The organism is Pseudonocardia yuanmonensis (assembly GCF_039542425.1).
Classification (GTDB): Bacteria; Actinomycetota; Actinomycetes; order Mycobacteriales; family Pseudonocardiaceae; genus Pseudonocardia; species Pseudonocardia yuanmonensis.
Window position 1 is genome coordinate 1 of the sequence record NZ_BAABIC010000034.1, and the last position, 56,548, is coordinate 56,548.

At 74.5% G+C, this 56,548-nt stretch carries 57 protein-coding genes; 32 read left to right on the top strand and 25 right to left on the bottom strand.

Features of this window, described 5'->3' with window-relative positions; translation table 11 throughout:
- On the bottom strand, nt 1–1,048 hold a 1,048-nt coding region (locus tag ABD990_RS31780), incomplete at its 3' end, for a serine/threonine-protein kinase (RefSeq protein WP_425569702.1).
- Nucleotides 1,049–1,394: 346 nt separating this feature from the next.
- Here ABD990_RS31780 and ABD990_RS31785 point away from each other — a divergent pair.
- Together ABD990_RS31785 and ABD990_RS31790 are read left to right on the top strand one after the other, a co-directional pair.
- Nucleotides 1,395–2,630, top strand: a complete 1,236-nt coding sequence (locus ABD990_RS31785) for an amidohydrolase (protein WP_345384496.1) — start codon at nt 1,395–1,397, stop codon at nt 2,628–2,630.
- 400 nt (nt 2,631–3,030) lie between these two features.
- A complete protein-coding gene (locus tag ABD990_RS31790) occupies nt 3,031–3,744 on the top strand; it encodes a DUF559 domain-containing protein (RefSeq protein ID WP_345384497.1) in 714 nt (237 codons plus the stop codon).
- A gap of 92 nt (nt 3,745–3,836) precedes the next feature.
- Here ABD990_RS31790 and ABD990_RS31795 read toward each other — a convergent pair whose 3' ends face one another.
- Nucleotides 3,837–4,286 (bottom strand): gamma-glutamylcyclotransferase, encoded by a 450-nt coding sequence (locus tag ABD990_RS31795; RefSeq protein ID WP_345384498.1) that lies wholly within the window; start codon nt 4,284–4,286, stop codon nt 3,837–3,839.
- A gap of 156 nt (nt 4,287–4,442) precedes the next feature.
- On the opposite strand from ABD990_RS31795, the gene ABD990_RS31800 reads away from it, so the two are divergent.
- Nucleotides 4,443–5,846 (top strand): NAD(P)H-quinone dehydrogenase, encoded by a 1,404-nt coding sequence (locus tag ABD990_RS31800; protein WP_345384499.1) that lies wholly within the window; start codon nt 4,443–4,445, stop codon nt 5,844–5,846.
- Between the two features lie 58 nt (nt 5,847–5,904).
- Nucleotides 5,905–6,252, top strand: coding sequence for a hypothetical protein (locus ABD990_RS31805; RefSeq protein ID WP_345384500.1), 348 nt, complete (start codon nt 5,905–5,907; stop codon nt 6,250–6,252).
- A gap of 81 nt (nt 6,253–6,333) precedes the next feature.
- Here the strand turns inward: ABD990_RS31805 and ABD990_RS31810 are convergent, their stop codons facing one another.
- The 9 genes from ABD990_RS31810 to ABD990_RS31845 all read right to left on the bottom strand — a co-directional run bounded on the left by ABD990_RS31810 (nt 6,334) and on the right by ABD990_RS31845 (nt 15,429).
- Entirely contained in the window at nt 6,334–6,837 is a 504-nt protein-coding gene (locus ABD990_RS31810; RefSeq protein WP_345384501.1) for a hypothetical protein, read from the bottom strand.
- A gap of 221 nt (nt 6,838–7,058) precedes the next feature.
- Nucleotides 7,059–7,481: a GNAT family N-acetyltransferase gene (locus ABD990_RS31815; protein ID WP_345384502.1), complete on the bottom strand. Its 423-nt coding sequence runs from the start codon at nt 7,479–7,481 to the stop codon at nt 7,059–7,061.
- Nucleotides 7,482–7,545: 64 nt separating this feature from the next.
- A complete protein-coding gene (locus ABD990_RS31820; protein WP_345384503.1) occupies nt 7,546–9,321 on the bottom strand; it encodes an acetyl/propionyl/methylcrotonyl-CoA carboxylase subunit alpha in 1,776 nt (591 codons plus the stop codon).
- 62 nt (nt 9,322–9,383) lie between these two features.
- Entirely contained in the window at nt 9,384–9,995 is a 612-nt protein-coding gene (locus tag ABD990_RS34640; RefSeq protein ID WP_486362913.1) for an SCO6045 C-terminal-like domain-containing protein, read from the bottom strand.
- Between the two features lie 327 nt (nt 9,996–10,322).
- Nucleotides 10,323–11,300, bottom strand: coding sequence for a TIGR04222 domain-containing membrane protein (locus ABD990_RS31825; protein ID WP_345384504.1), 978 nt, complete (start codon nt 11,298–11,300; stop codon nt 10,323–10,325).
- Between the two features lie 169 nt (nt 11,301–11,469).
- Entirely contained in the window at nt 11,470–11,907 is a 438-nt protein-coding gene (locus ABD990_RS31830) for a SufE family protein (protein WP_345384505.1), read from the bottom strand.
- Nucleotides 11,904–12,812 (bottom strand): sulfurtransferase, encoded by a 909-nt coding sequence (locus ABD990_RS31835; RefSeq protein ID WP_345384506.1) that lies wholly within the window; start codon nt 12,810–12,812, stop codon nt 11,904–11,906. Before ABD990_RS31835 ends, ABD990_RS31830 begins: the two co-directional genes overlap by 4 nt.
- 44 nt (nt 12,813–12,856) lie before the next feature.
- On the bottom strand, nt 12,857–13,489 hold the full coding sequence (locus ABD990_RS31840; RefSeq protein ID WP_345384507.1) for a Maf family protein: 633 nt from the start codon (nt 13,487–13,489) through the stop codon (nt 12,857–12,859).
- A gap of 179 nt (nt 13,490–13,668) precedes the next feature.
- Nucleotides 13,669–15,429, bottom strand: coding sequence for a hydrogenase maturation protein (locus ABD990_RS31845; protein ID WP_345384508.1), 1,761 nt, complete (start codon nt 15,427–15,429; stop codon nt 13,669–13,671).
- An 822-nt stretch (nt 15,430–16,251) separates the two neighbouring features.
- Between ABD990_RS31845 and ABD990_RS31850 the strand changes: the two genes are divergently transcribed.
- Genes ABD990_RS31850 through ABD990_RS31865 form a run of 4 tightly spaced genes read left to right on the top strand, consistent with a single transcriptional unit; the run spans nt 16,252 to nt 20,101 of the window.
- The gene (locus ABD990_RS31850) at nt 16,252–18,765 is read left to right on the top strand and encodes an ATP-binding protein (protein WP_345384510.1); all 2,514 of its coding nucleotides are present in this window, start codon (nt 16,252–16,254) and stop codon (nt 18,763–18,765) included.
- Nucleotides 18,762–19,163, top strand: coding sequence for a roadblock/LC7 domain-containing protein (locus ABD990_RS31855; RefSeq protein WP_345384511.1), 402 nt, complete (start codon nt 18,762–18,764; stop codon nt 19,161–19,163). The genes ABD990_RS31850 and ABD990_RS31855 overlap by 4 nt, the downstream gene beginning before the upstream one ends.
- A gap of 1 nt (nt 19,164) precedes the next feature.
- Nucleotides 19,165–19,551, top strand: a complete 387-nt coding sequence (locus ABD990_RS31860) for a DUF742 domain-containing protein (protein ID WP_345384512.1) — start codon at nt 19,165–19,167, stop codon at nt 19,549–19,551.
- On the top strand, nt 19,535–20,101 hold the full coding sequence (locus ABD990_RS31865) for a GTP-binding protein (protein ID WP_345384513.1): 567 nt from the start codon (nt 19,535–19,537) through the stop codon (nt 20,099–20,101). Before ABD990_RS31860 ends, ABD990_RS31865 begins: the two co-directional genes overlap by 17 nt.
- Before the next feature lie 124 nt (nt 20,102–20,225).
- On the opposite strand, the gene ABD990_RS31870 is transcribed toward ABD990_RS31865, so the two are convergent.
- Together ABD990_RS31870 and ABD990_RS31875 are read right to left on the bottom strand one after the other, a co-directional pair.
- A complete protein-coding gene (locus ABD990_RS31870) occupies nt 20,226–20,474 on the bottom strand; it encodes an acyl-CoA carboxylase subunit epsilon (RefSeq protein ID WP_345384514.1) in 249 nt (82 codons plus the stop codon).
- A gap of 55 nt (nt 20,475–20,529) precedes the next feature.
- Nucleotides 20,530–22,167: an acyl-CoA carboxylase subunit beta gene (locus tag ABD990_RS31875; RefSeq protein WP_345384515.1), complete on the bottom strand. Its 1,638-nt coding sequence runs from the start codon at nt 22,165–22,167 to the stop codon at nt 20,530–20,532.
- A gap of 223 nt (nt 22,168–22,390) precedes the next feature.
- Here ABD990_RS31875 and ABD990_RS31880 point away from each other — a divergent pair, with 223 nt between their 5' ends.
- From ABD990_RS31880 to ABD990_RS31890, 3 genes are read left to right on the top strand one after another with little or no spacing between them, the layout of a single operon-like run.
- A complete protein-coding gene (locus tag ABD990_RS31880) occupies nt 22,391–23,233 on the top strand; it encodes a biotin--[acetyl-CoA-carboxylase] ligase (RefSeq protein ID WP_345384516.1) in 843 nt (280 codons plus the stop codon).
- A 21-nt stretch (nt 23,234–23,254) separates the two neighbouring features.
- Complete coding sequence (locus tag ABD990_RS31885; RefSeq protein ID WP_345384517.1) at nt 23,255–23,740, top strand: PH domain-containing protein; 486 nt, start codon at nt 23,255–23,257, stop codon at nt 23,738–23,740.
- A complete protein-coding gene (locus ABD990_RS31890) occupies nt 23,733–24,674 on the top strand; it encodes a hydroxymethylglutaryl-CoA lyase (RefSeq protein WP_345384518.1) in 942 nt (313 codons plus the stop codon). Before ABD990_RS31885 ends, ABD990_RS31890 begins: the two co-directional genes overlap by 8 nt.
- Nucleotides 24,675–24,693: 19 nt before the next feature.
- Here the strand turns inward: ABD990_RS31890 and ABD990_RS31895 are convergent, their stop codons facing one another.
- Nucleotides 24,694–25,170 (bottom strand): MaoC family dehydratase, encoded by a 477-nt coding sequence (locus ABD990_RS31895; RefSeq protein ID WP_345384519.1) that lies wholly within the window; start codon nt 25,168–25,170, stop codon nt 24,694–24,696.
- A gap of 26 nt (nt 25,171–25,196) precedes the next feature.
- On the bottom strand, nt 25,197–26,015 hold the full coding sequence (gene hisN, locus ABD990_RS31900; protein ID WP_345384520.1) for a histidinol-phosphatase: 819 nt from the start codon (nt 26,013–26,015) through the stop codon (nt 25,197–25,199).
- A 54-nt stretch (nt 26,016–26,069) separates the two neighbouring features.
- Here hisN and ABD990_RS31905 point away from each other — a divergent pair, with 54 nt between their 5' ends.
- The 3 genes from ABD990_RS31905 to ABD990_RS31915 all read left to right on the top strand — a co-directional run bounded on the left by ABD990_RS31905 (nt 26,070) and on the right by ABD990_RS31915 (nt 29,043).
- Nucleotides 26,070–26,726 carry a response regulator transcription factor gene (locus ABD990_RS31905; protein ID WP_345384521.1) on the top strand — a complete coding sequence of 219 codons (657 nt, stop codon included), beginning with the start codon at nt 26,070–26,072 and terminating at the stop codon, nt 26,724–26,726.
- A 6-nt stretch (nt 26,727–26,732) separates the two neighbouring features.
- On the top strand, nt 26,733–28,004 hold the full coding sequence (locus tag ABD990_RS31910; RefSeq protein ID WP_345384522.1) for an ATP-binding protein: 1,272 nt from the start codon (nt 26,733–26,735) through the stop codon (nt 28,002–28,004).
- A 94-nt stretch (nt 28,005–28,098) separates the two neighbouring features.
- On the top strand, nt 28,099–29,043 hold the full coding sequence (locus tag ABD990_RS31915; RefSeq protein WP_345384523.1) for an alpha/beta fold hydrolase: 945 nt from the start codon (nt 28,099–28,101) through the stop codon (nt 29,041–29,043).
- A 6-nt stretch (nt 29,044–29,049) separates the two neighbouring features.
- Here the strand turns inward: ABD990_RS31915 and ABD990_RS31920 are convergent, their stop codons facing one another.
- Nucleotides 29,050–29,583, bottom strand: coding sequence for a GtrA family protein (locus ABD990_RS31920; RefSeq protein ID WP_345384524.1), 534 nt, complete (start codon nt 29,581–29,583; stop codon nt 29,050–29,052).
- 82 nt (nt 29,584–29,665) lie between these two features.
- On the opposite strand from ABD990_RS31920, the gene ABD990_RS31925 reads away from it, so the two are divergent.
- The gene (locus tag ABD990_RS31925; protein ID WP_345384525.1) at nt 29,666–30,907 is read left to right on the top strand and encodes a 5-(carboxyamino)imidazole ribonucleotide synthase; all 1,242 of its coding nucleotides are present in this window, start codon (nt 29,666–29,668) and stop codon (nt 30,905–30,907) included.
- Entirely contained in the window at nt 30,904–31,410 is a 507-nt protein-coding gene (gene purE, locus ABD990_RS31930) for a 5-(carboxyamino)imidazole ribonucleotide mutase (protein ID WP_345384526.1), read from the top strand. Before ABD990_RS31925 ends, purE begins: the two co-directional genes overlap by 4 nt.
- Nucleotides 31,411–31,673: 263 nt before the next feature.
- Here the strand turns inward: purE and ABD990_RS31935 are convergent, their stop codons facing one another.
- Both ABD990_RS31935 and ABD990_RS31940 read right to left on the bottom strand, forming a co-directional pair.
- Complete coding sequence (locus ABD990_RS31935; protein ID WP_345384552.1) at nt 31,674–32,087, bottom strand: DUF1801 domain-containing protein; 414 nt, start codon at nt 32,085–32,087, stop codon at nt 31,674–31,676.
- Between the two features lie 72 nt (nt 32,088–32,159).
- Entirely contained in the window at nt 32,160–32,840 is a 681-nt protein-coding gene (locus tag ABD990_RS31940) for a TetR family transcriptional regulator (protein WP_345384527.1), read from the bottom strand.
- A gap of 86 nt (nt 32,841–32,926) precedes the next feature.
- On the opposite strand from ABD990_RS31940, the gene ABD990_RS31945 reads away from it, so the two are divergent.
- A complete protein-coding gene (locus tag ABD990_RS31945) occupies nt 32,927–34,084 on the top strand; it encodes an acyl-CoA dehydrogenase (protein WP_345384528.1) in 1,158 nt (385 codons plus the stop codon).
- A 54-nt stretch (nt 34,085–34,138) separates the two neighbouring features.
- Here the strand turns inward: ABD990_RS31945 and ilvA are convergent, their stop codons facing one another.
- The 3 genes from ilvA to ABD990_RS31960 all read right to left on the bottom strand — a co-directional run bounded on the left by ilvA (nt 34,139) and on the right by ABD990_RS31960 (nt 37,674).
- A complete protein-coding gene (ilvA, locus tag ABD990_RS31950; protein WP_345384529.1) occupies nt 34,139–35,398 on the bottom strand; it encodes a threonine ammonia-lyase IlvA in 1,260 nt (419 codons plus the stop codon).
- A gap of 100 nt (nt 35,399–35,498) precedes the next feature.
- Nucleotides 35,499–36,215, bottom strand: coding sequence for a TIGR03089 family protein (locus tag ABD990_RS31955; RefSeq protein WP_345384530.1), 717 nt, complete (start codon nt 36,213–36,215; stop codon nt 35,499–35,501).
- 76 nt (nt 36,216–36,291) lie between these two features.
- The gene (locus ABD990_RS31960) at nt 36,292–37,674 is read right to left on the bottom strand and encodes an LCP family protein (protein WP_345384531.1); all 1,383 of its coding nucleotides are present in this window, start codon (nt 37,672–37,674) and stop codon (nt 36,292–36,294) included.
- A 912-nt stretch (nt 37,675–38,586) separates the two neighbouring features.
- On the opposite strand from ABD990_RS31960, the gene ABD990_RS31965 reads away from it, so the two are divergent.
- The 7 genes from ABD990_RS31965 (at nt 38,587) to ABD990_RS31995 (ending at nt 45,669) form a co-directional block, all read left to right on the top strand.
- Nucleotides 38,587–39,477 (top strand): tetratricopeptide repeat protein, encoded by an 891-nt coding sequence (locus tag ABD990_RS31965; RefSeq protein WP_345384532.1) that lies wholly within the window; start codon nt 38,587–38,589, stop codon nt 39,475–39,477.
- A gap of 67 nt (nt 39,478–39,544) precedes the next feature.
- A complete protein-coding gene (locus tag ABD990_RS31970; RefSeq protein ID WP_345384533.1) occupies nt 39,545–40,426 on the top strand; it encodes a glycosyltransferase family 2 protein in 882 nt (293 codons plus the stop codon).
- Between the two features lie 76 nt (nt 40,427–40,502).
- On the top strand, nt 40,503–41,573 hold the full coding sequence (gene manB, locus ABD990_RS31975; RefSeq protein WP_345384553.1) for a mannose-1-phosphate guanylyltransferase: 1,071 nt from the start codon (nt 40,503–40,505) through the stop codon (nt 41,571–41,573).
- A gap of 75 nt (nt 41,574–41,648) precedes the next feature.
- Nucleotides 41,649–42,566 (top strand): DNA-3-methyladenine glycosylase family protein, encoded by a 918-nt coding sequence (locus tag ABD990_RS31980; protein ID WP_345384534.1) that lies wholly within the window; start codon nt 41,649–41,651, stop codon nt 42,564–42,566.
- Between the two features lie 151 nt (nt 42,567–42,717).
- Nucleotides 42,718–43,713 (top strand): 2-phospho-L-lactate transferase, encoded by a 996-nt coding sequence (gene cofD / locus ABD990_RS31985; RefSeq protein ID WP_345384535.1) that lies wholly within the window; start codon nt 42,718–42,720, stop codon nt 43,711–43,713.
- 50 nt (nt 43,714–43,763) lie between these two features.
- Nucleotides 43,764–45,104 (top strand): coenzyme F420-0:L-glutamate ligase, encoded by a 1,341-nt coding sequence (locus ABD990_RS31990; protein WP_345384554.1) that lies wholly within the window; start codon nt 43,764–43,766, stop codon nt 45,102–45,104.
- Nucleotides 45,105–45,135: 31 nt separating this feature from the next.
- Complete coding sequence (locus ABD990_RS31995; RefSeq protein ID WP_345384536.1) at nt 45,136–45,669, top strand: NUDIX hydrolase; 534 nt, start codon at nt 45,136–45,138, stop codon at nt 45,667–45,669.
- A gap of 25 nt (nt 45,670–45,694) precedes the next feature.
- On the opposite strand, the gene ABD990_RS32000 is transcribed toward ABD990_RS31995, so the two are convergent.
- Nucleotides 45,695–46,465, bottom strand: coding sequence for a site-2 protease family protein (locus tag ABD990_RS32000; RefSeq protein ID WP_345384537.1), 771 nt, complete (start codon nt 46,463–46,465; stop codon nt 45,695–45,697).
- 244 nt (nt 46,466–46,709) lie between these two features.
- Between ABD990_RS32000 and ABD990_RS32005 the strand changes: the two genes are divergently transcribed.
- The gene (locus tag ABD990_RS32005) at nt 46,710–46,970 is read left to right on the top strand and encodes a WhiB family transcriptional regulator (protein WP_345384555.1); all 261 of its coding nucleotides are present in this window, start codon (nt 46,710–46,712) and stop codon (nt 46,968–46,970) included.
- Nucleotides 46,971–47,181: 211 nt separating this feature from the next.
- Here ABD990_RS32005 and ABD990_RS32010 read toward each other — a convergent pair whose 3' ends face one another.
- On the bottom strand, nt 47,182–47,661 hold the full coding sequence (locus ABD990_RS32010) for a metallopeptidase family protein (protein WP_345384538.1): 480 nt from the start codon (nt 47,659–47,661) through the stop codon (nt 47,182–47,184).
- A 141-nt stretch (nt 47,662–47,802) separates the two neighbouring features.
- Between ABD990_RS32010 and ABD990_RS32015 the strand changes: the two genes are divergently transcribed.
- From ABD990_RS32015 to ABD990_RS32040, 6 genes are all read left to right on the top strand, one after another.
- Nucleotides 47,803–48,177: a DUF3499 domain-containing protein gene (locus ABD990_RS32015; protein WP_345384539.1), complete on the top strand. Its 375-nt coding sequence runs from the start codon at nt 47,803–47,805 to the stop codon at nt 48,175–48,177.
- A 99-nt stretch (nt 48,178–48,276) separates the two neighbouring features.
- Nucleotides 48,277–49,638 (top strand): phosphomannomutase/phosphoglucomutase, encoded by a 1,362-nt coding sequence (locus ABD990_RS32020; RefSeq protein WP_345384540.1) that lies wholly within the window; start codon nt 48,277–48,279, stop codon nt 49,636–49,638.
- A 135-nt stretch (nt 49,639–49,773) separates the two neighbouring features.
- A complete protein-coding gene (locus tag ABD990_RS32025; protein ID WP_345384541.1) occupies nt 49,774–49,992 on the top strand; it encodes a Trm112 family protein in 219 nt (72 codons plus the stop codon).
- Entirely contained in the window at nt 49,989–51,083 is a 1,095-nt protein-coding gene (locus ABD990_RS32030) for an SIS domain-containing protein (protein WP_345384542.1), read from the top strand. The genes ABD990_RS32025 and ABD990_RS32030 overlap by 4 nt, the downstream gene beginning before the upstream one ends.
- Nucleotides 51,084–51,116: 33 nt before the next feature.
- Nucleotides 51,117–52,343, top strand: a complete 1,227-nt coding sequence (gene manA, locus ABD990_RS32035) for a mannose-6-phosphate isomerase, class I (RefSeq protein WP_345384543.1) — start codon at nt 51,117–51,119, stop codon at nt 52,341–52,343.
- A gap of 80 nt (nt 52,344–52,423) precedes the next feature.
- Nucleotides 52,424–53,350 carry a cation diffusion facilitator family transporter gene (locus ABD990_RS32040; RefSeq protein WP_345384544.1) on the top strand — a complete coding sequence of 309 codons (927 nt, stop codon included), beginning with the start codon at nt 52,424–52,426 and terminating at the stop codon, nt 53,348–53,350.
- Between the two features lie 935 nt (nt 53,351–54,285).
- Here ABD990_RS32040 and ABD990_RS32045 read toward each other — a convergent pair.
- Both ABD990_RS32045 and ABD990_RS32050 read right to left on the bottom strand, forming a co-directional pair.
- Entirely contained in the window at nt 54,286–54,780 is a 495-nt protein-coding gene (locus ABD990_RS32045; RefSeq protein WP_345384545.1) for a DUF2505 domain-containing protein, read from the bottom strand.
- A gap of 20 nt (nt 54,781–54,800) precedes the next feature.
- Nucleotides 54,801–55,310: an Lrp/AsnC family transcriptional regulator gene (locus ABD990_RS32050; RefSeq protein ID WP_345384546.1), complete on the bottom strand. Its 510-nt coding sequence runs from the start codon at nt 55,308–55,310 to the stop codon at nt 54,801–54,803.
- Nucleotides 55,311–55,424: 114 nt separating this feature from the next.
- On the opposite strand from ABD990_RS32050, the gene ald reads away from it, so the two are divergent.
- Entirely contained in the window at nt 55,425–56,540 is a 1,116-nt protein-coding gene (ald, locus tag ABD990_RS32055; RefSeq protein ID WP_345384547.1) for an alanine dehydrogenase, read from the top strand.
- Nucleotides 56,541–56,548: the final 8 nt, after the last annotated feature.

A 56,548-nucleotide genomic window follows, 5' to 3' on the forward strand; every position in this document is an offset into this window, starting at 1 on the left:
CGAGCGCCGCGGCCAGGCCGCGCGGGGCGGGCGGCGCCGGCTCGACGGCCGGTGCGCGGGTCGAGCCGGCCGGGCCGAGGGTGCCGCCCCACGGCTCGGACACCGGCACCGGACCCGACGCGGCCACCCGCGGCTCGGGCACGGCCTCCGGCCGGGCGACGGCGGAAAAGGCGGTCGGGGCGTCGGGGGAGCCGGGGTAGAGCGGGTCGTCCGGGTCGTCGAGCAGCGGGCGCAGCCGGCGGCGCACCTCGTCGAGCGGCATCCGCTGGTCGGGGTCCTTCACCATCAGCGCCGCGATGACCTCGGAGACCGGGCCGGCCTCCCGCGGGCGGGGCACGTCGCCGTCGACGACCTCGGTGATCGTGGAGACGGGGTCGCCCTTGACGTCGTAGGGCGGGCGGCCCTCGACCGCGGCGAACAGGGTGGCGCCCAGGCCCCACAGGTCGGCGGCGGGCGTGACCGCGGCGCCCATCGCGACCTCGGGGGCGATGTAGGCGGGGGAGCCGAGGACGAGCCCGGCCGTGGTCATCGGGGCGTCCGAGGCGTTGCGCGCGATGCCGAAGTCGGTGAGCTTGATCCGCCCGTCGTGGGCGACGAGGACGTTCCCGGGTTTCACGTCCCGGTGGGTGATCCCGGCGCGGTGCGCGGCCCGCAGCGCGGCGGCCGTGGCGTACCCGACGACGGCGGCCTGCCGCGGGCTCAGCCGGCCCTGCTCGGAGATGATCGTCGCGAGGTTGCGCGAGGGGACCATCTCGAGGACGACGAGCGGCTCGCCGGCGGCGTCGACGACGTCGAACACGGTGATCACGTTCGGGTGCGAGAGCCCGCCCAGGGCCCGCGCCTCGCGGAGCATCCGCTCGCGCATCCCGAGCGCCTCGCGCTCCGGGACCCCGCGGGGGACCTTCAGCTCCTTGACCGCCACCCGGCGGCGCAGGACCTCGTCGTACCCCGACCAGACGGTGCCCATCGCCCCGCTGCCGAGCTGCGCGGAGAGGCGGTACCGGTCGCCGACGACGCGGCCCGGCTGCTCGTCTTCCTGCGTGGACACGCGCCCATTCTCGGCGATGGCCGCCGCACGCGTGCGGGCGGGTACGCCGGGGGACACCCCGGACGGGGCCTGGACCAGCACAAACGGGCACGTCACGTGACCGGGTGACGACGGTGCGCAGCCCCCCTCCCGTCGCCGAACGGCACCCCCGCCCGTTCGTCGCAACCCGGCGCAACCGCTCGTCACGGGTCGCCTCGCCGTCCGCAGCATCGCGCCGACCCCTCGGCGCGGATACCCGGTGAACGTCCGGTTTCGGGTTGGTACACCGCTGACCGGGTGAGCACCATGGACGAATGCAGGACAGAGCGAAGAGCCCTCGAGGGGCGGGTCGAGCCGGTGATGTCCGGTGACCCTGCTCGAGGCGCACCCCGAGCTCGCGACCAGCGGTGACCAGGTGGTCACCGACCTCGGCGCGGGCACCGGCCCGGCCTGGCTGGACCAGTGGCTCGCGGCCCACCGGTCCGACGTCGTCGCCGTCCGCCGGTCGCTGCACTCCGTACCGGAACTCGGGCGTGACGAGCATCGTACGACCGCCCTCGTGGCCCGCCGCCTGATGGCCGCCGGCCTCGAGCCCCGCACCCTGCCCGGCGGCACCGGCCTCGTCTGCGACGTGGGCCGCGGCGACCGCTGCGTGGCCCTGCGCGCCGACCTCGACGCCCTGCCCCTCGGCGAGGAGACCGGGCTGCCGTTCGCGTCCACGGTGCCCAACGTGATGCACGCCTGCGGGCACGACGCGCACACCGCGATGGTGCTCGGCGCCGGCCTCGCGCTCGCCTCCGCCCCCTCGCTGCCCGGCCGGGTGCGGCTGGTGTTCCAGCCCGCCGAGGAGGTCCAGCCCGGCGGCGCGATCGACGTCGTGGCCGACGGTGCGATGGACGACGTCGAGCGCATCTTCGCGCTGCACTGCGACCCCCGGCTGGAGGTCGGCCGGCTCGGCACCCGCGTCGGGCCGATCACCTCGGCGTGCGACGTCGTCGAGATCCGGCTGACCTCGCCCGGCGGGCACACCGCCCGCCCCCACCTGACCGGCGACCTCGTCGAGGCGCTCGGACTGCTGATCACCCAGCTCCCGCTGCTGCTCACCCGCCAGGTCGACCCGCGCTCGGGCACCGTCCTGGTCTGGGGCGCGGTGCAGGCCGGCGAGGCCGCCAACGCGATCCCCCAGGCCGGCGTGCTGCGCGGCACGCTGCGCACCGCCGACCACGCCACCTGGACCGAGCTGGAGGACAAGTTCCGCGCGCTGGTCGCGGCCGTCCTCGCGCCGCTCGGCGTCGGGTACGTGATCGACCACATCCGCGGCGTCCCCCCGGTGGTCAACGAGGCCGTGAGCTCCGGCATGCTGCGCGACGCCGCCATCCTCACCGGCGGGCCCGACGCCGCCGCCGACACCGAGCAGTCCAGCGGCGGCGAGGACTTCGCGTGGTACCTGGAGAAGGTGCCGGGCGCGATGGCGCGGCTGGGGGTGTGGCCGGGGGTGGGTCCGATGAAGGACATCCACCAGCCCACCTTCGACCTCGACGAACGCGCCCTCCCCTTCGGCGTCCGGGTCCTGGTGAACAGCGCCCTGCAAGCCCTGGCCTGACCCGCGGGTCGCGCTCCCGGGCTTCCGCGAGTCGTTCCCTGAGCGTCCGCGAGTCGCGCTGTGGGCTTCGGCGAGTCGGGCAGGAGTTGTCCACAGGAGCCCGTCGCGATCCACAGCTGACGAGACGACGCCTGTGCAAGGGACTCCGCGCCGCACAGTGTCAGCGTGTTCGAAACGAGCTCCACGCCTATGGGGTCCGTCGCCGCACCGACCTCGACCGGGAGATCGGGAGATCAGCAGTGCATCGTGCCATCCACACGGGTGAGTGGCAGTCCTCGTGGCCCGGCGTCCTTGTTCCGGCCGCGCGATCCGGTGATCCGCTGACCATCGCTGCGGCTGCGCTCACCTTCGCCGGTGACCGCGCGGTGATCACCGGCTGGACGGCATCCTGGCTGCACGGATGCACGGCCGTGATCCGCTGCCCGTCCAGATCTCCGTGCCGTACGGGCACTGGCTCCGCACTCGGCCCGGGCTCGTCGTGCACAACGGACTCGCTCTCGAGGATGATGCGGTCGAGGTTGCGGGCCTCTCCGTGCTCCGTCTGGAGCGCGTCGTCGCCGACCTGCTCTGCCGCGACCGACCTCAGGATGCGTTCGCCGTGCTCGATCAGGCACTCGCCGCGGCCGGCGAGGCAGGCCGTGAGCGACGCCGTGCGGCGATCGGGGAGAAGATCGCCACCCGGCCCGATCCACGGGGCAGGAAGCGGGCCCTCGCGCTCCTGGGCCTCGCGTCGGGCCGCGCGTTGTCACCCGCGGAGAGCCGCATGCTCTACAGGTTGGTCGACCTCGGCTTCCCTGCTCCCCAGGCAAATCTCCCGGTGCGTGATGCGAACGGCCAGGTTCTGTTCCTGCTCGACCATGCCTGGCCGGAATTCCGCATCGCGTTGGAATACGACGGGCATGCCGCGCACCTCGGTCGGGAGGACGAGGACGCCGCCCGACAGGCGGAACTCGAACGCAGGGGCTACATCGTCATTCGCGTGCGGGCCGAGGGCATGCGTGACGTGACCCGGCTCGAGCGGGAACTGAGTGCGGCTTTCCGCGCACGAGGCCTCGTCCTGCGGCGGCAGCCCGGGAGTCTTCAGACGCGACGACACCGCGAGCGTCAGGCCTGAACATAAGGCGCGACTCGCGGGAGCTCGGGGCGCGACTCGCGGGAGCTCGGGGCGCGACTCGCGGGAGCTCGGGGCGCGTCTCGCGGGGGCGGTCAGACGCTCTTCTGGCTGGGGCGGTTGCGGAGTTCGGTGACGTAGTCGTCCGGGGCGCCGGCGGCTTCCGCGGCGTCGGCGATCACGCCGAGGTAGCGGGCGCTGGGGAGACCGCCCTCGTAGGCGTTGAGCACGTAGATCCAGGCGAGCACGCTGCCCTCGAGGGTCTGCACCCGCAGGCGGAGCTTCTTGTGCAGCCCGAGCTCGCCACCCTCCCAGCGGTCGAGCTGGGCGGCGTCGTGGTCCGGGACGTCGTAGAGCACCACGAACACCTGGGAGCCGGGGTCCTCGACCACCGTGGAGAGTGCGCCCTCCCAGGCGTAGTCCTCGCCGCCGAAGGTCAGGCGCCAGCCCATGAGCCACCCGGTGCCCGCCATCGGCGAATGGGGGGCGCGCTCCTTCATCTGGCTCGGATCCATGTTCGAGCCGTAGGCGGCGTACAGCGGCACGGGGACAGGGTAACGGCGCCCGCCTTGTCCGGGTCCCTCGGGACCGCTCGGCGGACACGCGTACGGTATGAACGGGCGCCGGGCGGCGTCCGCACCGGTCGGATCGATCCAGGACCGGCCGTCGGATCGGCTGTCTCGCGGAGGGGCGTGCGTACGGTGACCCGCATCGTGATCATGGGAGGCGGCCCCGCCGGGTACGAGGCGGCGCTGGTCGCGGCCCAGCACGGCAGCGACGTGACCGTCGTCGAGAAGGACGGCATGGGCGGCGCCTGCGTGCTGCACGACTGCGTGCCCTCCAAGACCTTCATCTCCTCCGCCGCGGTCCGCGTGGACCTGCACCGCGCCGAGGACCTGGGCGTGCTGCTGGACCGCAACACCGCCGGCGTCGACCTGCCGAAGGTCAACGGCCGCGTGAAGGGACTGGCGCTGGCGCAGTCGGCGGACATCCGGGCCCGGGTGGAGAGCGAGGGTGTCCGGATCATCCACGGCACGGCCGCCTTCATCGACGAGACGTCCGGCCGCCAGCCGCACACCGTCGAGGCGCGGCACCAGGACGGCACCGTCGAGAAGCTGCCCGCCGACACCGTGCTCATCGCGACCGGCGCCACCCCACGCGTGCTCGAGTCGGCCAGGCCGGACGGCGAGCGCATCCTCACCTGGCGCCAGCTCTACGACCTCCCCGCGCTGCCCGAGCACCTGATCGTGGTCGGCTCCGGCGTCACCGGCGCCGAGTTCGTCTCCGCGTACGTGGAGCTGGGCTGCAAGGTCACGCTGATCTCCAGCCGGGATCGCGTCCTCCCCAGCGAGGACGCCGATGCCGCGGCCGTCCTCGAGGACGTCTTCGCCGAGCGCGGGGTCGACATCCTCCCGAAGGCCCGCGCCGAGTCCGTGGTCCGCGACGGCGACGGCGTGGTCGTCACCCTCGCGGACGGCCAGGTCGTCCGCGGCTCGCACGCGCTGATGACGGTCGGGTCCGTGCCGAACACCCGGGACATCGGCCTGGAGAAGATCGGGATCGAGACGGACCGCGGCGGGTTCATCCCCGTCGACCGCGTCTCGCGCACCTCCGTCCCCGGCATCTACGCCGCGGGCGACTGCACCGGGCTGCTCATGCTGGCGTCGGTCGGCTCCATGCAGGGCCGCATCGCGATGTGGCACGCCCTGGGCGAGGGCGTCGCACCGATCCGGCTGCGCACCGTCGCGTCGAACGTCTTCACCCGCCCCGAGATCGCGACCGTCGGCATCAGCCAGCGGGCGATCGACGCCGGCGAGGTCCCGGCCCGCACGGTCGTGCTCCCGCTGGCCACGAACCCGCGGGCGAAGATGCGCGGGCTGCGGCGCGGCTTCGTCAAGCTGTTCTGCCGCCCGGCCACGGGCGTCGTGATCGGCGGCGTGGTCGTGGCCCCGGTGGCGAGCGAGCTCGTGCTGCCGATCGCGATGGCGGTGCAGAACGGGCTGGGTGTCGACGACCTCGCCCACACCTTCTCCGTCTACCCCTCGCTGTCCGGCTCGATCACCGAGGCCGGCAGGCAGCTCATGCAGCACAGCGATCTGGACTAGGGGCCGTCTCCGGGTCATCCCCGATCCCGCGTGCTCCGGCGCGGCGGACCGTGGGGGCATGACCACTCCCGTCTCCACCCGCGTACCGGTGCTGCCGGTGGTCGCGGCCGGGGTCGCCGGGCAGCTCGCCGACGACCTCCTGTTCGTGTTCCTGCCCTCCTTCCCGGGCGCGGCGGCGATCCTGTCGATCGTGCTGACCGCCGGCGCCGCCCGGCTGGTCACGGCCAGGCTGCACGGCGCCGCCGTGCCGCGCGCCGGACTCGCCGTCGGTGCCGTCTCGGCGGGCGTCGGGCTGCTGCTGAGCGGGCTCGGGCTCGTGACGATCCTGATCGCCGGCCTGACGGTGCTCGCCGGCGTGGCCGGCGCGATCCTCGGCCGCCCCGAGGTGCGACCGCACCGCGACTGACGCCCACGGTCCTCGACCGCGTACGCGTCCTGAACGACCGGCACCCCCGGCGGACGGTGTCCGCCGGGGGTGCCGGGTCGGTCAGCCCGCCGCGGCGAGGCCGGGGCCGGGTGCCGCGCGGCAGGACGCGAGGACGCACGCCTCGGCCGCCCGCGCGGGCCGGATCGGGGCCGCCGCGGCGGAGAGGCTCCCCGCGAACGGCCACTCACCGGCGAAGCGCTGCAGGTACCAGAAGACGAACAGGTAGTCCTGCGTGTCGGGCTCCGCGACGAACACCGCGCGGGCGGGCAGCCGCTCCACCCAGCGGGCGTAGGCGATCGTCGCGAGGGCCGGGGGACGCGCGGCCCGCCGGGTGGCGAGCCAGTCCCCGGCCCGGGTGCGCCAGTCCTGCAGCGACGCCGGGTGCAGGGTGGCGCCGGGCAGCTCCCGCAGGTTCGCGGTGAACGTCCCGGTCGGGACCCCGTCGGCACGGTGCGCCGCCGAGGTCAGGGTGAGCAGGGAGTGCGGGCCCGGGATGGGCCCGTCGGTGTGGATGTGGGTCGTGACGAACACGGTCGTCGGGTCGGACGGGGTGTCGGGGGGCATGACGGATCCTTGTTCCCGAGTGGTTGTCGAGGACGTGCCCGCGACGAGGTGGCCTCGTGTCGGGCGGGATCCGCGGCGCGGTCCGGGCCGCGTGGCGGAGGGACCGGGCCCCGTGGGGTGATCACACGGGTGCGTGTCGGGCGCTGTGTACTTGTGCAGCACAGGCGCGGCGGCACGGTCGAACCTGGCGGTTCGGAGTCAACCCGACCCCTCGGGTGACGTCAATCCATGATCAGCAGATCGGGCGCACCGGACCGCGCGGCGAGCCGGGCCGCGGCCGGTCCGGAACCGGCGCACCGGATGCGGTCCAGGCCGAGCCCGCCGGCCGCGAAGCGCAGGACGGAGCCGAGCGCGGTCGCGGTCATGCCCCGGCCGCGGGCGCGCTCGAGCGCCCAGCAGGTGATCGCGGGGCGGTCGCCGTCGAGCCCGGTCAGGGCGATCTCCCCGAGCATCTCGCCGGTGGTCGGCTCGGCGACCGCCCACGAACACCCCGTGCCCGACGACCACTGCGCGGCCCGGAGCCGGACGTGCGCGAGCGCGTCGGGCACGCCGGCCTCGGTGAGGGAGGGAACGTCCGTGATCCGGTCGTCGGCGCGTAGGGCGCGCAGGTACCAGGTCCCGGCGTTGATCTCGACGGGGTCCATCGGTGCAGGTCGGAGGAGGTCGTGAGTGCCGAGTGCCCTTCCAGGGGCACTCGGCACTCACGGGTCAGTCCTTGATCTCGCAGACGACCGTGCCCTGGGAGATGGAGGAGCCGGCCTCGGCGGACAGCCCGGTGACCGTGCCGTCCTTGTGCGCGGTGACCGGGTTCTCCATCTTCATCGCCTCGAGGACCACGATCAGGTCGCCCGCGGACACGGTGTCGCCCTCGGACACCGCGACCTTGATGATCGTGCCCTGCATCGGCGCGGTGACGGCGTCCCCGGAGGCCTTGGCCCCGCCGCCGCCCCCGCCGCGCTTGCGTGGCTTGGCCTTGGCGGCACCGCCGCCGGCCCCGCCGCCGCCGAACGAGATGTCGCCGGGCAGCGAGACCTCGACGCGCTTGCCGCCGACCTCGACCACGACGCTCTGCCGCGGCGCGGCCTCCTCGTCGGCCTCGCTCGTGCCGGTGAACGGCTCGACGGTGTTGTCCCACTCGGTCTCGATCCAGCGGGTGTGGACCAGGAAGTCCTCCTCGCGGTCGGCCGCGAAGGCCGGGTCGGACACGACGAGCCGGTGGAAGTCCAGCACCGTGGCCATGCCGCCGACCTGGAACTCGGCCAGGGCCCGGCGGGAGCGCTCGAGCGCCTGGTTCCGGTCGGAGCCGGAGACGATCAGCTTGGCCAGCAGCGAGTCGAACTGACCGCCGACGACCGACCCGGCCTCGACGCCGGCGTCGACGCGCACGCCCGGCCCGGCCGGGTAGGCGATCGACTCCACGGTGCCGGGGGCGGGCAGGAAGTTGCGGCCCGCGTCCTCGCCGTTGATCCGGAACTCGATCGAGTGCCCGCGGGGCTCCGGGTCGTCGAGGAGGTTGAGCTCCTTGCCCTCGGCGATGCGGAACTGCTCGCGCACCAGGTCGAGGCCCGACGTCTCCTCGGACACCGGGTGCTCGACCTGCAGCCGGGTGTTGACCTCGAGGAACGTGATCAGCCCGTCCTGCCCGATGAGGAACTCGACGGTGCCGGCGCCGTAGTAGCCGGCCTCCTTCACGATCGCCTTCGAGGCGTCGTAGAGCGTCTTGCGCTGCTCCTCGCTGAGGAAGGGCGCGGGGGCCTCCTCGACGAGCTTCTGGAACCGGCGCTGCAGCGAGCAGTCCCGGGTGCCGACGACGATGACGTTGCCGTGGGTGTCGGCGAGCACCTGGGTCTCGACGTGCCGCGGCTTGTCCAGGTAGCGCTCGACGAAGCACTCGCCGCGCCCGAAGGCGGCGGTGGCCTCGCGGACCGCCGACTCGTAGAGCTCGGCGATCTCCTTCTCGTCGCGCGCGACCTTCATGCCGCGCCCGCCACCGCCGAACGCCGCCTTGATCGCGACGGGCAGGCCGTGCTCCTTGGTGAACTCGATCACCTCGTCGGCGCCGGAGACCGGGTCGGCGGTGCCGGGGACGAGCGGGGCGCCGGCGCGCATGGCGATGTGCCGGGCGGTGACCTTGTCGCCGAGGTCGCGGATCGACTGCGGCGAGGGGCCGATCCAGGTGATCCCGGCGTCGATCACGGCCTGGGCGAAGTCGGCGTTCTCCGACAGGAAGCCGTAGCCGGGGTGGATCGCGTCGGCCTCGGCCTGCTTCGCGGCCCCGATCACCTTGTCGAAGTCGAGGTAGGACTCCGCGGCGGTGGTACCGCCCAGCGCGTAGGCCTCGTCGGCCAGCCGGACGAACAGCGCGTCACGGTCCGGGTCGGCGTAGACCGCGACACTGGCAAGGCCCGCGTCCCGTGCGGCCCGGATCACCCGTACGGCGATCTCCCCGCGGTTGGCGACGAGAACTTTGCGCAGTTCAGGCACGTTCGATCTCCTCGAGCTCGCGGCCGACCCCCGTTGCGCCGGCGCGTTGGTTACCGCGGAGTCTAGGAGTTCACCCAGCGAACACGAACGCGAGCGGATGTGGCATCCGTCATCGAACGGTCACCGCTGACTGCCTCTCCTGCGCCGGGGCGTTCCCCGCGGGGCCGCGACGAAACCCGCGTTGAGCGCCGGAACAGGGCGCCGACCTGGGTGATCAGCCGCCGCAGGCGCCGCGGCCGGGGCGGGCGGACGTCGTAGCGGAAGGCGCGCTCGCGCTCGACGAGCTCTCTGCGGGCTCCCTCGCTCAGCCTTCCGGCGTCCCGGGCGGCCCGGGCGACGTCCCAGCCGTCGCGCAGCGCGCCCGCCACCGGACGTCCGGCGAGCACCGTGCAGGCCAAGCCGGTCCAGTCCGCGCCGAGGCCGGCCGCGAGCAGCGGCCACGCCGCGGCGGCCTGCCCGGACCGCTTGCGCAGCAGCGCCGCCCGGGTCGCAGCGAGCCGGTCGGTGGCGAACCCCGGCGGGTCCGGGTGCGTCGACGAGGGCGGCGACGAGCGCGGCCTGGCGGGCCCGCGAGGTCGCTCACGGCCCGGGCTCCAGCCGCGCCGACGCCGCGATCGCCCCGAGCTCCCCGCGCAGCTCGGCGGCGGGCGGTGGCGGCCGTCCCGCTCGAGCATCACGGCCGGCGCGGCGCCGCGCTCCCGGACCTCCTCGAGCAGGGCCAGCACCGCCGGCGGGACGGGGTCGAGGTGCGTGGGCCGAGCCGCACCCCGTGCGGGACCAGCGGGATCCCGCGTGCCCGCAGGTCCGTCACCCCTCGAGACGGACCTGCGGACGGACGGTCGGCCCGGTCGGGCCGGAGGTCCAGCGACTCCGCGATCACCTCGCCGAACCCGAGGGCCGGGCACCCCTGGCACCACCCCGGCGATCTCCGGCCGCCAACCGACGCCGAGGCCGCTCACGGACGGACGGGCGCCGGGCGCGGGCGTGGGCTCGCCGGGCGCTCAGCCGCCGCAACCACCGCCGCCTCCGCCACCCCCACCACCACCGCCGCCACAGCTGCTGCCGCCGGAGACCCAGCCGCTGCCGCCGGAGACCCAGCCGCTGCCGCCGGAGACCCAGCCGCTGCTGCCGGAGTCGGAGTAGCCGCCGCTCCACCCGCCGGTCGCGCCTGCGGCCTTCTGCGCGGCCAGCTCGTCGGCGAAGGCCGGGTCGGAGGCCCAGAGCGCGCCCATCCCGAAGATCCCGACGCCGAGTGCGGCCGCGCCGGCGCCGTGCGCGACCCAGTCCGGCTTCAGGCCCGGCGATAGCTCGGAGTGCTTGTCGCGGAGGAGGTCCAGGGCCCGCTGGCCGGCCAGGGTGCGCTGCGGCACCCGGACCAGCTGCACCAGCCCGATGACGCCGACGACGACGGTCGACGCGACGAGGAGGCCGATCGGCCGGGCGTTCGCCACCCCGGCGACGATCCGGACCAGCCCGAACGCGGCCACGGCGAGCATCCAGCCGCCGATCCGGCGGATCTGGTCCCGCCGGGCCCCGGACAGCAGGAGCTGCTCGGCGACCAACCGGTCCCGGATCCGGTCGAGTGCCGCGGCGACCTGGCCGTGGAAGCGCAGCCGGTGCTGCGGGGTCGGCGAACCCGCACTCGCGTGGATCGCCCGCTCGAGCTCCGTGGCCCGCGTCCCGGGCCGGCCGACGGCCTGGACCATGCCGTGCCCGGCGGTCGCGATCGTGCCGGACAGGTGCATCGCGCTCAGCGCGGACCACACGGCCAGCTCCGGGCCGCCGTGCAGGTACGCCACGTCCTGCGGTCGCTCGGAGAGTGCGCCGGACCGGTCGCCGGGGGTGCTCCCGGCGGCGGCGATCCGGCGCCGCGCCCGCGTGGCGGCGACGAGCACCAGCACGGCGAGGACGAGGTAGAGGAACAGGAAGGTGGGGCCATCGATGCCCCAGGTGTCGCCCGGTGCGGCGAGGACCGCCATCACGACCACCCCCCGGTCGGTCGGTCGTCCTGTGGGACGAACTGTGACGACCACAGGATGGGGGTGGCCCACGCCACTGCGGAACGTTCTTGACGAAGGCTTAGGGTTCGCCTCCGGCCGTGCCCTCAGCGGTTCCTCAGCGATCCTCGGCAGCCCCTCGGCCCGTTCCTCAGCTCCCGACGGCGGCCCGCACCTGCTTCTTGATCCGCGCGAGCATCGCGGCCATGCCGCGGATCCGCAGCGGGCTCACGGCCTGCGTGAGGCCGAGGGCCGTGTAGAAGTCGTCCGGCACCCCGAGCACCTCGCGCGCGGGCTCGCCGTCCAGCCCGGTGTGCATGATCCCGGCGAAGCCGCGGGTGGTGGGGGCCTCGGGCGGGGCGGAGAAGAAGAGGTGCACGTGCCGGTCCGGGTCGTCGTCGACCTCGACGGCGAGGAACAGCGGCGACTGGCACTCGTGCACCTGCTCCATCGACCCCGCCGCGTCGGCGTAGCGGTCCGGCAGGTCCGGGAGTTCCTGGCTGAGCTCGAGGAGGAGCTGCAGGCGGTCCTTCGGACCGACCGCCTCGAAGTCCTCGACGAGTTCCGCCAGGGCGGGGGGCAGGCTCACGACTTCCCCCTCACGGGCTCGGCCGAGCCCTTCTCCGACCCCTGCACGATCGGGACCCGGACCGAGTTGCCCCACTCGGTCCAGCTGCCGTCGTAGTTGCGGACGCCCTCGAACCCGAGCAGGTAGGACAGCACGAACCACGTGTGGCTGGACCGCTCGCCGATCCGGCAGTACGCGATCGTCGGCGAGTCCTTCGCCAGCCCCTGCTCCTCCTCGTAGATCGCGGCGAGCTCCGTGCGGGACTTGAAGGTGCCGTCCTCGTTCGCGGCGCGGGCCCACGGCACGCTCGACGCCCCGGGGATGTGGCCGCCGCGGACCGCACCCTCCTGCGGGTAGTCCGGCATGTGCAGCAGCTCGCCGGAGTACTCGCCCGGGGACCGGACGTCGACGAGCTGGCCGCCGAGGTGGCCCAGCACGTCCTCCTTGAAGGCGCGGATGGCGATGTCGTCCCGCTCGACGACCGGGTACTCGACCTGGTTCGGCTTGGGCTGGTCGGTGGTCATCTCGCGGCCCTCGGCGACCCACTTGGCGCGGCCGCCGTCGAGGATCCGGACGTCCTCGTGGCCGAACAGCCGGAACACCCACAGGGCGTAGGTGGCCCACCAGTTGTTGCGGTCGCCGTAGAACACGACGGTGCTCTCGCGCGCGATGCCGCGCTCGCCGCAGAGCTTCGCGAAGGCCTCCGCGTCGACGTAGTCCCGGGTGACCGGGTGGTTCAGCTCGGTGTGCCAGTCCACCTTCACCGCACCGGGGATGTGGCCGGTGTCGTACAGCAGCACGTCCTCGTCCGACTCGACGACGACGACGTCCGCGTCGCCGAGGTGCTCGGCCAGCCAGGAGGTGGTGACGAGTCGCTCCGGGTGGGCGTACTCGGCGAGCTTCGGGTCCGGGTCAGTGGGAGCCATGGCCGCGAGGGTAGTCCGCGGGACCGGCCGTGCGCCGCCGGTCGTCAGTCCTCCGGGGGAGTTGTCCACAGGTCCGTCGGGGAGATTCCCAGCGCGCCCAGCAGCCGCCGGACCAGCGGCAGGCTGATCCCGATGACGTTGGACGGGTCGCCGTCGATGCCGTCGACGAACCAGCCGCCGAGCCCGTCGAGCGTGAAGGCGCCCGCGACGGCGAGCGGCTCCCCGGTGGCGAGGTAGGCCTCCAGCTCGGCGTCCGTCGGGGTGCCGAACCGGACGGTGGTGCTCGCGTGTCCCTCGGCGACCCGCTCGATCTCGCCGTCGACGACGTGCAGCACCGCGTGCCCGGTGACGAGCTCGCCGGTCCGCCCGGCCATCGCCTTCCAGCGGGTGCGGGCGGTGTCGACGTCGTGCGGCTTGCCGACCAGGTCGCCGTCGATGAGCAGCATGGAGTCGCAGCCGATCACGACGGCCTCGTCCGGCGTCCCGTCCAGCGTCCGGGCGACGGCCGTGGCCTTGGCGCCGGCCAGCGTCGTCACCTTCTCGGCCGCGGGGGCGCCCGGGATCGCGGCGAGCAGCGCGTCCTCGTCGACGTCGGAGACCGTCACGAGCGGGTCGAGGCCGGCGGAGCGAAGCACGGACAGGCGGGCGGGGGAGGCGGACGCGAGGACCAGACGCACGCGGGCGACTCTACGAGCGCCCCCGGCACCCGGGAGCGGCACGTGGTGCCGGAGCGCCACCTGCCGGAGACGGGAGCCATGCCCCGACCCTGCTCCGCCGGCCGTCCCGGGGCGTCGCCGTGCAGGTCGATCCCGGGTGGAGCCGCGAGCTCCACCCGGGGGTGGACCAGGGGCCGGACTCAGCCCGCGATCCCCGTGACGACCGCGTCGTCCAGCCCGGACCCGGCCCCGGCCGGCGCCTCGCGGACGGACCGCGCGACCGTCGGGTCGTCGAAGGAGGTGTCCTTGACCTTCTTCACGAACTCGTGCCGCAGCCGGGCGTAGCCGAAGCGGTCGTCGAACATGTCCCGGCTCATCTCGGCCAGCTCCTGGACACGGTAGGTCTCGAGCGGGCGGCGCAGCTCGTCGGCCTCCCGGGCGGCCTGCTTGGCGGCCAGGGCGGCGGCGTACCCGTCACCCGTGGCGAGCCGGATCGCGTGCTCGACCACCTGCTCGTCGAAGGCCGCGCGGTCGCCGTCGAGCACCTCGTCGACCAGGCCCGTGCGCAGGGCCTCGGCCGCCCCGACCGGCAGGCAGTCCCGGGTGAACCGGACGGCGTCGGCCAGGCCGACCCGCCGCGGCAGGGCGTAGGTCCAGTACTCCGAACCGGTCAGGCCCATGTTGCGGTAGTGCGGGTTGAGCACGGCCCCACGGCGCAGCAGGACGGTGTCGGCGCCGAGCGCCATCATCACGCCGCCCGCGCCCGCCGGGCCCCCCACCGCGGTCACGACGAGCTGCGAGGTGCAGGTGAGCAGCTCGCGGCAGACGTCGTTGATCGCGTTGATGTTCCGCCAGCTCTCCCCGGTCGGGTCCGGCCGGCCCTCGGCGACGTTCAGGTGGATGCCGTTGGAGAAGATCTCCCCGCCCTCGAAGACCAGGACCTTCGTGTCCTGCGCGGCCGCGTGCCGCAGGGCCGCCGCCACCCGGTGGCCCTGGCCCGCGGACATGGCGCCGTTGTAGAGATCGGCGCGCACGACGCCCACGCACCCGTCCGGGCCGACACGGCGGTAACTGATCTCGCGGTAGCCGTCCGACGGCCCGGTCGGCCGCTCCAGCGACTCCGGCACCTCGTCCAGCGCCCCCTCCAGCGCGGCGCCGAGCACCATCGCGGTCGGCAGCTTCACCCCGCCCGGGACGCGGGCGTGCCCGATCCAGACCGCCCCGTCCCCGGTGCGCACGAGGACGGCGCCGTGCCGGCGCAGCGCGATCGAGCCGGGCTCGCCCGGGGTGGCGGAGCCGCGGTGGGCGTCGAACACCGACAGCGCGACGCCGGCCAGCTCGGACCGGACGCCCGGCGCGCCGTCGCCCGCCCGCACCCGGCGCAGGACGTGGTCCGTCGGGTCCTCCCAGGAGAACGCCCGGTCGGTCTGCTTCATGGTCGGCCGGAGGCGGCCGATCACGGCGTCCCCGGACGACTCGGCCGGCACCGGCTCGAACGCCGGGTCCTGGGCCTTGGCGACGACCTCGCGGGCGAGCTCGAGCGCGGCGTCGGCCACCGGTCCGTTGTAGACCGCGGACTTGCGCGGCGGCTCGGCCGGCATCGGGAAGGTCCGGTGCCCCCAGATCGGACCCGCGTCCATCTCCTCGACGGCCTGCAGCGCGGTGACCCCCCACACCGGCTCGGCGTCCGTGATCGCCCAGTCGATCGACGACGGGCCGCGGTCCCCCAGCGGGCCCGGGTGGATCACGACGACGCGGTGGTCCCGCCAGACGTCCTCGGGCACCCGCTCCTTCAGGAACGGGCAGAGCACGAGCTCGGGGCGCGTCGTCTCGACGGCCTTGCGGATCGCCGCCTCGTCGTGGGCCAGGCGCACGTCGAGGTGGTGCCCGTCCTCGCGGAGCTCCGTCCAGACGCGCTGGGTCAGCCCGTTGTAGGACGAACAGAGCAGCAGGATTCTCACGTACTTCTCCGGGTGATCGACCAGTGGGGGAGCACTGCCGACCGGGCGCGACGCTGCACCGCGGCCTCCACGACCGCGCGCGGGTTGCCCCCCGGTGCTGCACGTGGACCGCGAGGGACGTTACCTCGATCGCGACGGTGATCGACTGGGCCGAACGGCGCAGAAGATCGACTCCGGGCGGAGGTACCCGACCGGCGGGCGAGAACGTCGTCGCAGGTGGTCACGGGTGCGCCGGACCAGGGATTTCGCACGTCGACACGCCGAAGTGGACGCGGTGAGTCGCCGAGCGGTCACCTCGGGTGCTCCGCCGCTGCTCCCTAGGGGTGAATTCGCCGCGCTCCGGGGTCGGACGGGCACGCGCGGTCGCGTCGTCGGCGATCTCGTGCCGGCGCGTCCGAAAGGCCCATCGTCCGCCTCCGCGGACTCACAGGGACGGGGGTCAACGACCGTTCCGGCCCCTCTCTCGCCGAATGAAGCTCTTTCGCGGCGAGTGGTCGGCACTCTGAGCCCGGCGGTCGCAACGGCACCGGTCCGCCCCGTGGACTCTGCCGAACGGACCCGTCCGGTTCACCCGCCACAGGGGCGAAAGGCCCTGTATCCGCGCCGATCGGCATTGTTCGGGCCCTCCGAGGGCCCTCCGTCATCCGATCGAGTCATGCCTGGGACACGCTCCGTGTACCTTCCGCCGTCGATGCGTGCGACGTCCGCCGGGCCCCGACCCGAACGGATGATCGCGGGGCGGCGCCGGGATCCGGGAGTGCGCACCCGCGGCAGCGCGTGTCGAGCTGGACGACTGCGACCGAGAGGGTGGGTGGCCGACGAATGACGAGGCTGCTGGACTGGCTGCCACGCGGCAACACGCTCGACGAGGCGTCGTTCCGTAGGCGGCACCGACTGCTGCAGTGGATCCTGGCGGCCCACATCCCCGTGCTGTTCCTGTTCGGGTGGCTGCTGGGCAACCCGCTCGGGCTGGTGCTCGGGCTCGCCATCGGCCCGGTCGTCGTGCTGCTCGTGGCGGGGCACTTCGTCAGGCAGCGGCGCGTCGCCGCGTCGTTCATCAGCGCGGGGCTGGTGTGGTGCTCGATCGCGCTCGTCGCCGTCACGCACGGCACGATCGAGTCGCACTTCCACTTCTTCATCATCATCGGCTTCATCGCGCTGTACCAGGACTGGGTGCCGTTCCTCTGGAACATCCTGCTCACCGGGGTGTCGCACGGTGTCGGGACGATCTTCTACCCGGCGCTGATGTTCAACCACCCGGCCGCGCAGCGGGACCCCTGGGTGTGGGCCGGCATCCACGCCGGCGCGGTGCTCTTCGCGTGCGTCGGCATGGTCATCTTCTGGCGGATCACGGAGGACGAGCAGCACGAGAAGGAGGAGCTCGGCCGCGAGCTCGTCCGAGCCGACGCCGAGATCGGCCGCAAGCAGTTCACCTCGGACATGCTGGTCAACCTGGCGCGGCGCAACCAGTCGATGCTCTACCGCCAGCTGGACATCATCAACCAGCTCGAGGAGAAGGAGCAGGACCCGGACGCGCTCGCCGAGCTGTTCAAGCTCGACCACCTCGCCACCCGCGTCCGGCGCAACGCCGAGAGCCTGCTGGTCCTCTCGGGCGAGCAGCCGCCCCGGGTCTGGTCGGCGCCGGTCTCCATGCGGGACGTCGTGCGCGCGGCCATCGCCGAGACCGAGGACCTGGAGCGGGTCGAGTTCTCCGTCGACGACCGGATCGCGGTCGCGGGGCACAGCGTCGCCGACCTGACCCACCTGCTGGCCGAGCTCACCGAGAACGCCGTCCGGTTCTCCCCGCCGGACACCTCGGTGACGATCCGCAGCCGCCCCCAGCGGGCGGAGATCGGCGGCCAGATCCTCACCATCGAGGACTGGGGCGTCGGCATGCCGGACGACGAGCTGGCCCAGGCCAACGAGCTGCTCATCCGGCCGCGCGAGGTCGACCTGTCCGTGTCGCAGCGGCTGGGCTTCCACGTGGTCGCGCGGCTGGCGGCGCGGCACGGCATCGAGGTGTCGCTGTCCACCACGCCGGGCTCGGGCCTCACCGCCGTCGTCATCCTGCCCGCGGCGCTGTTCGTCGCCGACCCGCAGGCCGGTCCGCACGCCGGCATCGGCAGCGGCCCCGAGCAGACCCGTCGGGCCGCGGCCGTCCACGAGCAGCCGCCGGCCGAGCACGCCCGCAGCGCCCCGGCCTTCGCCGGCGCCGAGCGCGGCCCACTGCCCGGCATCACCGCCGCCACCGCCCCGGCCTGGACCCCGCCGACGCCGTCGGCCTCGCCGACCCCGGTCGCCCGGCGCGCGAACGGGGCGTCCACCGCGCCCACCCCGCCGCCCGCCCCGCCGGCCACGCCACCGGCCTCGTCGCCCGCCACCCCGGCGGCCCTGCCCGGCTCCCGGCCCGCGCCGATCCCGGCAGCACAGGGCGGCAACTGGTCGGGTTGGTGGGATCCGGTCCCGGCCGACCGCACCGCCGACCGCTCCGCGGCCCGCTTCGGCGACGACTGGACCGGCAACGGCCACGGCGCCAGCGGCAACGGCCAGCACGGCAACGGCCAGCACGGCAACGGCCAGCACGGCAACGGCCAGCACGGCAACGGTCAGCACGGCAACGGTCAGGACGGCAACGGGCACAACGGCAACGGCCACGGCGCCAACGGGAACGGGAACGGGCAGGGCCGCAACGGTCACGCGCTCCTCGGGGGCGACGGCGCCGCATCCGCCGGCTTCAGCGGCCCGGACGGCAACGGCCGCCCGAGTACCGCGCCGCTGAACGGCACCGGCACCGGGTCCGTCGGCGCGTTCCTGAACGGCAGCGGGAACGGCAACGGGAACGGCGCCGCGAACGGGTCCGGCACCGGCTCGGTGCACGGGACCGACGGGCACGGGACCAACGGGCACGGCAACGGGCACGGCGACGGCCACGCGTCGGGGCAGGGCTCCGAGCGCACGGCCGACGGCCGGGCCGACCGCACCACCGAGCGTGCCGCGGGTGACTCCGGGGCCGGCGACGCGGACACCAGCCGCGTGCCGATCCCGACCCCGCGCCCGGCCCCCGCCGAGAGCTCGCGGCCGCCGGCCACCGGCTCCAGCGGGCTGCGGCGCCGCGTGCCGCAGGCGTCGCTCGCCCCCGAGCTGCGGGGCGGCACGGCCCAGCCCGCCACCCCCGCCACCCCGACCGCCCCGGCCGGCCCCAGCGCCGACGCCGCCCAGGCACTGTCCCGCTACCAGGCCAGCCGGCAGGCCGCCCAGGCCGTCGCCGACCAGCGCCTCGGCGGGCCGCACGACCAGCACGACCAGCACAGAACCGACAGGAGGACCAACCCGTGAGCACATCGACCGGCCGGCTGGACTGGCTGCTCGTGGAGTTCACCCGGGACGTCCCGGGCGTCGTCAACGCCGTCGTCGTCTCCGGCGACGGGCTGCGCCTCGCCTCCTCGCCGGGTGTCGGCGAGACCCTGGGCGACCAGCTGTCGGCCGCGGCCTCCGGTCTCGTCAGCCTGGCGAACGGGACCGCCCAGCTGCTGGGCTCCGGCGCGGTGAGCCAGACCATCCTGGAGATGGAGGGCGGCTACCTGTTCGTGACCGCGGTCAGCCGCGGCGCGACGCTCGCCGTGCACGCCGAGCGCGCCTGCGACATCGGCATGATCGGCTACGAGATGACCCTGCTGGCGTCGCGGGTCGGCCACGCGCTGACCCCGGCGCCACGCACCCCGGCGGGCCGCTGAGGTGCGGACGGACGGCACGGCCGACGACCAGCCGGCCAGACGGGGCGGCCGGGTCGTCCCGGTCTACGCGGTCACCGGCGGGCGGACCCGCTCGGCGGGCAAGGAGCTGCCGGTCGAGGCGCTCGTGACGGTCACGCACTCGGGCCGGCACGCCGCCGACCTGCAGCTCGAGTACCGGACGATCCTCGGCCTCGCCGCGGCCCCGGTCTCGCTGGTCGAGATCGGCGCGGCCCTGCAGGTGCCGGTGGGCGTGGCCCGGGTCCTGGTCGGCGACCTCGCCGACGCCGGCTACGTCGCGGTGCACCTGCCGCAGGTCGGGGGCGACGGCGCCCCCGGCCCCGAGATCCTGGAGCGACTGTTGGAGGGGCTGCGTGCGCGGTCAGGGTGAGCTGTACCCGCTGAAGATCCTCGTGGCGGGGGGCTTCGGCGTGGGCAAGACGACCTTCGTGCGGTCGCTGTCGGAGATCCCGCCGCTGCTCACCGAGCAGGCGATGACCTCCGCGTCCGTCGGCGTCGACGACACCGTCGCCGTGCCGGACAAGACCACGACGACGGTCGCGATGGACTTCGGCCGGATCACGGTCGACGAGTCGCTGATCCTCTACCTGTTCGGCACGCCCGGGCAGTCCCGCTTCTGGTTCATGTGGGACGAGCTCGCGCGTGGCTCGGTCGGCGCCGTCGTGCTGGTCGACCTGCGGCGGGTCGACGAGTGCTTCCCGGCGATCGACTACTTCGAGGACCGGCGGATCCCGTACGTCATCGGGGTCAACCGGTTCCCGGGTTCGGACGACCACACCGAGGTCGACGTGCGGGACGCTCTCGCGCTCGCGCCGGAGACCCCGGTGATGTGGATGGACGCCCGCGAGGCCGACTCGAGTCTCCGGTCGCTCGTGGCGCTGGTCGAGCACGCGCTCGCGCGCACGGCCGTCGCGGGCTGACGCGCCGGGATCTCCGGCGCGGGTCCACTGCACGGACCTCGCTCCTCGGCGACAGGGCTCCCACCCTCTGCAGGGTGGGAGCCCGCCGTCGTTCTCGGGTCCGGTCGGGGGGATCGGGCAGGGTTCAGCGGGGGAGAGCGGACGCGCGCCAGGCGCCGGGGCCGACCTCGAGCGGGCGGCGCACCCGGTCCGCGGGGGTCGACCACAGATCGCGCGCCTTCGGCGGCGGCTCGTCGCCGCCGCTCGCCGCGGCCGCGAGGACCAACGTCAGCGCCGCCAGCTCCTCGGGCGTCGGGTCGCCCTTGACCACGCGGAAGAGCGCACGGCGCTCCTCCGGCGTCTTCTCCTCGACGTTCCCGCCGTCCTCGCTCATCGCAGCCTTCCCTGCCCTCGTGGGTGCCGTTGGTCGCCCCGGCGACGATCGCCACTCACAGCGGGATGTTGCCGTGCTTGCGGGCCGGGCCCTGCTCCCGCTTGGTCGCGAGCATCCGCAGCGAGCGGCCCACGTACCCGCGGGTGTGCGAGGGCGGGACCACCGCGTCGATGTACCCGCGGTCCGCGGCGATGTACGGGTTGGCGAGGGTGTCCTCGTACTCCTGCTGCAGCTCGGCACGCTTGGCGGCGAGCTCGTCGCCCTCCAGGCCCTTGAGCTCCTTGCGGTAGAGGATGTTCACCGCGCCCGACGCGCCGGTGACGGCGATCTGCGCCGTCGGCCAGGCGATGTTGACGTCCGCACCGAGGTGCTTGGAGCCCATGACGTCGTACGCGCCGCCGTAGGCCTTGCGGACGATCACGGTGACCTTGGGGACGGTCGCCTCGGCGTAGGCGTAGATCAGCTTGGCGCCGCGGCGGATGATGCCGTTCCATTCCTGGTCGGTGCCCGGCAGGAAGCCCGGGACGTCGACGAAGGTGAGGATCGGGATGTTGAAGGCGTCGCAGGTCCGCACGAAGCGTGCGGCCTTCTCGGAGGCGTCGATGTCGAGGCAGCCTGCGAACTGGGTCGGCTGGTTGGCGACGATCCCGACCGAGCGGCCCTCGACGCGGGCGAAGCCGGTGACGATGTTCGGCGCCCACAGCTCCTGGACCTCGAGGAACTCGCCCTCGTCGACCACCCGGTTGATGACCTCGCGGATGTCGTAGGGCGTGTTCGCCGAGTCGGGGACGATCGTGTCGAGCTCACGGTCGGTGTCGGTGATGCCGTCCTCGATGGAGCCGGCGGTCGGCTCCGGCGCCGGGTAGGTCGGCGGCTCGGAGAGGTTGTTCGACGGCAGGAAGCTCAGCAGCTCCTTGACGTAGTCGATCGCGTCCTGCTCGTCCGAGCCGAGGTAGTGCGCCACCCCGGACCTGGAGTTGTGGGCGCGGCCGCCGCCGAGCTCCTCCATGTCGACGTCCTCGCCGGTGACCGTCTTGATGACGTCCGGCCCGGTGATGAACATGTGGCTGGTCTCGTCGACCATCACCGTGAAGTCGGTGAGCGCGGGGGAGTAGACCGCGCCGCCCGCCGACGGGCCCATGATCAGCGAGATCTGCGGGATCACGCCGGAGGCGCGCACGTTGCGCACGAAGATCTCGCCGTAGAGGCCGAGGGCGACCACGCCCTCCTGGATGCGCGCGCCGCCGCCGTCGTTGATCCCGATGACCGGGCAGCCGATCTTGGCCGCCACGTCCATGACCTTGACGATCTTCTCGCCGTAGACCTCGCCGAGCGAGCCGCCGAACACGGTGGCGTCCTGGGAGAACACGGCGACCGGGCGGCCGTCGATCGTGCCGGTGCCGGTGACCACGCCGTCGCCGAACGGGCGCTTCTCCTGCATCCCGAAGTTCGTGGAGCGGTGCCGGACCAGGGCGTCGAGCTCGACGAAGGAGCCGGGGTCGAGCAGCTGGTCGATGCGCTCGCGGGCGGTCTGCCGGCCCTTCGCGTGCTGGCGCTCCGCGGCCGCCTCGGAGGGCAGGGCCTCGGTGTACCGCCTGTACAGGTCGGCCAGCTTGCCGGCCGTCGTGTGCACGTCCGGCTCGACGTCCGGGGCGTTCGACGGGTCCCCCATCGGCTCCGTTGCAGCGCTCATGGCTGCGGAGCCTAACCCGGCCGTTACGCGCCCGGGACGCCCGGCGGAGCGGTCTGCGTCACGTTCACGCCGGTCACCGCGGGCGAGCCGCGACGAGCGGTGGCGCCGTCCGTCGCTCGCTCGGCGCGCCGCTCGGCGCACCGGACGCGCCTGGCGCACCGTCGGGCGCCTTCACCGGCCCTCGGTCCGCGGAAGGCGGAGCGGGCGGAGATAGGTTCCGGCCGTGAGCACCCCCGCGCCGCAGCCCTTCGACGAGCACGCGCTGCGTCACGCCCTGCTCGGCCCCGCGGGCCGCTGGACCCGGCTCGACGTCGTCGAGGAGACCGGGTCGACCAACGCCGACCTGATGGCCGAGGCGGTCGCGGGCGCACCCGACGGCACCGTGCTGGTCACCGAGCACCAGACCCGGGGCCGCGGCCGGCTCGATCGCACCTGGGAGGCGCCCCGCGGGTCGGGGATCGCCGTGAGCGTGCTGTGGCGCCCCGAGGGCATCCCCGCCGAGCGGCTGGGCTGGATCCCGATGCTCGCGGGCGTCGCCCTGCTCGACGCGGTGCGGGCCGTGGCGCCCGGCGTCGTGGCGGGCCTCAAGTGGCCCAACGACCTGCTGCTCGGGCACGACCGCCGCAAGGGGGCCGGGATCCTCGCCGAGATGACGCCGCTGTCCGGCGGCGGCCCCGGCGTCGTCCTCGGGATGGGGGTCAACGTCGACGCCCCGGCCGGCACGCTGCCGGGGACGGCGACCTCGCTGGCCGCCGAGGGCGCGGCGGTGGACCGCTCGGAGCTGCTCGTGACCCTGCTGCGCAACCTCGCCGAGCGCGAGTCCGCCTGGCGCGCCGCCGCCGGCGACGCGGACGAGTCCGGACTGCGCGCCGACTACCGCGCCGGGTGCCTCTCGCTCGGCTCCGAGGTGCGGGTGGAGCTGCCCGGCGGCGCCGCGCTCGTCGGGATGGCCGAGGACGTCGACCCGCAGGGTCATCTGCTCGTCCTCGAACCCGACGGGCACCGCCGCGCGATCGCGGCGGGCGACATCGTGCACCTGCGGCCGGCGGACCGTCCCGACGCGTGATCCGCCGGATACGGTGGGTGCGTGGCCTATCCGGACGAGCTGCTGGTCGAGGGCGAGCGGGTGGTGCTCCACACCCGCCCGCACTGGAAGATGCTGGTGCTCCCCGTGCTGGTGTTCCTCGTCGTGGTCGCGGCCGCGTCCTTCCTCGCGGCGCTGGTGGGCGCGCAGGGCTGGGCGCCGGTCGCGTGGGTCGTGCTCGCGGTCGTGGCGGTGGTGCTCGTCGGCCGGTTCACGGTGCTGCCGTTCGTGCGCTGGCGGACCACCCACTTCGTCGTGACGACGCGCCGGGTGCTGGTGCGCGAGGGCGTGCTGTCGCGCAGCGGGATGGACATCCCGATGTCGCGGATCAACACGGTGCAGTTCCGGCACACGGTCGCGGAGCGCATGCTGGGGTGCGGGACGCTCGTCATCGAGTCGGCCTCCGACGAGCCGCTGGAGTTCACGGACGTCCCCGCCGTCGAGAAGGTGCATTCGCTGCTCTACCAGGAGGTCGCCGACGATGCCTGAGCCCCGTGCGCTCCCGATGACCGTGCCCACCGAGTGCCTGCCGGCACACGTGACGATCTACGAGGTCGGTGCCCGGGACGGGCTGCAGAACGAGAAGCAGGCCGTGCCGGTCGAGGTCAAGGCCGAGTTCCTCACCCGGCTCGCCGACGCCGGCCTGACCACGCTCGAGGCCACCAGCTTCGTGCACCCGAAGTGGGTCCCGCAGCTGGCCGACGCCGCCGAGCTGCTCGAGCGGCTCGAGCGGCGCCCGGGCGTCGACTACCCCGTCCTGGTGCCCAACGACCGCGGCCTGGACCGCGCGATCGAGGCCGGTGTGGACCACGTCGCGGTGTTCGCCAGCGCCACGGAGACCTTCGCGGCGAAGAACCTCAACCGCACCCTCGACTCGCAGTTCGACATGTTCGAGCCCACCGTGAAGCGGGCCCTGGACCACGGGATGCGCGTGCGCGCGTACGTCTCCATGGCCTTCGGTGACCCGTGGGAGGGCGCGGTGGAGCCCGCGCAGGTCGCGGCCGTCGGGCGGCGGCTGGTGGAGATGGGGTGCTGGCAGCTCTCGCTGGGCGACACCATCGGCACCGGCACGCCCGGGCACGCCGAGGCCGTGATCGACGCCTGTGTGGCCGCGTCGGTGCCGGTCGACCGGATCGCCGTGCACTTCCACGACACCTACGGCCAGGCGCTGGCCAACACCCTCGCCGCCCTGCGCCGCGGGGTCACCACGGTGGACTCGTCGGCGGGCGGGCTCGGCGGCTGCCCCTACGCCAGGTCGGCCACCGGCAACCTCGCCACCGAGGACCTCGTGTGGATGCTCGACGGCCTGGGCATCGGCCACGGCGCTCACCTCGACGCCCTGGTGGAGACCAGCGTGTGGATGGCGGGCAAGCTCGGCCGCCCCTCGCCCTCGCGGGTGGTGAAGGCGCTGTCCGGCGGCTGAGCGCCCGGGGCCCGCGGCCTCAGGGGCGGGCGTGCTCCCGGGAGCCGAACATGCCCGTGAAACGGGCGCGGTAGACGATGTCGTCGCTGGTCGGGGAGTCGCGCCGCATCCAGGCCCGCAGCGTGATCAGGCCCATCCACGGCTTCGACGACGAGCGGCGCGCCTCCAGGATCTCCAGCGAGGCGTGCAGCTCGTCGCCCGCGAACACCGGCGCCGGCCAGGAGATCTCGTCGCCGCCCGGGGAGCCGAGGGCGGTGGAGCGCAGCAGCAGCTCGTCGACGTAGAGCCGCATCCACAGCCCCGCGGTGAACCAGCCCGACGCGGCCAGCCGACCGAAGATCGACTCCTTGCCCGCGGCCTCGTCGAGGTGGAAGGGCTGGGGGTCGAAGCGGCGGGCGAACTCGACCATCTCGTCGTGGTCGACCGTCACGGAACCGAAGTCGAAGACCCGGCCCGGTGTGAGGTCCTCGAACGCGATCTCGGGGGCATCCGGCATGAACGAACGTTAACCCGTGCCAGGCCTCAGTCGGCCCCGAGGATCGTCACAGCGGCGTCGTGCAGCAGGCCGTTGGAGGCGATGCCGTTGCCGCCGGCGAAGCCCGGCCGGCCGCGCAGGTCGGTGAGCCGCCCGCCCGCCTCCTCGAGGATCGGCTGCACGGCGGCGAGGTCCCAGGCGTTGGCCTCCGGCTCCACGGCGAGGTCGATCACGCCCTCGGCCACCAGGCAGTGCTGCCAGAAGTCGCCGAAGGCCCGGGTCTCCCAGCAGGCGTCGGTGAGCCGGAGCCAGGCGCCGAGCAGGCCGTGCCCGCGGAAGGTGTTCAGGTCGGTCGTCGAGACGTAGCAGTCGCCCAGCTCGGCCACCCCGGTCACCGAGATCCGCCGCGCCTCCCCGCCCGGGCGGTCGGAGGTCCACGCCCCGTGTCCGGCGGCGCCCCACCAGCGCCGGCCCAGCGCGGGCGCACTCACCACGCCCACGGTCGGCCGCCCGTGCTCGGTGAGCGCGATCAGCGAGGCCCACACCGGCATGCCGCGGGAGAAGTTCTTGGTGCCGTCGATCGGGTCGAGCACCCAGCCGCGCCCGCTCGGCGGCAGCGCGTCGAGCGAGCCGCCGCGCTCCTCGCCGAGCACGGCGTCGTCCGGCCGCTGCCCGGTCAGGGCCGCGCGCAGGGCATCCTCCGCGGCGGTGTCCGCGTCCGTCACCGGCGTCCGGTCCGGCTTGCGCGTGACCCGGAGGTCGGCGGCGCGGAAGCGCGGCAGGGTGATCGCGTCGGCGATGTCGGCGAGCTCGAGCGCGAGGGCGAGATCCGCCCCTGTGTCCGAATCGGTCCCGGTGGAGGTCACGGGCCGGGAGCATGCCACGCGTGCCGGTATGCGGACGGGCCTAAGCTCACGGACGTGACCACCGTCCTGTTGGCGGAGGACGACACCGCGATCGCGGAGCCGCTCTCCCGCGCCCTCCAGCGCGAGGGCTACGAGGTGGACGTCGCCGCCGACGGCGCCGCCGCGCTGGAGACCGTCCGGCAGGGGCACGTCGACCTGCTGGTCCTCGACCTGGGCCTGCCCGGGATGGACGGGCTGGAGGTCTGTCGCCGGCTGCGCCCGGACTTCCCCGACCTGCCGGTGCTGATGCTCACCGCACGGACGGACGAGGTCGACTTCGTCGTGGGCCTCGACGCCGGGGCGGACGACTACGTCGGCAAGCCCTTCCGGCTCGCCGAGCTGCTCGCCCGCGTCCGCGCGCTGCTGCGCCGGCTCACCCCCGAGACGGTCGAGGTCGGCGGGGTCCGGATGGAGCTCTCCGGCCGCCGCGTCCTCGTCGACGGCGAGGAGGTCGGCCTGGCCAACAAGGAGTTCGAGCTGCTGCGCGTGCTCCTGCTGCGGGCCGGGCAGGTCGTCACCCGCGAGGAGATCCTGCGCGAGGTGTGGAACGACCCCGACATGAAGACCTCGAAGACGCTGGACATGCACATGTCCTGGCTGCGCCGCAAGATCGGTGGCGAGCGGCGCATCGCGACGGTGCGCGGCGTCGGGTTCCGCTTCAACCACGGCTGATCCCGCGTGCGCCGCCGGATCCTGCTCTCGACCCTGTTCGTCGTCGCGGTCACGGCGCTGGTCCTGGGCGGTCCGCTGGCCTTCACCACCTGGCGGCTGGTCGACGACTTCACCCGGGCCGAGCTGATCCAGCGGCTCGAGCAGATCGACGACCGGCTGGACGACAAGCCCCCCGGCGCCCCGATCGACTCGGCGGCGATCGCGCTCGCGGTGCCCTCCGGCGGCGAGCTCGTGGTCGACGTCCCGGGCACCCCGGTCCAGCGGGTCGGCGCCCTCGAGAGCCACGACATCCTCTCCGAGTCGCTGCCGTTCGGGCAGGGCGGCACGATCACGCTCTCCGAGCCGATCTCGGTGATGCGCACCCAGCAGGTGCAGGTCACCGTGATCGTGATCCTGCTGGTGGTGCTGTCCGTGGGCACGGGCGCGGTGGTCGCCACGGTCACCGCCCGCCGATTGGCCGGGCCCCTGCTCGACGTCGCCGACCGGGCCGCGCGGCTCGGCGCCGGCGACTTCCGGCGCGCCCCGCACCGGCACGGCATCCCCGAGCTCGACCGGGTCTCGGACGTGCTCGACACCTCCGCCGGCGCCCTCGCCGACCTGGTGCAGCGCGAGCGGGCGCTGGTCGGGGACGTCTCGCACCAGCTCCGCAGCCGGATCACCGCGCTCACCCTGCGGCTCGACGAGCTCTCCACCCACCCCGACCCCAGCGCCCGCCGGGAGGCGCTGGCGGCGCTGGAGCAGACGGAGAAGCTCTCCGAGGTGCTCGACGAGCTGCTGGAGGCCGCCCGGGCCGCCCGCGCCGCCGGCGCCGAGCCGATGGACCTGCGTTCGGGCCTCACCGAGGTCGCCGACGAGTGGCGCCCCGCGCTGGAGGCCGCGGGGCGGCGGCTCAAGCTCCGGGTGCCGGAGGGGCTGCTGGCCCGGGTCACCCCGGCCCGCATCCGCGAGGCGGTCGGTGCCCTGGTCGACAACGCGCTGCAGCACGGCGGCGGCACCGTGACGATCTCCGCGCGCGAGGGCGCGAACGCGCTGGTCGTGGAGGTGAGCGACACCGGTGCGGGGATCCCCGAGGAGCTGGTGCCGCACGTGTTCGACAGGGGTGTGTCGGTCCAGTCGTCGACCGGGCTGGGGCTCGCGCTCGCCCGGGCGCTCGTGGAGGCGGACGGGGGGCGGCTGGAGCTCTCCCGTGCCCGCCCGCCGACCTTCACGATCTTCCTGCCCGCCGCCCGCGCCGACGACGTCGTCGGGCCGCCCCGGCGTGCCGGCACCCCGCGGTAGGGGAGGAGCGCTCGGGAGCGGCCGGCGGCATCGGCCGACCAGGTGCTCGCGCCGAAGCCGTCCTCCTGAACGCCCGCTCGGTTACGGTGCGGGTATGGCGGAGCGGACGGTCGAGGTGGGCGACGGGGTGCGGCTGCGGGTCACCGAGGAGGGCTCGGGCCGCCCGGTGATCCTGGCGCACGGCTTCCCGGAGCTGGCGTACTCCTGGCGGCACCAGCTGCCCGCGCTGGCGGCGGAGGGCTATCGCGCGGTGGCGCCCGACCAGCGCGGGTACGGCGGCTCGTCGCGCCCCGAGCGGGTCGAGGACTACGACATCCACCACCTCACCGGCGACCTCGTCGCGCTGCTCGACGACCTCGGCGAGGAGCGGGCGGTGTTCGTCGGGCACGACTGGGGCGCGATGGTCGTGTGGAACCTGGCGCTCCTGCACCCGGAGCGGGTCGCGGGCGTGTGCGGGATGAGCGTCCCGTTCGTGCCCCGCGCCCAGCGGCCGCCGACGGAGATCTGGCGGGAGAAGCTCGCCGGCAGGTTCTTCTACATCCTGCACTTCCAGGAGCCGGGCGTCGCCGACGGGGAGATGGCGAAGGACCCGGCCCGCACCATGCGCGGCATGCTCAGCGGGCTGGTCGCCGGGGACGGCACGCGGCTGATCGGCCCGGACGACGGGCGCGGCATCGTCGAGCGGCTGCCCCAGCCCGAGACCCTCCCGGCCTGGCTCACCCAGGAGGAGCTCGACCACTACGCCGCCGAGTTCGCCCGCACCGGGTTCACGGGCGGGATCAACTGGTACCGGAACTTCGACCGCAACTGGGAGACCACGCGCGAGCTCGCGGGGGCGCACGTCACCGTGCCGAGCTTCTTCCTCGCCGGCGACGCCGACCCCGTCCTGCGGATGACGCCGCCGGACCGCCAGGCCGAGTACCTCGACGACCTGCGCGGGGAGGTCCTCGTCGAGGGTGCCGGCCACTGGGTGCAGCAGGAGCGCCCGGCGGAGGTGAACGCCGCGCTGCTGGGCTTCCTGCGCGCGATCGACTGGTGAGCCGTGCTACTGGCCCAGCTCGTCGATGTGCTCGGGGACGGTGACCTGGCGGCGCACGTTCTCGTCCGGGAACACGAACCGGCGGAAGGCCCACCAGCGGAAGGCCATGCCGACGAGCGTGCCGAGGATCTGCCCGCTGACGAAGTCCGCGATCTCCTGGGCGAGCAGCGACACCTCGGGCACCTGCAGGTGGAACAGGTAGCGCGAGGCCGCGAGCGGGGCGGAGTACATCGCCACCCCGAGACCGCTGACGAGGAAGAACAGCAGCGCCTCGTGGTGGCGCTCACGCCCGCCGCGGGTCCGGAAGGACCACTCGCGGTTCATGACGTAGGACACGATGGTCGCCACCAGGACCGCGATGATCTTCGCGGTGAGCGGCTTGGTGTCCAGCACGGTGGTCTTGAGCACCAGGAAGACCGCGGTGTCGATCACCCACGTCGCCCCGCCGACGACCGCGAACTTCAGCAGTTCCCGGTGCCGGATGGCGATGCCGCGGTAGGGCTCGGGGATGCGCGCCAGCGTCGTCTCGACCAGGGACACTCGATCGATCGTGCCAGAACGTCGCAGCACACCGGCGTCCGGCCCGGGTCCCGCGCGTGTCGGTCGGTAGGCTTCTGCGACCGTGAGCACCTCTGTACCGCGCCGGGACTTCCCGGTCGTCGGGATGGTCGGCGGGGGCCAGCTGGCCCGGATGACGCACCAGGCCGCCATCGGGCTGGGCCAGTCGCTGCGGGTCCTGGCGGTCAAGCCGGACGAGCCCGCGCCGCTGGTGGCGCCGGACGTCGTCCCCGGCGGGGCGGACGACCTCGCCGCGCTCGAGGCCCTCGCCGTCGGCTGCGACGCGGTGACCTTCGACCACGAGGGCGTGCCGCAGGAGCACCTGCGGGCGCTCGTCGCGAAGGGCGTGCCGGTGCGCCCGCACCCCGACGCCCTGCTGCACGCGCAGGACAAGCTCGTGATGCGCAGGCGGCTGTCGGCTATGGGGCTGCCGGTGCCGGCCTTCGCCGAGATCACCACCCCCGAGCAGGTCGACGCGTTCGCGGCCGAGCACGGCTGGCCGCTCGTGCTCAAGGCCGCTCGTGGCGGGTACGACGGCCGAGGGGTCTGGTTCCTGCGCGGAACCGATCCGGACCTCGTCCGCGAGCTGCTCGCCGCGGGCACCCCGCTGCTGGTCGAGGAGGCCGTGGCGATGCGCCGCGAGCTGGCCGCCCAGGTCGCCCGCTCGCCGTTCGGCCAGGCCGCCGCGTGGCCCGTCGTCGAGACGGTCCAGGAGGCGGGCCAGTGCGTGGAGGTCCTGGCGCCCGCGCCGGACCTGCCCGAGGACCGCGCGCTGGAGGCCCAGTCGCTGGCCCTGCGGATCGCGCGGGAGCTCGACGTGACCGGGCTGCTCGCCGTCGAGCTCTTCGAGACGGACGCCGGGCTCGTCATCAACGAGCTGGCGATGCGCCCGCACAACTCCGGGCACTGGACGATCGAAGGTGCCCGCACCTCGCAGTTCGAGCAGCACCTGCGGGCCGTGCTCGACTACCCGCTGGGCACGACCACGATGACCGCCCCGGTCGTCGTCATGGCCAACGTGCTGGGTGCCGACACCACGCCGGAGATGAGCGTCGACGAGCGCATCCACCACCTGTTCGCCCGTTTCCCGGACGTCAAGGTGCACCTCTACGGCAAGGGCGAGCGGCCGCTGCGCAAGGTCGGGCACGTCAACGTGCTCGGCGCCGACCTCGCCGAGGCCCGGCGCAAGGCCGTGCTCGCGGCCCACTGGCTCTCCACCGCACGGTGGGACGACGGCTGGTCGGTGCACGAGGGGGCGGCGGGCGTGCCGTCCGAGGTCCCCACCGAGACGGGAGCACGGGTGTGACCGCACGCGTCGGCGTGATCATGGGCAGCGACTCGGACTGGCCGGTCATGGAGGCCGCCGGCACGGCGCTCGCCGAGTTCGGCGTGGAGTACGAGGTCGGCGTGTACTCCGCCCACCGCACCCCTCAGCGGATGCTCGACTACGCCCGGGACGCGGCCGGCCGCGGCATCCAGGTGATCATCGCCGGCGCCGGCGGCGCCGCCCACCTGCCCGGCATGGTCGCCGCCGCGACCCCGCTGCCGGTGATCGGCGTGCCCGTGCCGCTGAAGGTGCTCGACGGGCTGGACTCGCTGCTGTCGATCGTGCAGATGCCCGCGGGGGTGCCGGTCGCGACCGTCGCCGTGGGCAACGCCCGCAACGCCGGTCTGCTGGCCGTGCGGATCCTCGCCGCCGCGGACCCCACGCTGCGCGAGCGGATGGAGACCTTCCAGTCCGCGCTCGAGGCGATGGTGCTGGAGAAGGACGAGGCCCTGCGCGCGAAGGCCACCGGCCAGAGGTCCTGATCACATCCGCGAATCACGTGGCGCGCAGCCGTCCCTCGGTCGTAGGGTGGCGGTACACGAGAAGGGAGGTGGTCCGACGTTGATTAGCGACAGGACTCGTGAGGTGGCTGTCCGCTAGGCACCATCAGGACGTCTTCCTGACGGCCAGTGGAAGCCGGTAGGTGCCGGCGAATCCCAGGCGGTCACCAGTGGTCCCCGGGCCCGAGCCCAGTCCAGCTCGGCATCGCGCTCCCCGTTCCGACGGGGCGCGGCCCGGGGATCACTCATGTCCGGGCCCGGTCCGGGCCCGCCGCGTCCTGCGGGCCGTGGGCGGCCGCGGTCGCGACCAGCTCGCGCAGCACCTCCCGGTCCACCTTCGCCAGCGAGGTGAACCGCACGCAGGACTTCCCGATCGACGCCCCGGGCAGCCGGTCGGCGTAGGTCTCGGCCAGGTACCGGCCGTCGATCGCGCACAGGACGTACAGCGAGAGGTGCCGCTTCTGCGCGGCCAGCCCGATCAGCGTGGCCTCGCCCTCCCGCCCGGTGGCGTAGCGGTACCGGAAGGGGCCGTAGCCGAGGATCCCGCGCTGCACCACGCGTTCCAGGCCGGGAGCGGTCTCGCGGATCATCGCGTCCAGCGCCAGCATGTCCGCGCGGCGCTTCTCGTCGACGGTGTCGAGGTACTCCTCGGGGCTCATCTCGCTCACCGGGTGATCGTGGCGTAGCGGGTCCGCCGCGGCATCGGCCGTCCGGCCCAGAACCGGCCGGGCTCAGTTGGTGCGGCGCTCCAGGGAGCGGGCCGCACGCTCCAGTCGTCGGGCCACCTGCTCCAGGTCCGGGGCCTGCTCCAGCGGCAGCATGGCGGCGACCCTTCGGAAGTACGCCCGGCAGGCCTCGGTGCCGTCGGAGGTGCCGCCGTCGGCCAGCCAGCGGCGCAGGGCCTGGTTGTGCGCGGCGACCACGGCCGCGCCCGTGACGGCCGCCCGCAGGTCGCCGTCGTCGACGTCGGTGAGCCGGGCGGCGAGCTCCTTGGTGAAGAGCCTGCGGTAGCGGTGCACCATCGCGGCCTCCCGGTCGCGCAGCGCGGGCACCTCGTGGACCAGCGCGAACCGCTTCCGCGCCGTCTCCGGGTCGGACAGGTAGAGGTCGAACACCGTCTCGCCGGCGCGGAGCACCACCGACACCAGCGGCTCGGTGGGGTGCGCGGTCGCGAAGACCTCGGCGATCCGGGCCAGACCCCGCTCGTGGTCGGGGGAGACCGCGTCCTCCTTGCCCTTGAAGTACCGGAAGAAGGTCCGTCGCCCGACGCCGGCGGCCGCGGCGATGTCGTCGACCGTCGTGTCGTCGTACCCCTGCGCGGTGAACAGGTCCACGGCCGCCGTGACCAGGTCGCGGCGCACCTCCGCACGACCCGCGGCCGAGCGGCCGCGGCGCGGAGTGACGGGGGACATGGCACGGAGGGTAGCAGCGGCGTTGTTCTGTGGCACGGAGTGCCGTTAGAGTGGGCGCACCGAGACACACCGACGTGGGAGAAGAGATGGTGAACGCCGACTTCGACGCCTACCGGCTGAGCGAGGAGCACGAGGCCCTCCGCGACGCCGTGCGTGCGCTCGCCGAGAAGGAGATCGCGCCGCACGCCGCGGAGGTGGACGAGCAGGCGCGCTTTCCCCACGAGGCCAAGGACGCGCTGGTCAAGGCCGGGTTCCAGGCCGTGCACATTCCCGAGGAGTACGGCGGCCAGGGGGCGGACGAGCTGGCCGCCTGCATCGTGATCGAGGAGGTCGCGCGGGTCTGCGCGTCGTCGTCGCTCATCCCGGCGGTCAACGGCCTCGGCTCGGTCCCGATCCTGCTGTCGGCCTCCGAGGACCTGAAGAAGCAGGTGCTGCCGTCGATCGCCTCCGGCGAGGCGATGATCAGCTACGCGCTCTCGGAGCGCGAGGCCGGCTCGGACGCCGCGTCGATGAGGACCCGCGCCCGCCGGGACGGTGACGACTGGGTCCTCAACGGCACCAAGTGCTGGATCACCAACGCCGGCGAGTCCACCTGGTACACGGTCATGGCCGTGACCGACCCGGAGAAGAAGGCCAACGGCATCTCCGCGTTCGTGGTGCACAAGGACGACCCGGGCTTCGAGGTCGGCCCGAAGGAGCGCAAGCTCGGCATCGCCGGCTCGCCGACCCGGGAGATCTACTTCACCGACTGCCGGATCCCGGGCGATCGGATCATCGGCGCCGAGGGCACCGGCTTCAAGACCGCGCTCGCCACGCTGGACCACACCCGCCCGACGATCGGCGCGCAGGCCGTCGGCATCGCGCAGGGCGCGCTCGACCAGGCGATCGCCTACATCAAGGAGCGCAAGCAGTTCGGCAAGGCGATCGCGGACTTCCAGGGCATCCAGTTCATGGTCGCCGACATGGCGATGAAGGTGGAGGCCGCGCGCCAGCTCGTGTACGTCGCGACCTCCCGCGCCGAGCGCGGCGAGAAGAACCTCGGCTTCATCTCCTCGGCCGCCAAGTGCCTCGCCTCGGACACCGCGATGCAGGTGACGGTCGACGCGGTGCAGCTGCTCGGCGGCGCCGGCTTCACCAAGGACTTCCCGGTGGAGCGGATGATGCGGGACGCCAAGATCACCCAGATCTACGAGGGCACCAACCAGGTGCAGCGCATGGTGATGGCGCGCTCCCTGCTCCGCTGACCCTCGCACGAACGGCGCTCTCGCTCACATCTCGTGAGCGAGAGCGCCGTTCGTTCAGAGGATGAAGCGGAAGAGCGGGGAGTCCGGCGGGATCCGCTCGATCTGCGGCGGGGCGGCCTCCATGCGGGCGAGCAACGGCTCGAGGTCGGCCGGGTCGCCCAGCTCGACCCCGACGAGTGCGGGGCCGGTCTCCCGGTTGCTGCGCTTGACGTACTCGAAGAGCGTGATGTCGTCGTCCGGGCCGAGGACGTCGTCGAGGAAGCGGCGCAGCGCGCCCGGCTCCTGCGGGAACTCCACGAGGAAGTAGTGCTTGCGGCCCTCCCACACGAGGGCGCGCTCGACGATGTCGGCGTAGCGGCTGACGTCGTTGTTGCCGCCGGAGAGCAGGCACACCGTCGTCGAGCCGTGCGGGATGTCGAGCTGTCCCAGCGCGGCCGGGGCGAGCGCGCCCGCGGGCTCGGCGATGATCCCGTCCGACTGGTAGAGCGCGAGCATCTCGACGCAGATCCGGCCCTCTTCGACCGCCTCCACCGCGACGGACGCGTCCCGCACGATCGGGAAGGTCGTGTCGCCGACCCGGCGCACGGCGGCGCCGTCGACGAACGGCTCCACCTCGGCCAGCGTGGTCGGCTCGCCCTTCGCCAGGGCCGCCGCCATGCTCGCCGCGCCGGCCGGCTCGACCCCGATCACCCGGACCTCCGGGTGCCGTTCGCGCAGGTAGGCGAGGGTGCCGGCGAGCAGGCCGCCGCCGCCGACCGGCACGATGAGCTGGTCCGGCGGGTCCGCCAGCTGGTTGAGCACCTCGCGGGCGACCGTGCCCTGCCCGGCGACCGTGCGCGGGTCGTCGAAGGCGGGGACGAGGGTGGCGCCGGTCTGCGCGGCGTCGGCGGCGGCGGCCGCGGCGGCGTCGTCGTAGGTGTTGCCGACGACCACCACCTCCACGACCTTCCCGCCCAGCCGGGCGACCCGGTCCCGCTTCTGCCGCGGCGTGGTGCGGGGCAGGTAGACACGGGCCTTGACGTGCAGGCGCGCGCACGCGAACGCGACGCCCTGGGCGTGGTTCCCGGCGCTCGCGCACACCACCCCGCGCTCGCGCTCCTCCGGCGACAGCTGCGCGACGAGGTTGTACGCCCCGCGGATCTTGTAGGAGCGGACCGGCTGCAGGTCCTCGCGCTTGAGCCACACCTCACCGCCGACGGTGTCGGACAGCCGCGCCGAGAGCTGCAGCGGGCTCGGCCCGATCACCGCGCGCAACCGCCCGGCCGCCGCGTCGACGTCGGAGGCGGTCACGCTCTGGGTGGGGGCGCTGGTCATCGCCCCACCGTAGCCAGCCCACCTGCGCCGCTCTCGCCGAGCCCGCCCCGCCGGCGCCGCCTCGGCCCGCCGCCGCGACCGGTCCGCCCGTCCCGTCCGATCAGAGGCGGGCGGTGCACCTCTCCGTCTCGTACTTGCGCTCCAGCCGGCTCGCGTCGGCGTGCGCGACCTGGACGAGCGAGGCACCGGCGGCGAGGACGGCGAGCAGGCCGTCGACCAGGTCCTCGCGCGAGGTCCAGTCCCGCGTGGACAGCACGCGGTCCGATCCCGACAGTCCCAGGTCGGCGGCGCGCGCCGTCGCGCGGGCGGTCACCTCGGTGGTGGGCATGCCGTCGAGGGCGGGGGCGTCGGCGGGCACCGGCCCCCACGGCACGAACTCGTCCCCGTGCAGCCGCACCTCGGTGGCGAAGTCGACCACCCCGGCGGGCAGGCCCTCGATCCCGCGGCCGAAGGCGTCGAGGGACAGGGCGACCACCCCGCCCGACGGCTCGGCGGCCAGCGCCAGGTCGAGCCGCCCGGCGTCGCACAGCACGAGGTCCGCCTCGGCCGGCTCGCCGACCACCTCGGCCCCGCACGACCACGCCGCGAGAAGCACCGAGGCCGTCTGCCAGTGCGCCGGGAGCAGGACGGCGACCCTCCCGCCCGGCTCGACGTCGCACTCGTCCCGCAGCAGGTTGGCGGCCTTGGCCACCCAGTTCGCCGTGGTGACCGCGGACAGCTCGATGCGCTCGCCGGTCGCGTCGTCGTAGAAGGTGATCAGCGGCCGGGCCGGGGCGGCGGCGAGGACCGGGTCGAGCAGGGTGGCGGTCAGCGACACGGACGTCCTTCGAGTGCGGTCGAGCAGTGCGGTCGAGCAGCGCGGTCGGTCAGCGCGGTCGGTCAGGGGCGGGCGATCAGTCGATGCACGGTACGCCGCCCGCGTTGACCTCGGTGGTCGGCGTGGGAGCCGGCGCCGAGGAACCGCCGGCGGTGCTCGGGGCGGCCGCCGCGGAGGCGCCGGCGAAGTCCGTTCCGAGCAGCACCTGGACGTGCCCGGACGCCACGCCGTCGGCCTGCTCGACGCCGATCCCGCCGAGCTGGGCGGCCACGGCCCTGGCGGCCTCGTCGCCGTCCGACTGCGCGTAGCGGACCACCGAGGTGGAGCGGCTCGCCGAGTTCTCCACGGTGCCGCGCAGGTAGCCCGCCCCGCCGAGCCGGTCGGCGACCTGGGCCGCCAGTCCGGTGCCGCCGGAGCCGTTGCCGACGTCGACCGTGACGGTCGCCGGGTCCACAATGGGCGCGCTCGTCTCGGCGGCCTCCTCGGCCTCCTCCTTCGGCGCGGTCCGCTGCTCGACGAACTGGTGGACCAGAGCAGGGTCGACCAGCACGACGTCGCCGCGCTCGTTGCTCGCGCCGCCCTGCGTCGGGATCGTGAGGAAGTCGATGTTGCCGGCCGCGATGTCCGAGGCCTGCCGGGCGAAGCCCAGCAGGTCCCATCCCGAGTCGATGACCAGCGACTTCTCGGCGACGTCGAGCAGCGCCGAGAGCGTGCCGGGGTTCGTCAGGGTGCCGCTGGAGAGGATCTTGTCGGCGACCGCGGCGAGGAACACCTGCTGCCGGCGGATGCGGGAGAGGTCGCCCTCGGGCAGCCCGTGCCGCTGGCGGACGAAGGCCAGCGCGTCCGCCCCGGAGATCGTCTGCGGGCCGGCGGCGAAGCGGGCGCCCGAGAACTCGTCGTTCACCGCGGCGTTGAGGCAGACGTCGACGCCGCCGATCGCCTGGGTCAGGTTGTAGAAGCCGAGCAGGTTGATCTCGGCGTAGTGGTCGATCGTCAGGCCGGTGAGGTCCTGGACCGTCTCGATCAGCGCGGTCCGCCCGGTCGCGGACGACTGCTGGTCGGCGTCGCGCTGCGACACGCCGGATCTCACCAGCTCCTCCGCCCTGAGCGCCTTGGTGGCCGGGTAAGCGGCGTTGATCTTGTCCTTGCGGTAGCCGGGGATGTCGACGTAGCTGTCCCGCGGGATCGAGAAGGCCGTCGCGCTGCCACCGTCCGCGGGGATGTGCAGCACGATGATCGTGTCCGAGTTGAGGACGCCGAACTCGGCGCCGCTGTGCAGCGTGCGCAGGACGTCGTCGGGCAGCGGGTTGCCCTGCGCGTCCGTGCGGCTGTCCACACCCACCAGCAGGATGTTCTGCCCGCCACCGGAGGAGCTGCCGGTGATGACGTTGGTGGTGGTCAGGCCTGCGGTGATGTCGCGGTAGAGGCCCCACGCGGTGCCGGTGACCGCGACGACCAACGCCGACAGGACACAGACCGTGATCCGGGCCCGGCGGAGGAGGCGACCGGCGGGCCTCGGGGGTGGTGGCGCGGCCGGGCGGGGACGCGCCGGCGGGGGTGTGCGGGGCGGTGTGCGGGTGGGCGGCCGTGTGGCCGCGGCGCCGCGTGAGACGTCCCGGCCGCGGCGCGGCGGCGGTTCGTCGACGGTCCGGCGGACGGGTCGGCGGGGTTCGTCGCGGTCCGCGGCGCTCCGGCGGGCGGAAGCCGCGCGGGAGCCGGACCGGGCGGACGTGCCCCCCGTGGCGCTCGTGCCCGACCCGCGACCCCGGCCGGAGCCGCCGGTCCCCGACGAGCGCTCGGGTGGCGTCCGCCGGGTGCCGCCGGTGTCGTCCTCCCGGCGGGGGCGGTCCGAGGACCCGGAGCTGGTGCGGCCCGTGCCGGACGTGCCTCGGCCGGATCCGGTGCCCTCGCGGGAGGAGCCCGCCCGCCGTTCGTCCGAGGAGGTGCCCGACCGCCCCGCCGAGCCGGTCGCGCGGGCCCGTGGGGGACGGTCGGGGCCACCGGCGGCCAGGCTGCCGCCCTCGCCGAAGAGCGCGGAGGCGCCGGCGCGGCGCTCCCGCCGCGGGCCGCCCGCGGAGGAGCGGCCACCCGTGGTCGGGTCCACGCCACCTCCTCGCTCGCACCGGACGACGGACGATCCCGCGGCCGCCTCCCGGCCGCCCCTAGAGGGTGCAGCATCCGGAGGCATGATCGCGGCGCGTCGCCCGGCGTGTCGGCGGACGGAGATCACCGCTGGGCGATCGTCCATCCCGGAGAGTGACGGCCGCGGATCTCCGCGTGATCATCTCGGGTGATCGCCGCTCCGTCCTGCCGGAGCCCGGGGGGAGTGAGACCATTCACATCTCGCTTCTCTGCGACCCGTGAGGGGCCCATGACCGCACAGCCCGACGAGGCCGCCCGGACCGAATCCGTCCACCGGATCCCCGTGCCCCCGCCGGAGGGCCCGCACACGGCCCGGGGCCGCGCGCTGCTCGAGGAGCACCGGGCGTGGGAGGCGGTCGAGCCGCTGCGCCGCGCCGTCGCGGCCCGCGAGCCCGGTTCGGCCGACCTGCTCGTCCGGGCCTATCTGGACAGCGGCAGCTGGACCGCCGCGATCGAGTTCCTCGCGCCGCTGCTCGAGCAGGGGCACCTCGAGTTCGCCGGGCGGCTGGGGGTGGCGTTCGCGGAGCTCGGGGACCACGCGCGGGCCGAGCAGATGCTGCGTCTCGCCGTGGCCCAGCGGGAGCTCCCCGCGGCCAACGACCTCGCCCTGCTGCTGCGCGCCGACGGCCGGTTCGCCGAGGCCGTCCGGGTCCTCACCGATGCGGCCGAGGCGGGTGACCGCCAGGCCCCCGACAACCTCGTCGCGCTGCACCTGGAGGCGGAGGACCTCGCCGCCGCCGTGACGGCCGCCGAGCGGTACGCGGACGAGCGGCGCCCGGACACGCTCGTCGCCCTGGCGGACGTCCGGGCCGTGCAGGGGCGGGCGGAGGAGGCCGACTCCCTCTACCGCCGCGCCGGTGAGCTGGGCGCCGTCCGGGCGCACACCGCGTACGCCGCCTTCCTGGTGGCCCGGGGCGACCTCGACGCGGCCGAGCGCGAGTACCGCGAGGCCGAGCGGCACAACGAGCCGGGCTGGGCCTGGACCGTCGGCCGGTTCCTGCTCGACACCGGGCGGCCCGATGCGGCGCGCTGGTACCTGGAGATGGCGCTTAGCTGGGGCGACCGCGCCGCGGCCGAGGCCCTCGCCGAGCTCGACGGCGTGGACCCGACGGACGACTGAGGCCCGCGCGTCGGCGTGCACGAGCCCCGCACCGGTCGGGTCGGCAGGACCGTTAGGGTGAGCCGCCATGGAGTCGGCGGTCCGCACGTACGGGGACGAGCTCGCGGTCGTGACCGTCACGTACTCGCCGGGCGACACCCTCGAGCTGTTCCTCGACTCGCTCAAGGCCGCGACCGCGCGGCCGATGCGGGTCGTGCTGGCGGACAACGGTTCCGTCGACGGCGCGCCCGAGCGGGCCGCGGAGCGCGACGGGGTGGAGCTGCTCCGGATCGGCGAGAACGTCGGCTACGGCACGGCCGCCGACCGCGCGGTCGCCGGGCTGGGTCCCGAGGTGGGGTGGGTCGTCGTCGCCAACCCCGACCTGGTCTGGGGCGAGGGCGCTATCGACACGCTGCTCGAGGCCGCGGCCCGCTGGCCCCGCGCCGGCGCGCTCGGCCCGCTGATCCGCGACCCGGAGGGCGCGGTCTACCCGTCGGCCCGGCTGCTGCCCTCGCTCGGCCACGGCGCCGGGCACGCCGTCCTGGGCCGCGTCTGGCCGGGCAACCCCTGGTCGACGGAGTACCGGCAGGCCGCGACGGCGATCGGGGAGCGCACCGCGGGCTGGTTGTCCGGCTCGTGCCTCCTGCTGCGCCGCGCCGCCTTCGACTCCGTCGACGGCTTCGACCCGCGCTACTTCATGTACTTCGAGGACGTCGACCTCGGTGACCGGCTCGGCCGGGCCGGCTGGCTGAACGTCTACGTCCCGACCGCCGAGGTCGTGCACACCGGCGGGGTGTCCACCTCGAAGCCCGAGGTGTCCGCGCGGATGCTGGCCGAGCACCATCGCAGCGCCTACCGCTACCTGGCCGACCGGCATCCCGGCCTCCGGTACGCCCCGCTGCGGGCCGCCGTGCGCGCCGGGCTGGCGGTGCGTGCCCGCGCGACCCGCGGGCGCGCCCCGGCACCGTGATGACAGACGCAGTGAGGACAGTGAGAACCGGAACCGGGACCGGGGGACCGGCCGGCCGACGAGAGGACCGTTCGTGCTGGACGACGTCGAGGCCGTCGTGCTCGTGGGGGGCAAGGGCACCCGTCTGCGCCCCCTGACCCTGTCGGCCCCGAAGCCGATGCTGCCCACGGCGGGCGTGCCCTTCCTGGCGCACCTGCTCTCCCGGATCCGCGCCGCGGGCGTGCGCCGCGTGGTGCTCGGCACCTCCTACCTCGCCGAGACGTTCGAGGAGCACTTCGGCGACGGGGAGTCGCTCGATCTCGAGCTCACCTACGTCGTGGAGGACCAACCGCTGGGCACCGGCGGCGGGATCGCGAACGTCGCCAAGCACCTGACGACCGAGAACGTCATGGTCTTCAACGGGGACGTGCTGTGCGGCACGGACCTCACCGCCGTCGTCGACACGCACCGGCGCACCGAGGCGGACGTCACCCTGCACCTCGTCCGCGTCCAGGACCCGCGCGCCTACGGCTGCGTGCCCACGGATCCGGACGGCCGCGTGCTGGCCTTCCTGGAGAAGACCGAGGACCCGCCGACCGATCAGATCAACGCCGGGTGCTACGTCTTCCGCCGCTCGGTGATCGAGGAGATCCCGCAGGGCCGGGTGGTGTCGGTGGAGCGCGAGACCTTCCCCGGCCTGCTCGAGGCCGGCGCGCGGGTGAGCGGGCACGTGGACAACGCCTACTGGCGCGACATGGGCACCCCGGCCGACCTGGTGCACGGCTCGGCCGACCTGGTCCGCGGGGTCGCGCCGTCGGCGGCGCTGCCCGGCCCGGCCGGCGAGTCGATCGTGCTGCCCGGCGCCAGCGTGGCGAAGGACGCCTTCGTGTTCGGCGGCACCGCGGTCGGGCGGAACGCGGTGATCGGCGCGGGCGCGAAGGTCGAGGGCTGCATGGTCTTCGACGGCGCGGTGATCGAGCCGCACGCGGTCGTCGAGAGCTCCGTGGTCGGCGCCGGCGCCCGGATCGAGGCGGGTGCGCACGTCCGGGACGCGGTGATCGGCGACCGGGCGGTCGTCGGGGCGCACTGCGAGCTCAAGGGCGGCGTGCGTGTGTGGCCGGAGGTCCAGCTCCCGCCGCACGGGGTCCGGTTCTCGGCCGACGTCTGAGCCGTGAGTGCGTACTGCCCCCGGAGCGGCAGTACGCACTCACGACCCCCGGTGGACTGCGGATACGGTGAGGCCGTGATCGAGCGCGAGTGGCGGCCGGACTTCCGGCTCGACCTCGCCGGTGTGCTCGCCCCGCTGCGCCGCGGGCGGGGCGATCCGTCCTGGCGCTCGGTCGGTGAGGGCTCCGCGATCTGGCGCGTCTCCACCACGCCCGACGGGCCGGCGACGGTCCGGATGTCCCGCCGCGGCGACGGCACGGTCGTCGCCGCGGGCTGGGGACCGGGCGCGCGGTGGGAGCTCGACGGCCTGCCCGCCCTGCTCGGCGCGCACGACGAACCGGACGCGTTCGTCGCCCACCACCCGCTGATCGCCGACGCCGCCCGCCGGCTCCCCGGCATCCGGCTCGGCTCGACCCGGCGGGTGTGGGACCAGCTGGTTCCCGCGATCCTGGAGCAGAAGGTCACCGGGATCGAGGCGCGCCGCTCCTGGCGCGAGCTGTGCTGGCGGTTCTCCGACCCCGCCCCCGGTCCGACCGGGGCGATGCCGCGGGGCATGCGCGTCCCGCCGACGCCCGCGCAGATCCGCTCGATCCCGGACTGGGAGTGGCACAGGGCCGGGGTGGACTCGGCGCGGCGCCGGGCGATCCTGGCGGCCGCCGCGGTCGCGCACCGGCTGGAGAAGGCGGTGGAGCTGGGCGGCGAGGAGGGCCGGATCCTGTTGCGCCGCATCCCCGGCATCGGTGTCTGGACCGCCGCGGAGGTGGCCCAGCGCGCCTGGGGCGATCCCGACGCCGTCAGCTTCGGGGACTTCCACATCCCCACCGTGGTCGGCTGGGCGCTCGTCGGCCGCCCGCTCGACGACCGCGGGATGCTCGAGGTGCTGGCCCCGTACGCGCCGCAGCGGCACCGGGCCGTGCGGTACGTCGAGATCTCCGGGTTCCGCCGCCCGCGCTTCGGCCCGCGCTTCAGTCCCCGCGACTACCGCGAGATGTAGATCGTCGGGGCGAGAAGGTCCTGGTCGCCCCGGACGGGAGCGTGCGGGCCCGCTTCCGCCCGCGGACCGAGCCCGGGTCCGACGAGGTGGTGGCCGCCGTCACCGAGGTCCTCCCACGCTCGGTGTCGGGGGTCCGACGTAGCCTGGCGCCGTGAAGGTGACGGTCCTGGTCGGCGGCGTCGGCGGCGCCCGGTTCCTGCTCGGTGTGAAGGCCGCCCTCGGGCTGCCCGCCGTCGGGCCCGGCGAGGGCCCGCACGAGGTCACCGCCGTGGTCAACGTGGGCGACGACGTGTGGATGCACGGTCTGCGGATCTGTCCCGACCTCGACACCTGCATGTACACCCTCGGCGGCGGGATCGACTCGGAGCGCGGCTGGGGCCGGGCCGGGGAGACCTGGGCGGTGCGGGACGAGCTGGCCGCCTACGAGGCGGACCCGACCTGGTTCGGGCTCGGCGACCGGGACGTCGCCACCCACCTGGTCCGGAGCCGGATGCTGCGCGCGGGCTACCCGCTCTCGCAGGTCACCGAGGCGCTGTGCCACCGCTGGAAGCCGGGCGTGCGGCTGCTGCCCGCCACGGACGACCGCGTGGAGACGCACGTGGTGATCGACAACCCGGAGCCGCGGGAGGACGCGCCGCCGCAGATCGCGGTGCACTTCCAGGAGTGGTGGGTGCGCCACCAGGCCAAGTTCCCGGCCCACCGGTTCGCGTCGGTCGGGGCGGACGAGGCGAAGGTCCTGCCCGCCGCGGCCAAGGCGATCGTGGACGCGGACGTGGTGCTGGTCGCGCCGTCGAACCCGGTCGTCAGCATCGGCACCATGATCCAGATCCCGGGTATGCCGCAGGCGCTGGTCGGCACGAAGGCGAAGATCGTCGGGCTGTCGCCGATCGTCGGCGGGCGGCCGCTGCGCGGCATGGCGGACGCGTGCCTCTCCGCGATCGGCGTCGACACCACCGCCGAGGCGGTCGGCCGGCACTACGGCGGCCGGGCGAAGGGCGGCCTGCTCGACGGCTGGCTGGTGCACTCGGGCGACTCCGCGGAGGTCGAGGGCGCGGAGACGCGGGCGGTCCCGCTGCTGATGACGGACGTGGAGGCCACCGCGGACATGGCGCGGGCGGCGTTCGAGCTGGCCGGGGTCAGCCCGTGAGCGCCCTGCCCACCCCGTCCCGGCCCGTGTCCCGGCCCGCCCCCTCCCTGATCCCCGACCACGGGGCCGCCGAGGGCCTGCGGATCCTCCCGGTCCCCGGCCTGCCGGAGTTCCGTCCGGGGGACGACGTGACCGCCGCGGTCGCCGAGGCCGCCCCGTGGCTGGAGCCCGGCGACGTCGTCGTGGTCACCAGCAAGATCTTCTCCAAGGCCGAGGGCCGGCTCGTCACCGCACCGACGGACCCCGAGGAGCGGGACGAGTTGCGTCGCCGGCTCGTCGAGGGCGAGACCGAGCGGATCCTGGCCCGGCGGGGCAAGACGCTGATCGTCGCGTCGAAGCTCGGGATCGTGCAGGCCGCCGCCGGCGTCGACGGCTCGAACGTCCGGCGGGACGAGCTGGCGCTGCTCCCCGTCGACCCGGACGCGAGCGCCGCCCGGCTGCGGGAGGGGCTGCGGGAACGGCTCGGCGTCGACGTGGCGGTGGTGGTCACCGACACGATGGGCCGGTCGTGGCGGGTCGGGCAGACGGACGTCGCGATCGGGTCCGCGGGGCTCCCCGTGCTGCACCGCTACGGCGGCGCGGTCGACGCGGAGGGCAACGAGCTGCTGGTCACCGAGGTCGCCCTGGCGGACGAGGTGGCCGGCGCCGCGGACCTGGTCAAGGGCAAGCTCGGCGGCACCCCGGTGGCCGTGGTGCGCGGTCTCGGCGTCCGGGAGGACGGGTCGACCGCCCGCGACCTGGTGCGGCCGGTCGACGAGGACCTGTTCTGGCTGGGCACCGAGGAGGCGCTCGCGCAGGGCCGGCGCGAGGCCGTGCTGCTGCGCCGCAGCGTCCGCGAGTTCGCGCCCGACGAGGTGCCGGCCGAGGCGGTGCGCCGGGCCGTCGGCGTCGCGCTGACCGCGCCCGCGCCGCACCACAGCACGCCCTTCCGGTTCGTCTGGCTGCGCGACCGCGCCCGGCGCACCGCCCTGCTCGACGCGCTGCGCGAGCGGTGGCGTGCCGACCTGGAGGCCGACGGGCGCCCGGCCGACGAGGTGGAGCGCCGGCTCGCCCGCGGCGACCTGCTGCGCCGGGCGCCGGAGCTGGTGCTGCCCTTCCGCACCGGGGACGGCGCGCACGCCTACCCCGACGAGGCCCGCCGCGCGGCCGAGCGGGACATGTTCACCGTGGCCGGCGGGGCCGCCGTGCAGTCGCTGCTGGTGGCGCTGGCCGCGGAGGGGCTGGCCTCGTGCTGGGTCGGGTCCACGATCTTCGCGCCGGAGGTCGTGCGGGCCGAGCTCGGGCTGGCCGAGGACTGGCAGCCGCTCGGCGCCGTCGCCGTCGGGGTGCCGGTGGAGGCCGCCGGTCCACGACCGCCGGCGGACCCGGCCACCGGGTTGCTCGAATGGTGAAGCCGGCCGTCACGGGGGAGGGGGCACCCGGATGGTGAGCCCGGCCGTCGCGGTCGAGGAGCTCCGTGCGTGGTCGCCGCCCGACGCCGGGCAGGCCGCGCTGCAGCAGGCCCTGATCGCCTTCTGCCTCGCCCGCCCGGAGGACGCGTGCGCCCGCGAGTGCGCGGCGGGGCACCTCACCGCGTCGGCGCTGGTGGTCGACGCGCCGGGGGAGCACACCCTGCTCACGCTGCACCCGCGCGTCGGGCGGTGGATCCAGCTCGGCGGGCACTGCGAGCCCGGCGACGCGTCGCTGCGGGCGGCGGCCCTGCGCGAGGCGACCGAGGAGTCCGGGATCGCCGGGCTGGAGATCGCCGAGCACCCGCTGCACGTCGACGTCCACCCCGTGACGTGCTCGCTCGGCGTGCCGACCCGGCACCTCGACGTCCGCTACCTGGTGCGGGCCCCCGCCGGCGCGGTGCCGGCGATCAGCGCGGAGTCGGTCGACCTGGCCTGGTGGCCGCTCGACGCGCTTCCGGCGGAGTCGGACACGGTACCGGCGATGGTCGCGCTCGCCCGCGGCTGAGTCCGCGGGGCGGCACCGGGCGAGCTCAGCGCCAGAAGAGCAGCAGTCCGTACCCGGCGGCGGCGTACTGCGCGTCGCCGCCGATCAGGGCGAAGAGGAACTGCCCGACCCCGAACAGCACGCGCGCGACCCCGGGCACCCCGAGGACCAGCAGGAACAGCACGAGCGGGGCCCACGGGCGCACCTTGTGACCGAGCCGCTGGGCCTCCGGGGACAGGTAGGGCTCGAGCACGCCGTACCCGTCGAGGCCGGGCACCGGCAGGATGTTCAGCACGAACGCGAGGATCTGGATCAGCGCGAGGCAGGACAGCCCGACCGCGAGCCCCTCGTTCATCGGGACGAAGATCACCGCCAGGCTCAGCAGGATGCCGAGGACCAGGTTGGTGGCCGGGCCGGCGAAGGACACGAACGAGCGGATCCGCCGCGAGCGCAGCGCCCACTGGTTGATCCAGATCGCGCCACCGGGCAGCGGGATGCCGCCGAGCAGCAGGAACACCACCGGGAGCACGAAGGACAGCCCGACGTTCGCGTACCGGCGGATGTCCAGGGTGAGGTAGCCGCGGTTCTCGATGCTGCGGTCCCCGCCGCGGTGCGCGACGTAGGCGTGCCCGAACTCGTGCAGGCACAGCGAGACGCACCAGCCGCCGAGCACCAGCAGCACCACGCCGGTGGTCAACAGGACGGTCGAGCCCTGCAGCGCCGACTCGGTCCCGACGACGCAGAGCACCGCGCCGACGACCGTCACCGCCAGGAGCAGCAGGAACCACGGGCTGACTCGGTTGGGGACTCCACGCACTTGACCATTCTGCCGAACGGGCGACCGAAGGGGTGGAACCCGTCACCCGGTCGGCAGCCCCGGGTTGCGGGGAACCGACCGACACCGCTGTACTTACAGCGGTGTCATTCGCCGGGCGCGGGGAGGTGGGCGAGTGGACGTTTTCACGGACACCGTGTTCGTCACGGGGGCGGGCACGATCAGCGATCCGATCGGAGTGGCGGTGGGCGCTCCGGAGAACTTCGGGATCGGCCCCACGGAGGGGCTGCGGCTGATCGACACACTGGTCGACGGTCAGGACGACGGCGAGCAGGACTGGCAGGAACGCGCGCTGTGCGCGCAGACGGATCCGGAGGCGTTCTTCCCCGAGAAGGGCGGCTCCACGCGGGAGGCCAAGCGCATCTGCGCGGGGTGCGAGGTCCGGGCGGAGTGCCTGGAGTACGCGCTGGCGCAGGACGAGCGGTTCGGCATCTGGGGCGGGCTCTCCGAGCGGGAGCGTCGTCGCCTGCGCCGGGCCGCCGGCTGAGGTCGGCGGACCGGGCAACAGAGCTCCACACGGTCGCACAGGTACGTCATCCGCTCCCGGCGCACGCAGCAGCGCCGGGGGAGGAACCGAAGGGCGGGCATCGCGGCCCGCCCTCGTCCGAGCCCGGACACGTGTCCGGCTGCGTGCCCGCAGCCGGCGACGGTCCGGGCTCTCGCGTGCCGGGACCACCTCCGCCTCAGTCCGCTCCGCCTCAGTCCGCCCCGCCCTCCACGGCGTCGGGCTCGATGTTGAGGTACTCCGCCACCTGCTCCACCAGCACCTCGTGCAGCAGGTCGCCCAGGTCGGCGCCGCCGCGGGCGCGCGCCTCGAGCGGACGCCGGTAGAGCACGATCCGCGCCCGGGAGGGCAGCCCCGCCTGGTCGACGCCGGCGGGCACCAGCTGGGCCAGCGGCACGCCCGCGTCGGCGAGCACCCCCGTGCCCCACACGACCTCTTCGGGGGAGGTCCGTTCGACCTCCGGCACCTCGTCCACGGCCAGGTCGAGGTCGACCAGCTCCGGGCCCCAGCGCAGCTCGATCGGCTCGAGCGCCTCGAGCACGCGGGCGTCGAACCGCTCGGCCCGGGTGCGGAAGGAGGGCGTGGTCACCGGGTACAGCAGGCCGCGCAGTCCCCGGCCCCGGCGATCACGCCGGCGGGGGGAGCGGCGCGGGATGCGGCGCGCGGTCGTCACCCGTCGATAGTACGGCCCGGGTCGCCGCCGCCGTCCCGACGCGACGATGCCGTCGCCCGTCCGTACCGCGCCCGTGCGGGTGGGGGCCGCCCCGCGCGTCGCAGCCGGGAACCGTCGGCGCGGGGGGCTATCGTCGGGGACGTGCTGAGTGTCCGGAGGTGTTCGCGGAGCGGCTGCACCGAGCTCGCGGTGGCCACTCTCACCTACGTCTACGCGGACTCGACCGCGGTCGTCGGGCCGCTGGCCACCCAGGCCGAGCCCCACACCTACGACCTGTGCACCGCGCACGCCCACCGGCTCACGGCCCCCCGCGGCTGGGAGGTCGTCCGCTTCGAGGGCGAGTTCGCGCCGCCGCAGCACACGGACGACGACCTGACCGCCCTCGCCGAGGCCGTCCGGGAGGCCGGCCGGGCCGACCGGCCCATCGAGGCCTCCACCACCGTCACCGCCGGTCCGGGCGCCACCACCGGGCGCCGCGGTCACCTGCGCGTGCTGCCCACCCCGCCGGAGGACTGACCTCGGGCCCCACCGCGCGTCACCCTCCGTCGCGCGACCGGTGCGTGTGGTCGCGGCCGTCCCGCGGGCCGTCGGGGCCGCCCGCTAGGCTCCGGTCCCGTGCCCGACCTGTCCCAGATCGTCAAGGCGTACGACATCCGCGGCGTCGTGGGCGAGCAGCTCGACGCCGGCACGGTCCGCGAGGTCGGTGCGGCCGTGGCCCGTCTGCTGCGCGCCGAGGACCCCGGCGTCACCGAGATCGCGGTGGGCCACGACATGCGGGACTCCTCGCCGGGGCTGGCGGCCGCCTTCGCCGAGGGCGTGACCGGCCAGGGGCTCGACGTCCTCGACATCGGCCTGGCCAGCACGGACATGCTCTACTTCGCCGCCGGCAGCCTCGACGTGCCCGGCGCGATGTTCACCGCCAGCCACAACCCCGCGAAGTACAACGGCATCAAGCTGTGCCGGGCGGGCGCGACGCCGATCGGGCAGGACACCGGGCTCGCCGCGATCCGCGAGGCCGTCGAGCAGGGGGTGCCCGCGGGCCCCGGCGGCGGCACCGTGCGGCACCGCACGCTGATCGCCGACTACGCCGCCCACCTGCGCGGCCTGGTCGACCTCGGCGACATCCGACCGTTGCGCGTGGTGGTCGACGCCGGCAACGGCATGGGCGGCTACACGGTGCCCGAGGTCCTCGGCGGTCTTCCGCTGGACGTGGTGCCCCTGTACTTCGAGCTCGACGGCACCTTCCCCAACCACGAGGCGAACCCGCTCGACCCGGCGAACCTGGTCGACCTGCAGAAGGCCGTCGTCGCGGAGGGGGCCGACATCGGCCTGGCCTTCGACGGGGACGCGGACCGCTGCTTCGTGGTCGACGAGCGGGGCGAGCCGGTCAGCCCCAGCGCGATCACCGCGCTGGTCGCCGTGCGCGAGCTGGCCAAGGCACCTGGCGCCTCGGTGATCCACAACCTGATCACCTCGAAGGCCGTGCCGGAGATCGTCCGCGAGCACGGGGGCACCCCGGTGCGGACCCGGGTGGGCCACTCGTTCATCAAGCAGACGATGGCCGAGACCGGCGCGGTGTTCGGCGGCGAGCACTCGGCGCACTACTACTTCACGGACTTCTGGAAGGCCGACTCCGGCATGCTGGCCGCGCTGCACGTGCTGGCGGCGCTGGGCGGGCAGCGGGAGCCGCTGTCCGGGCTGATGACGGCGTACGAGCGGTACAGCGCCAGCGGCGAGGTCAACTCGACCGTCGCCGACCAGGCCGATCGGGTCGCCGCCGTCCGTGAGGCCTACGGCGCTCGGCCCGGCGTGGAGTTCGACGAGCTCGACGGCCTCACCGTCGCCCTCCCGGACGGCTCCTGGTTCAACCTGCGCGCCTCGAACACCGAGCCCCTGCTGCGGCTCAACGTCGAGGCCGCCGACGACGCCGCCGTCGCGGCCCTGCGGGACGAGGTCCTCGCGATCGTCCGCGCCTGAGCGCGGCGGGCGGCCAACCGCCGGGTCGCGGACCGATCATCCCGGATCGGTCGCGACCGCACGGGTACCCCGGACGGACCCGGCGCGCCCGCCCGCGCCCTGGCAGCATCAACGGCACGTGAGGTGAGGAGAACCGTGGCCGTACAGCTCGACCCCCAGCTGCTCGAGATCCTGGCCTGCCCGTCGGAGGACCACGCGCCCCTGACGCCGGTGGCGGACCAGCTCGTGTGCACCGCCTGCGGCCGTCGCTACCCCGTCGTCGACGGGATCCCGGTGCTGCTGCTCGACGAGGCCCTGCCGCCGGAGACCACGCCGCCCGCCGAGGACCCCGAGAACACCGGAAATCCCGGGTGACGACCGTGCTCGACGACACCCTGCTCGCCGACCCCGCCGCGCTCGCCTCCGCCGACACCGGCGGGGTGCTGCGCGCGGCGGCGACCGCGGGGGCCCAGGTCCGCTCGGCGGCGCAGGCCGCGGCCGAGGCGGGTGTCGCCGGCCTGGCCGGGCACCGCCCGCGGGCGCTGGTGTTCCTGCGCCGGCCGGGCTCGTCGGGCGCGGCGGCGGAGATCGTCGGGGCGCTGCTCGGGCCGCAGTGCCCGGTCCCGATGGTGGTGGCGGACGTCGTGCCCGGGTGGATCGGCCCGCTCGACGTGGTGCTGGCCCACTCCGCCGACTCGGCGGACGTCGAGCTGGCCGAGTCGGTGTCGCGTGCCGTCGGGCGCGGGGCCGAGGTGGTGCTCTCCGCCCCGGCCGAGGGCCCGGTGGCCTCCGCGGGCGCCGGCCGCGCCCGGTTCGTCGAGCCCCGGATCCCGGTGCCGCCCGCGCTGGACCTGCCGCGGGCGCTCGCCGTCGGGCTGACCGTCGTGACCGCGCTGGGTCTGTGGCCGGGCGGACTGGACCCGGCCCTCGACCCGCTGGCCGACGCCCTCGACGCCGAGGCCGAGCGCAACCAGCCGAACCACGAGCCCTTCATGAACCCGGCGAAGTCCCTGGCGCTGCGGCTGGCCGAGCGCACCCCGCTGCTCTGGGGCGCCGACCCGGCCGCGACGGCCGTCGCCGGGCACGGGGCGACGGCACTGGCGACGCACGCCGGCGTGGTGGCCCACTCCGCGGACATCGTCCAGGCCGCCTCGGCCACGGCGCTGCGCCGGGCCGTCGACCTGGCCGACCGCGGGGAGGACATCTTCCGGGACCCGTTCGACGACCCGGGGCCGGACGCGCCGCCGGTCCGCGTCGTGCTGCTCGCGACCGCCGAGGAGGACCCGGCCCAGGTCGCGGTGCGCCGCACCGGCCGGGGCTGGCCCGCGGACCTGCAGCACCCGGTCGACGAGGTCCCGCGCGGCACCCGGGACGCGGTGCTGCTGCGCGCCGCCCTGCTGGCCTCCCGGCTGGAGATCGCCGCCGTCTACCTCGGCCTGGCCACCCGGGCCATCGAACCGGCCTGACGGGCCGACCGCCGCACGAAGCGAGGAAGTGCCTTGGAGCTGCTGGAGAACCCGGTCCGGCCGTACGCGTGGGGTTCGCGCACGGTCATCGCCGACCTGCTCGGCGAGTCGGTGCCGTCTCCGCATCCGCAGGCGGAGATGTGGCTGGGGGCGCACCCGGGCGACCCGTCCCGGATCGTGCGCCCCGACGGGGGCCGCGCGTCGCTGCTCGACGTGCTCACCGGGGACCCGGAGGGTCTGCTCGGCGCCGAGCGCAGCGCGCGCTGGGAGGGCCGGCTGCCGTTCCTGCTCAAGGTCCTGGCCGCGGACGAGCCGCTGAGCCTGCAGGCGCACCCGAGCCTCGACCAGGCGCGGGAGGGGTTCGCGCGGGAGAACGCCGCGGGCATCCCGGTCGACGCCTCGGACCGCAACTACCGGGACGCCAACCACAAGCCCGAGCTGATCTGCGCGCTCACCGAGTTCCACGCGCTCGTCGGGTTCCGGGACCCGATGGAGACCCTCGGCCTGCTCCGCGCGCTCGACGTGCCCGAGCTGGCCCCGCACGTCGAGCTGCTGGCCGCCCAGCCCGGCCCGGACGGGCTGCGCGCGCTGTTCACCACCTGGATCACGCTGCCTCAGGCCATGCTCGACGAGCTGGTCCCGGCGCTGCAGAAGGGTGCGGTCGCCCTCGCCGCCCGGGACCACCCGTCGGGCGGGGACTGGGCGCTGGAGGCCCGGACCGCGCTGGAGCTCTCCGAGCGCTACCCCGGCGACGCGGGGGTGCTCGCGGCCCTGTTGCTCAACCGGGTGGTCCTGACCCCGGGCGAGGCGCTCTACCTGCCGGCGGGCAACCTGCACGCCTACCTCGCGGGCGCCGGCATCGAGCTGATGGCGAACTCGGACAACGTGCTGCGCGGCGGGCTCACGCCCAAGCACGTCGACGTCCCCGAGCTGCTGCGCGTCCTCGACTTCACCTCCGGGCCGCCGCCGGTGCACACCGGCCAGCCCGAGGGGCCGTGGACCCGCTACGACACGCCCGCCGAGGAGTTCCTGCTGCGCACCTGGCAGTCCGACGACGGGCTCACCGGCAGCCTCCCCGTGCCCGACGGCGGTGCGCGGATCCTGCTGGCCACCGGCGGCAAGGCGTGTGTCCGGGCCGGGACCGAGGTCCTCGAGCTGCCCAAGGGCGGGGCGCTGTTCCTCGCCGCGAGGGACACCGGCGTCGAGGTCGAGAGCGCGGCGCCGGGCACCCAGCTCTACCTCGCCGGCGACGGTCTCTGACCCGACCCGTGAACGCGCACGGTTGAGCCGCGGGCATCCGGATATCCTTCCGCCGCACAATTCGGACCCAGGGAGCGAACGTGTCGGCACAGGGCGGTACCAAGGCGATCCTCGCGGCGCTCGCAGCGAACGCCGGAATCGCGATCGCGAAGTTCGTGGGCTTCCTCGTCACGGGCTCGTCGTCGATGCTCGCGGAGGCCGTCCACTCGGTCGCCGACACGTCGAACCAGGGCCTGCTGCTGCTCGGCGGCCGCACGGCCCGGCGGGCGGCGACCCCGGAGCACCCCTTCGGCTACGGCCGGGACCGCTACTTCTACTCGTTCATCGTGGCGCTGCTGCTGTTCACGCTCGGCTCGGTCTTCGCGATCTACGAGGGCATCCACAAGCTGGAGTCGCACGAGCCGCTGACCTCGCCGCTCGTCGCCGTCGTCATCCTGGTGGTCGCGATCGGGCTGGAGACCTACTCGTTCCGCACCGCCGTGCACGAGTCGCGCCCGCTCAAGGGTGACGGGACCTGGTGGCAGTTCATCCGCCAGGCGAAGGTCCCGGAGCTGCCGGTCGTGCTGCTGGAGGACACCGGTGCCCTGGTCGGCCTGGTGTTCGCGCTCCTCGGCGTCGGCCTGTCGGTCCTCACCGGCGACCCGGTGTGGGACGCCGTCGGAACCCTCGGCATCGGCGTCCTGCTGGGCGTCATCGCGATCATCCTCATCGTCGAGATGAAGAGCCTGCTCATCGGCGAGGGCGCGACGCGGCCGGTGCTGTCGAGGATCGTCGAGGAGCTCGAGAAGGGCCCGGAGATCGAGCGCGTCATCCACATCAAGACCCAGTACCTCGGCCCGGAGGAGCTGCTGGTCGCGGCGAAGCTGGCGCTGCCGCCCGGCTCGTCGGTCGAGACCGTGGCGCGCGCGATCGACGACGCGGAGGCGCGGGTGCGCGCGGCGGTGCCGGACGCCCGGGTGATCTACCTCGAGCCGGACCTCGACCGCTCGCGGCTGCAGCAGGCCTGAGCTCCGGGGCCCGGGGGTCCGTCAGCCCCGGGCGGCCCGTCCCCTCGCCGGTCGGCCCCGGGCGGTCCGTCCGCCGGACGGGGCGGGAGGCCTGCGTCGCGCCGAACACCGTCGCCAGGTTCGTCCAGGCCCGGCCCTCTCCGCCCGGTCGGGGTGCCCCTTTCGGCGACCTTTGCGGTGCTGGCCGATCCGGGTGCAGGGCGGCCCCTCTGGCGCCCGGTCGGGGTGCCCCTTTCGGCGACCTTTGCGGTGCTGGCCGATCCGGGTGCAGGGCGGCTCCTCTGGCGCCCGGTCGGGGTGCCCCTTTCGGCGACCTTTGCGGTGCTGGCCGATCCGGGTGCAGGGCGGCTCCTCTGGCGCCCGGTCGGGGTGCCCCTTTCGGCGACCTTTGCAGTGCTCGCCGATCCGCGTGCAGGGCCGGCGCCGCGGACAGAGCCAGGTCCGGCGTGCGCCGCACCGCCGTCCGAGCCACTCCGACCGCCGCTCCGGATCCGCGGGCGTGCGCTCCCGCCGTCGGCCGAGATGAGCACCAGGGCTGTTCTCTCGCTCGGACGCCGCCCTGCCGGTCGTCTCGACGTGGGTCGCCACGGCGGCTCGACCACGGCGGCTCGGCCAACCGTCGCCTCCCCGCTGCCCGCGGATGCGCGAGCGTTGCAGAGATCGCGCCACATTCACCTGGCCAGCGATTCCGGCACCGCGGCTACCCTGCCGTCGCCTTCCGCTGAGCGCGCATGCGCGCGCGTTGCAAAGGTCGCGCCACACCCACCTGGCCAGCACTTCCGAGCACCGCGGCTACCCGGCCGTCGCCTTCCGCTGAGCGCGGATGCGCGAGCGTTGCAAAGGTCGCGCCACACCCACCTGACCACGACCTCCGGGCCCGCTCACCAGCACCTCCGGCCGCTGACCAGCACCTGCCGGCACTCAGCAGCCAGGCCTCAGCCGCCGAGGCGCTCCGCGGTCCAGCGCATCTCCTCGGTCATCAGCGCCAGGGCCCGCTCGGCGACGACGGCCTCGATCGCCGCGCCGAGCAGCGGCACCCGCACCTCGACCTCGCCGTCGATGCGCAGCGCGCTGCCGGACGGGTCCTCGCCGATCGTCAGGGCGCCCTCGGCCCCGGCGGGCGCGCCGGCGGCGGTGAGGGTGAAGCGGCCGTCGGCCCGCTCCGCCGCGATCTCCCAGCGCTCCTCCCGCTCCAGCACCAGCGCCCCGGCGAGGAAGCGACGCACGGAGGCCGGCAGCGAGGCCGCCGGCACCCCCTGGCGGAGCACGATGCGCAGCCGGTCGCCCTCGCGCTCGAACGCGTGGAGCTCGGCCCCGGGCCCGCCCACCGCGGCGAGCCGGTCGGCGTAGAGATCGCGGTCCAGGAGGCGAACCACGGCGTCGCGCGGCGGCAGCGGGAAGGCGCGGTCGAGGCGGAGCGGGGTGGCCACCCGACCACCGTAGGGCGCGGTCAGTACCCGCGCCGCGGCCGGACGTGGTCGAAGATCAGGCTGGTCTGCGTGTTGGCGATCTGGTCCCGCCCGTTGAGCGCCACCACGAAGTCCCGCAGCGCGGCGGAGTCGGCCGTCGCGACGTGCAGCAGGTAGTCGTCCACCCCGGCGAGGAAGAAGCAGTCCCGCACCTCGGGCAGCGAGGTCACGAACTCCTCGAACTCCCGCATCCGGCGCCGGGCCGCCGCCTGCAGCCGCACCGACACCATCGCCTGCAGCGGCCGGCCGGTCGCCGCCGGGTCGACGTCGGCGTGGAAACCCCGGATGACCCCGCGCTCGCGCAGCGCCCGGACCCGGGTGAGGCAGGTCGACGGCGCGATCCCGACGCGTTCGGCAAGCGCGTTGTTGGGTATCCGTGCGTCGCGTTCGAGCTCCGCCAGGATCGCGCGGTCGACGGGGTCGAGCGGCGGCCGCACATCGTTCGGCCGGCCGGGCCTCGACACCGATCCGGTCGTGGATCCTTCGGGCATGGACGCAGAGTACAGAATCTCCTGCGGTCGTGTTCCTACAGGGACGCTGTTTCTTCGATACTTGGGTGCAGACAGCCGGTCGCGCAGCCGGTCATCGGGAGGAGAGGACGGGTCATGCGGATCGCGGTGCCGCGCGAGGTCAAGGACAACGAGTTCCGGGTCGCCCTGACGCCCGCGGGCGTGCACGAGCTGGTGCGGCGCGGCCACGAGGTCGTCGTCGAGCAGGGGGCGGGCCTCGGCTCGTCCATCCCCGACCAGGAGTTCAAGGCCGCCGGCGCCCAGCTGCTCGCCGACGCCGACGCCGTGTGGAACTCCGCCGAGCTGCTGCTGAAGGTCAAGGAGCCGGTGCAGAGCGAGTACCACCGGCTGCGCGGTGACCTCACCCTGTTCACCTACCTGCACCTGGCCGCGTCCCGGCCGTGCACGGAGGCGCTGCTGTCCGCGGGCACCACCGCGATCGCCTACGAGACCGTGCGCACCGCCGACGGCCGGCTGCCGCTGCTGGCACCGATGAGCGAGGTCGCGGGCCGGCTCGCGCCCCAGGTCGGCGCGTACCACCTGCTCAGCGCCGCCGGGGGGCGCGGTGTGCTGATGGGCGGCGTGCCCGGCGCGCCGCGGGCGCACGTCGTGGTCCTCGGCGCCGGCGTGTCCGGCTCGCACGCCACCCAGATCGCCGTCGGGATGGGGGCACGGGTGACGGTGCTCGACCTCGACCTCGACAAGCTGCGCGCGCTCGACGCCCGCTACGCCGGCCGGGTCGAGACGGTGCACTCCACCGCCTACGCGGTCGAGCGCGCGGTCCTCGACGCGGACCTGGTGATCGGCGCGGTGCTGGTGCCCGGCGCGAAGGCGCCGACCCTGGTGTCCGACGACCTGGTGGCCCGGATGAAGCCCGGCGCGGTGCTCGTCGACATCGCCGTGGACCAGGGCGGGTGCTTCGAGAGCACCCGGCCGACCACGCACGCCGACCCGACCTTCCGGGTGCACGAGACCGTCTTCTACTGCGTGGCCAACATGCCCGGTGCGGTGCCGCACACCTCCACCCACGCCCTGACCAGCGTCACCCTGCCGTACATCACGCGGCTGGCCGACCGGGGCTGGCGGGAGGCGCTGCGGAGCGACGCCGCCCTGGCCCAGGGCCTGTCGACGCACGCGGGCGAGCTGACCAACGCCGAGGTCGCGCGCGCCCACGACCTGGCCTTCCGCCCGGTCGACGAGATCCTCCGCTGAGGCTTCCC

What these genes read in the sequence shown, in the direction of transcription:
- ABD990_RS31870 (WP_345384514.1), bottom strand. Translation starts at nt 20,474, where the DNA reads ATGAGCGAGGACGGCGGGAACGTCGAGGAGAAGACGCCGGAGGAGCGC.
- ABD990_RS31965 (WP_345384532.1), top strand. Translation starts at nt 38,587, where the DNA reads ATGACCGCACAGCCCGACGAGGCCGCCCGGACCGAATCCGTCCACCGG.
- ABD990_RS31890 (WP_345384518.1), top strand. Translation starts at nt 23,733, where the DNA reads ATGCCTGAGCCCCGTGCGCTCCCGATGACCGTGCCCACCGAGTGCCTG.
- ABD990_RS31995 (WP_345384536.1), top strand. Translation starts at nt 45,136, where the DNA reads ATGGTGAGCCCGGCCGTCGCGGTCGAGGAGCTCCGTGCGTGGTCGCCG.
- ABD990_RS31850 (WP_345384510.1), top strand. Translation starts at nt 16,252, where the DNA reads ATGACGAGGCTGCTGGACTGGCTGCCACGCGGCAACACGCTCGACGAG.
- ABD990_RS31875 (WP_345384515.1), bottom strand. Translation starts at nt 22,167, where the DNA reads ATGAGCGCTGCAACGGAGCCGATGGGGGACCCGTCGAACGCCCCGGAC.
- ABD990_RS31835 (WP_345384506.1), bottom strand. Translation starts at nt 12,812, where the DNA reads ATGGCTCCCACTGACCCGGACCCGAAGCTCGCCGAGTACGCCCACCCG.
- ilvA (WP_345384529.1), bottom strand. Translation starts at nt 35,398, where the DNA reads ATGACCAGCGCCCCCACCCAGAGCGTGACCGCCTCCGACGTCGACGCG.
- ABD990_RS34640 (WP_486362913.1), bottom strand. Translation starts at nt 9,995, where the DNA reads ATGCTCGAGCGGGACGGCCGCCACCGCCCGCCGCCGAGCTGCGCGGGG.
- ABD990_RS31945 (WP_345384528.1), top strand. Translation starts at nt 32,927, where the DNA reads ATGGTGAACGCCGACTTCGACGCCTACCGGCTGAGCGAGGAGCACGAG.
- ABD990_RS31815 (WP_345384502.1), bottom strand. Translation starts at nt 7,481, where the DNA reads ATGGACCCCGTCGAGATCAACGCCGGGACCTGGTACCTGCGCGCCCTA.
- ABD990_RS31940 (WP_345384527.1), bottom strand. Translation starts at nt 32,840, where the DNA reads ATGTCCCCCGTCACTCCGCGCCGCGGCCGCTCGGCCGCGGGTCGTGCG.
- ABD990_RS31810 (WP_345384501.1), bottom strand. Translation starts at nt 6,837, where the DNA reads ATGCCCCCCGACACCCCGTCCGACCCGACGACCGTGTTCGTCACGACC.
- ABD990_RS31790 (WP_345384497.1), top strand. Translation starts at nt 3,031, where the DNA reads ATGCACGGCCGTGATCCGCTGCCCGTCCAGATCTCCGTGCCGTACGGG.
- ABD990_RS31895 (WP_345384519.1), bottom strand. Translation starts at nt 25,170, where the DNA reads ATGCCGGATGCCCCCGAGATCGCGTTCGAGGACCTCACACCGGGCCGG.
- ABD990_RS32050 (WP_345384546.1), bottom strand. Translation starts at nt 55,310, where the DNA reads ATGCCCGAAGGATCCACGACCGGATCGGTGTCGAGGCCCGGCCGGCCG.
- ABD990_RS31825 (WP_345384504.1), bottom strand. Translation starts at nt 11,300, where the DNA reads ATGGCGGTCCTCGCCGCACCGGGCGACACCTGGGGCATCGATGGCCCC.
- ABD990_RS31935 (WP_345384552.1), bottom strand. Translation starts at nt 32,087, where the DNA reads ATGAGCCCCGAGGAGTACCTCGACACCGTCGACGAGAAGCGCCGCGCG.
- ABD990_RS31805 (WP_345384500.1), top strand. Translation starts at nt 5,905, where the DNA reads ATGACCACTCCCGTCTCCACCCGCGTACCGGTGCTGCCGGTGGTCGCG.
- ABD990_RS31915 (WP_345384523.1), top strand. Translation starts at nt 28,099, where the DNA reads ATGGCGGAGCGGACGGTCGAGGTGGGCGACGGGGTGCGGCTGCGGGTC.
- ABD990_RS31970 (WP_345384533.1), top strand. Translation starts at nt 39,545, where the DNA reads ATGGAGTCGGCGGTCCGCACGTACGGGGACGAGCTCGCGGTCGTGACC.
- ald (WP_345384547.1), top strand. Translation starts at nt 55,425, where the DNA reads ATGCGGATCGCGGTGCCGCGCGAGGTCAAGGACAACGAGTTCCGGGTC.